Genomic DNA, 53,639 nt, shown 5'->3' with positions numbered 1-53,639 from the left:
GGGGCACTTTCCGGACGGCTTCTTCGCCCGCCTCGGGCCGAGGTTCCTGGCCGCGTACACCCGGACCTACCTCAGCGGCCCGGACGCGCGCGCCTACACGGCGGAGATCGGCGGGCAACCGGTGGGCTTCCTCGTCGGTGTGACCGACCCGGCGGCACACCGCCGCCATGTGCTCCGCGACCACGGGCGCGGACTGCTGCTGCGCGCCCTGGGCAGCCTGAGTGTGCGCCCCCGTCTCGCGTTGCACTTCCTGCGTACGCGACTGGTGCGCTACTGCCGCAAGCTGATACCGAACCGGGCGGCCCGGCGGGCTCCTGCCGCCGGTCCCGCCGCCGCTCCCCCCGGCGTCACCGCCGTGCTGGCCCATGTCGTCGTGGCCGAGCACGCCCGCTCCCGTGGCATCGGGGCCGCCCTGATCGCGCGGTTCGTCGAGGACGCCGCCGAAGCGGGCTGCGCGCGTGTCACCCTCGTCACCGCCGCCGAGGGTGGGGCGGGAGCGTACTACGAGTGGCTCGGCTGGCTGCGTCAGGGAGAGACCCACACCCCCGACGGCCGCCATCTCCTCACGTACGACTTCCCGCTGAACGGGCTGAACGGGATCCCGGCGCCAAGGCAGCGCTGAGGCACCGGCCCCTTCGCCCGGGACCGACCAGATCATTCCCGTACCGGGATCACGGCCGTGCGCGGCACGGCCCCCGGGAAGCACTCCAGGAGATCCTGCTTGACCAGCCACGCACCGGAGGCGGAGCGCACACGCGACATGGCCCGCCTTCACCACCCGCGCGGGGACACGGCGCCATCGGCCCGCCGGCGGCGCCGGAGGCTCGCCCTCGGCAGTCTGGCGCTGTTCTCAGCGACGGCACTGCTGACCAGCGGCTGCTCGTCCTCGTCGGAGTCGGCGGCCGCCTCGTCGACGCCGGGCGCCGACAGCTCCGACGGGGCCTCGGCGCGGCCCACTTCGTCTCCCAGCGCGACCCCCTCCCCTTCCCCCACACCGTCCTTGGACGCCGTCGTCAAGGAGATCACGGACGCCCAGTGGTCCCGCATGACGGCGGCGGGACTGTGGCGCAAGGGCTGTCCCGCCTTCCGCGACCAGCTGCGCCGCGTGGAGATGAACTACGTGGGCTTCGACGGCAAGGTGCACCGCGGTGTCCTCGTGGTCAACACCGACGTGACGCCCAGCTTGATCCGCGTCTTCACGCGGCTGTTCGAGGAACGCTTCCCCATCCGCCGTATGGAACCGATGGAGGCCTACGACGGAGACCTGAACGCGAGCCTGCGCGACGACAACACCTCCGCGTTCAACTGCCGTCGCCCCAACCAGATCAACGCCCCGTTCAAGGAGTCCCCGCACGCCAACGGCCGCGCGATCGACATCAACCCGTACGAGAACCCGTGGAAGGACCTGCGCACCAAGAGCTGGTCGCCGAGCGCCGAGTACGCCGCGCGCACCGAGGGGAAGGGCAAGATCCTCAAGGACGGACTCGTCTGGCAGGCGTTCACGGCGGAGGGCTGGATCTGGCAGGACATCAAGGTGCCCGACTACATGCACTTCGACACCGGGTACCCGTCCGTGCCCTTCAAGGGAGCGTCCACCGCCGCGCCGTCCACTTCCGCGGAGGCAACCCCGGCGGGGTGAGCGAGGGGGACGGCCGGTCGGCGGCGTGGGGGCGGACCGACCGGGGCGCCGCACGCGGTCGCCCACCGTCTACCGCGCGGGACGGATACGCGCACGGTGCACGCGGCTTCCGCTCCCCGCTTCCGTCCAGCACATCAAGGTGAGAACACTCATGACATACCTTTCCCTTCGATCGCGTAAGACTCGTCGTCTCCTTGTCCTCGCCGGTGTCTCTGCCGGAGCCGTGCTCCTCAGGGGCGCGTGCGGCGGCGGCATGGGCGGCATGGACATGGGTGGCGACAACGGCGGCGACATGACGATGTCCGGCTCGATGTCGGACGCGGTGAGACGGACTCCTGGCACGATGTGCCGGTCGCGGACGTCACCAAGTCCTCCGACGGCTCGGCCGTCGCCTCCTGGCCGCTCGCGGTCGCCGGTGGCAGCCCCGCCGCGCTCACCTGGAACGTGACGACCTCGCTCACCGAGGATGGTCCGGTCGACATCCGGGCGGCCTTCACGGACGGCACCACCACCGCCTACTCGCAGCCGCACACGATCACCGTGGACCGAAACGCCGCGCCGCCCCGAGCGAGGAGGTGGGCCCCGGCTCGGTGAACATGCTGACCGGCGACTTCACCCTCTCCGCGACCGATGTCTCCGGCTTCGGCCTGTCCGTGTCGCGCACTGCGTCCTCCCGCCGCCCGACTGCGGGGGCGGACAGCGAAGGCCAAGCGGCGATCTTCGGACCGCAGTGGACCTCCGGCACCACGGCGGAGATCACCGACTCGGACTGGGCGTATGTCCGCAAGACCTCGGCGACCTCGGTGGCGCTGGTCGATGTGGACGGCGCCGAGACCGGGTTCACTGCCACCTCCTCCGGAGGCTGGAAGCCCGAGCCCGGTTCGGAGGACGTCACCCTGACCGGGGCGCTGACCGGCTCCTTCACGCTGAAGGACGACGGGGGCACCACGACCACGTTCGCGAAGGTGGATTCGGCGGCCACGACCTGGCAGGTCTCCAGCACCTATGTGCCGGCCGACAATGCCACCACCAAGGTGGTGTCGGAGAAGGTGACCTCCGGCAGCAGCACGCTGGCCCGCCCGAAGTACGGCCGCCCCGAATGGGCCGACATGGTCTGCTCCACCGGCCCGGCGGGCAGCATCACCGGCGGCGGCTCCAACCCCACCGAACTGCCCACCAAGACCGTCGAATACGACCGGTGGGGCAACACCGCCAAGTTGATGGAGACCGCGAACTCGGTCACCCGGACCACCACCAACACCTACGACGCTGCGGGCCGCATCAAGACGACCTCGGTCAGCGGCGGGGTCGGCACGGCGGTGCCGGACAGCACGACCACGTACGACGCGGACAGCGGTGACGTGGCCACGGTCGCCTCGAACGGGCAGACCATCACCCACACCTACGATCAACTCGGCAGGGAGATCCCCTACAACGACGGCGCGGGCAACACCGCCACCAACGCCTATGACGCGCTCGGGCGGCCGGTGAAGACCACCGACTCCGCCCCGTCCACCACCACCTACACCTACGACACCACCAAGGACCCGCGCGGCCTGGAAACCTCCCGCACCGACTCGGTCGCCGGCACCTTCACGGCGAGCTATGACGCGGACGGCGAGTTGGCCACCGAGTCCCTTCCCGGCGGCTACACCCTCACCGTCACGCAGGACGAGGCCGGCACAGAGACCTCCCGGGTCTACACCAAGGACAGCGACGGCACCGTCGTCGCCTCCGACACCGTCGACCACTCCGTCCACGGCCAGGTCGTGACCGGCGCGAACACGGCAGGCCAGAGCCGCACCCGCTACAGCTACGACGCGGCCGGACGCCTCACGGAGGCGGACGACACCGACCCGGACGGCGCCTGCACCCGCCGCGACTACACCTTCGACAACAACACCAACCGCACCGCCCTCGCCGTCGCCACCAGCGACGTCGGCGCAGCCTGCACCTCCACCGGCGCCACCACCACGTCGTCCTCCTACGACAGCGCCGACCGGCTGGTCACCAGCGGCACCGTCTACGACTCCTTCGGCCGCACCACCACCCAGGCGTCCGGCGCGACGATCGGCTACTACGCAGGCGACCTCGTCCGCCAGCAGACCAACAACGACAAGCGGCAGACCTGGAGCCTGGACGCGGCCGGCCGCCTCGCCTCTGGACCACCGAAACCCAGGGCACCGACGGCACCTGGACCCAGACCGGGGCCAAGACCAACCACTACGGCGCCGACGGCGACAGCCCCGACTGGACCCAGGAGACCAGCACCACCCTCACCCGCAACGTCCAGGACATCAGCGGGGATCTCGGCACCGTCACCAGCGCCACGGGCGACACCGTCCTGCAGTTGACGGACATCCACGGCGACGTGACGGTGCAGCTGCCGCTGGACACCTCCCAGGCGCCGACCGCGCTCGCCTACGACGAGTACGGCAACCCGGAGGGCGACGCCACTGCCACCCGCTACGGCTGGCTCGGCGGCAAGCAGCGTTCCAGCGAAACGGTCACCGGTGCCACCCTCATGGGCGTGCGCCTGTGCGACCCGACCACCGGACGCTTCCTGTCCGTCGACCCCGTGCCCGGCGGCTCAGCGAACGCCTACGAGTACTGCGGCGGCGACCCGATCAACCGCTACGACCTCGACGGCAGATGGTGGAAGCCCCGCTTCAGCGTGGGAGCCAGGCTCGCCTGGCACTACGCAAGCCGCGGCTACGGCAAGTACGTGCGGTGGAGGAACCGCCAGCAAGCGCGGATCGTCGGGGTCGGCATGGCGTACGTCGGCAGCCGCTACCTGGGCTACCGATGCCGGTACCGCTACGGTATGCGTGCCTGCACCGGAGGCTACGGCCTCCACGCCCGCGGCGGAACCACCCTCGGCACCACCTACTTCACCTCGAACAACAGCTTTGTCACTCCGCGCAGGATGCGACACGAACGCGTACACAAGCGGCAGTGGATGCGGTACGGATGGGGATTCGGCCCCATGTACCTCAGAGCGGGAATCAACCCATGTAGAAACATTTGGGAGCGCCGCGCTGGATACAGGAACGGGCGGTATCTCCAATGCATCCGTTGACCCAGTCCCGAAGGCGACCCGTATGGCCCTTCGTAGTGGTCGGGTCGGTCAGTGTCCTGGCCGTTCTCGCGGCCGTCGGTGCCTGGATGTACTTCGTCTACCGCCTGTCCGACCCGGTGCCCGCGGCCTTCGGTGCACGCGTCGACGGGAAGTCGATCGTCGTGAAGATGGCCCTTTGCCCCACCGACGTGATCCGTCGCGTGGAGGTCACGGACGCCGACGACGACAAGAGCGCGAACCCGAAGGTGCTGTGGTGTGCCTCGAACCCCACGACGGCAGCAGCCAGGAGCGGGGTCGTCAAGCTGTGGTCCGGCGAAGGATTTGAGCGCCATGCCCCAGAACTGGCCCAGTCCGCCATACCCCGCAATCTCGTTGTGGGGTACGTGGACCCGTCAGGTGGCGGACTGGATGATGTCTTCACACTGCGCACGGTATCCGCAGCGAAGTTGAAGCCCGGGCAGTACTGGACCCGCGACGGTGCCAGAACCGCCGCACAGATCGACGCCCAACTCAACTGCCGCAGCAGTAACTGAGAAGCAGAAGAAGCAACTCCCATCGGGCAACCCCAGCCCGCTCGAAGTAAGAGGGTGCCGGGCCCACGCACGGCACCCTCCTTCGCTCAGTCACGCAGGTGACGTGCGCGACGCGCACGTTCTTGACAGGCAGTTCGACACCACGCGCAGAGGAATCAAGGCCGCCCGGCGCACCGCACTGTCGGCGCGGCATGTCCGGGGCGGGGGCGGAAACGGCGATCGCGGACTCCCACAGTTGGCACGCCTCCCGTCGGCCAAGAAGGGAGGCGCAGGTGCCCGTGGTCGAGCGGGAGCCGCACGGTGCCCCCGGCGTTGGCGGCTATCAGCCGGGACATGCCGATCTTGCCGCGCAGCAGCGTCCCCACCGCCTCGTCCGGGATACCGGCATCGGCGAGCACGGGCAGGATCTCGTCCAGCAGGGTGAGCCGGTCCTCCGACAGCTTGGCCCGCTCGGCGAGTTCGTCGCGCAGCTTGATCCGCGCCCTCGACTCCGAACTCGACAGGGTCTGGTCGAAGAGCTGCACGACGGAGTCCAGGACGTCGACGGCGGACTGGGCCAGCAGCGTGAGCAGGATCGGGTGGCGCCGGTTTGCCTCCCTGCGCTCCAGGGCCTGCGCGGTGAGGCGCCTGCCGATCTGGGCGAGGTGGCGGCGCCGTTCGGCGGGCAGCGCGGACAGGTTGAGGGTGTGCGCGTCCAGGCCGCGCAGGAACAACAGCTTCTCCACCTTGCCGCCCACGCTGGTGGGCGACGCCTGCACCGGCCCGGTGCCCAGCCAGTGCAGCCGCGAGGACCGCAGGGCCGGATCGACGACCAGCAGGTTGTCCAGACCGCGGGCTCGCTCGCCAGTCAGCAAGTGCGCCACCCGGGCGTGGGTTTCCTGCTCGGCAGCGGTGCGGGCACTGGCGACCTTTTCCAGCAGCACGACCACACCGGGCCGGATCACCTTCGCCGAGCGCAGGTACTCACAGCCCAGGCGGAACAGCAGACTCGGGGAGTCGTGCTCCGTGGCGCGGGCCAGCAGGAATTCGTCGAGCTCTTTGTGCTCGATGGCTTTCGGCTGCTTCCAGCCCAGATACTCGGCGATCTCTTTCAGGTGGTCGGTACGGGTCTGCTCCCGCTCGCCGTAGCCCGCCAGATCACCGGCAGCGAGCTCCAGCTGGCAGGCCAGGCGGCCGACCGCCGCGGGTGGCACGGCGGGCACGTCGTCGGGGACGAAGCCCAGCCAGGGCAGGGTAGACAGCTGCACGGCGGCGCCGAGCACGTTCTGGGACCGGCGGAACTTCCGCAGGAACGCCTCGTCGGCCGGGGGGAGGGTGAAATAGCGGATCAGCTCGTCCCGCCCGATCGCTGGAAAGGACCGTAAGCCCTCCAACTCCTCATCCGAGAACACCCGCGTGGCCATCGGACCCTCCCACCCCACTCGCATCAGCACAGACGAGCACCACCGGTACCCGGCCGGACGGTGCAGGCAGACGCAAACCCCCGAACTGGCGTCAGCAGGACGGGGGTTGCGCTACTCCGCGGTGCCCGCGCTGAGGGTGGGGCTCAATCGCGCAGGTTCGCCATGGTCGGGTCGGCCTTGATCTGCTTCGAGCTGCGTACCGCGCCGAGCACCGCGGCCGGCAGCTCATCCGGCCACTCCTCGGGCTCGACCATCGTCTGTCGGCCAACGGTGAGCACGGACATCAGCAGCCCCTTGGCCACCTGCTGCTGAAGCGCCTCACGCATTCCACCCTCGCGCGGCGTGATGCCCGCCGCCTCCCGCACGGCCCGCTCGCAGTCCCGGACCAGATACGGATGCGCCGGGGCGGACAACGCCATCATCAAGTTCATCGCCTCGTGCGCAAGCCCGTCACAGAGCCGATTCCACGTCTCGCGATCGTAGCCGCCCTCCTTGTAGTAGTCGATCGCGAGCGTGACCCCCTCCATCAGCTCCTTCACCTTCGGAGCGATCTCGCCCAGGAGCTTTTGGATCTGCTCGTCACCCAGGTCGTTCAGCGGCGGCTCGTCGGCACTCAACATGACGGCGACGCTACCGATCCCCTCATGGCCACCACGCCGTTTCCCCTAGATCAGCCCAGATCAGGGGCTCCCGCACTGCTTAGCGTTGTTTTTTCCGCGAGAACTACCGGGACCCTTTGTTGTGCGCGGAGTCCTCGGACTCGCCGTCCTCGTGCTGGCGGTGCTCCTGATCGGCGGAGGACTCCGCGTCATGTGCGGGAAGCGATGCGGTGACGCCCGCTGCGAGGTGCCCGGTGGCACTCTCCCCGTACAGTCCGTGCGCGAACAGCGGGCCGAACAACAGCATTGCGAGCCACACGAGACGGGGCAGCTGCGGAGCCCGCGTACGGGCTCGCGGCAGGGCTGTGGCCGTCCGGTCCGTGAGCACGGCGTGATCAGAGCGAGTCCGGACGAGGCCGCACTCTCGACCCCGATGCCGCCCGCTCGATGCGGCCCTGTCGCCGGGTGCCCCGGGTTCGGCGCTCTTGGAGTCATACGGCGCGCCACTATAGAGACATTGTGAATTGACATAGACAGAGTGTCTCGATAAAGCTGGTCCTGTCATGAGGTCCGGACGGCGATCCGGACCGCCGGACGCGACGGGAAGGACTCCGGCATGGCCGACTCACTCCGCTACCCCCACCACCTCCACACTGACTCCGGGGAGCCGCCGGAGCCGGACGACCTCTACGCCGAACCGCCGCCCTGGGACATCGGCAGGCCGCAGCCGGCATTCCTCGCTCTCGCCGAGGCGGGTGCCATCCGGGGCCGGGTGTTGGACGTCGGTTGCGGGACCGGCGAGCACGTGCTCATGTGTGCCGGGCTCGGCCTGGACGCCACGGGTGTCGACCTCGCCTCCCGGGCCCTGCACGCTGCCGAGGAGAAGGCTCGTGAACGGGGCCGCACGGCGCGGTTCCTCCACTGGGACGCCCTGACCCTGGCCGAGCTGCGGGAAACCTTCGACACCGTGCTCGACTGCGGCCTCTTCCACATCTTCGACCGTGACGTCCGCGCCGCCTACGTCGACAGCCTGCGGGCCGTGATCTCGCCGGGCGGCCGTTACTTCATGCTGTGCTTCAGCGACCGGCAGCCCGGCGAGTGGGGACGGGTGCACAAGCTCACGCGATCTGACGTCGAGGCATCGTTCGCCGACGGATGGCGGATCGACTCCGTCGAACCCAGCACGATCGACATCACCACCGACCCGGACGGCATCCGGGCCTGGCTCGTCGCCCTCACCAGGATCTGAACCGGTGAGCGGCCGGAAAGGAACGCGATGCTGACCGCGGAAGCCCGCGTCGAGACCGAACGCGCGAGCCGCTACCTCGACCAGCTCTGCCGGCACGCCCAGCAGATGGGACGCCACCCCCACTATCGCCAGGACGCTCACGGCGGCGCTGACACGCGCAGGCACCCCGCAGTGCATCACGTCGAATGGTCCGACACCGACGGGACCGTCCGCACGAGCCTGGGCCGGTGGACCCTGCAGGCCACCCCGGACGCACTCGTGCTGCATGTCGAGGCCGCCAACGAGGAGAAGCTGCAACGGATGCGGGATCTCATCGCCGCACGCGTCGAGAAGATCGGCAGGCGCGACAACCTGACGGTGGCATGGCGACAGCCCGAAGTATCCGGCGCTCTCCCCGGCACAGGCGACCAGGCGGACGCCCCGCACGCGAAGGAGCACCACGGTCATGCGGGCGGCATGACCCGCCGGTGGACCGTGAGGGCGGTTGTCGGAGTCGTGGCGCTGATGGGCGTCGCACATCTGGTGCTGGGCGGCTCCGTGCTGGCGGCGTCGCAGTGGCTGGGCTGGGGCGCCGGAGCCGTCGTCGTGGCGGTCGTCCTGGTGAAGGTCATCGGGATGGGCGGCTTCGTCGCCCACCACCGCCGCAGGCGCGCCCGGTGATGCGCGACGGCGGGAATCAGGCGGCTGTCCCGCTCACGAGGAAGCGTCGCACCGGGGCGCAGGCTCGGCCGGGACGTGATCGAGCTGCCGGGCGGGCACTTCGGCCATGTGACCCGCCCCGGTCAGTTCGCCGACGAGTTGGTGCCGGCTCTCGCGCTCGGTGGACACGGCCCCAGGATGTGACGCCCCACATGCCCTGGGGCCATGGTCAGCAATGCCTCGTGGCCGATGGTGAAGGGGCGTGCGGCAGCGCGGAGTTCACGGTCTGCTCCAGGCAGCGCTCGGTCCGTGGGTCGGCGTGTGCGTGATCGGCGACCTGCGGGGTGGCGAGTACGAGCACGGCGACCCGGTGGTCGGACTGGACCAGCGTGACGCGCAGCGGGGCTCCCGCCCCGTTGGCCAGGACGTACTCGTAGAGCAGCGGAGCCGTCGAGCCGTGGTCCTGGTCGCCGGGACTTCGGATCTCGTGCCAGCCGCACCCGTGGAGGGCTTCGGCCAGCTGTCCGACGGCGTGCCGGGCGGCGGAGTTGTCCGCGTACGACGCGATGCGGTGCTGTGCCGTCGCGCCGCCGTCCCCCCTGTAGGTACGGGCGATCTGGTCCTCGGCGCCGGTCCCGTCGAACCACCGCAGTGCGCAGTCGCCCGGCCCGCCGGTGGGCAGCGGCGTGGTGGCGCCGTCGCCTGTGGTTGTAGTGCGCCAGCCATGACTGGCGTCCCAGGGCAGGGCTGAGGGAGACGGCAGATCCGTGCGGGGGAGGCCGCCATCGCTGTCCGGTGACGGCAGGATCGAGGCGGCCGAGACGAGACCGGGGCTGGTCCGCTCGGGGCGGTCGGCGGGCGCGCCGCCGAGCAGAGGTGGCAGGCCCCACAGACCGAGCGAGAGCAAGGCGGCGCAGCCCGTCGTGGTGACCGCCAGCCGACGACGCGTCCGGTGGTGGCGCACCCGCTCGTGCACGTCCGCGACACCTCCGCCGACGGTGATCAGGGGCTCGGCCTCGTCGGCGAAGCTGTGGAGCAGCGGGCCGAGGTCGTCCTGCGGGGGACGGCGGGTTTCGTCACTCATGGGGGAGGACCTCCTGCCGGGGCTGTGCGGCGGTCGGTGTACGACCTGTTCGTGCCGTCGAGGTTTCCGGCGAGTCGGTGAGCTGGCTGCTGAGAACGCGGCGGGCCCGCATGAGTCGCGAGCGTACCGCCGTGCTCGTCGACCCGGTCTCGCGGGCGACCTCCTCCACCGGGAGGTCCAGGAGGTGATGCAGCACCACCGCGCGCCGCTGTTCGGGGCTGAGGTGCCGCAGCGCGGCGACCAGGGCCACGTGGTCGGGTGCGAGGCCGGGCAGGTCGGGCGGTGGACCGTGCCGGAAGTGGGCGCGGAGCCGGTTGCGGGCCCGACGCCAGGTGCTGACCGCCAGACGCAGGGCGACCGTCCGCACCCACGGCGTCGGATCCCCTTGTTCGACGAGTTGCTCCCACCGCGGCCAGGCCCTGGCGTACGCCTCCTGGACCGCGTCCTCCGCCTCACCGAGGTCGCCTGTCACGGCGTACACGACGGTGACGAGCCGCTTGACGCTCTCGGCGTAGAAGCGCTCGAAGTCCCCGCGGGCGTCCGATGCCTGATCCTGGCTGTCCGTCATCGCCCCCTCCTGCGACGGCCACGCGGTCCGAAACGGCGAGTCAGTGGCGCAACGAGCTCACCGACCTCGGGGATGCGCAGCGGGCTCGCCAACACCACGACCGACAGGCCGATGACGGCGGCGCCGGCCACCAGGCCGGAGGCGTCTCCGGCGAGGCCGCCGCCCAGTTGCTCCGTGAACCAGCCGCTTGCCGCGTACGCCAGGGCGGCGCCCGGCAGGCAGGCGACGCCGAGGCGAAGGTGGGTGCCGAGCGCCCGTTCCAGGGAATGGCCCAGCCTGCGGCGCAGGACCAGCGCGGTGCAGCACAGGCCCGCCGTACAGGCGATCGCGTACGCGGCCGCGATGCCGGTGACCGCCCAGCGCGCGGGCAGCAGGACGTACGAGGCCACGGACAGCCCCGCGTTGACGCCGGCGATGACCAGGGTCAGCAGGAACGGCGTACGGGTGTCGCCGAGCGCGTAGAAGCCGCGCGAGAGCACGTACTGCGCGGAGAAGGCCGCCAGCCCGGGTGCGAACGCCGCCAGCACCCAGCCGATCGCTCGGGCATCGGCGTCGCTCACCTGCCCGTACTGGTAGGCGAGCCCGGCGAGTTGAGGCGCAAGCGTCAGGAAGAGGAACACGGCGGGCACGATCGCCACTGCTGTCGTACGCAGGGTCCGGGCGAGGCCGGCGCTCACCTGCGCCAGGTCGCCGTCGGTGGCGGCCCGGCTCATCCGGGGCAGCAGTGCGGTGACCAGGGAGACGGTGATGATGCCCTGCGGTACCACCCACAGCTGATAGGCGCTGCTGTACGCGGTGTAACCGACGCCCTCCGTGACGCCCTCGGCGACGGCCCGCACCCCGGCGGACGTGGACAGCCGGGTCACCACCCAGTACGCGACCTGGTTCACCAGGACCAGCAGAAGGGTCCAGGCGGCGGCCCGCACCGGCCGCCCGAGGCCCGAGCCGCGCCAGTCGAACCGCGGCTGCCACCTGAACCCGGCCGCCCGCAGCGACGGCAGCAGTGCCAGCGCCTGGACGGCGATGCCCGCCGTGCTGCCCAGGCCGAGCAGGAGCAACTGGCCGTCCGTGACCTCGCCCGCCGTGCTCGCGGTACGGGCGATCACCAGGTAGAGCCCGAACACCGCGATCACGGTGACGTTGTTGAGCACCGGAGTCCACATCATCGCCCCGAACCGGTCGCGGGCGTTGAGGACCTGGCCGAGCACGGTGAACACGCCGTAGAAGAGGATCTGCGGCAGGCAGTAGCGGGCGAGGGCGACGGTGAGGTCGCGCTGGGGGCCCGTGTAGTCGGTGTACGCGGAGACGATCCACGGCGCGGCCAGAACGGCTGCGGTGGTGATCGCGGTCAGGGCGGTCAGGCAGAGCGTAAGGAGCTGGGCGGTGTACGCGGCCCCGCCGTCCGCGTGCTCCTTGGCGGCGCGCACCAGCTCCGGCACGAACACCGAGTTGAGCGCTCCGCCGATCAGCAGGATGTAGACGATGTTCGGCACCGTGTTGGCGACGTTGTAGGCGTCGCCGAGCAGCGCCGTGCCCAGTGCGGCGACCACGACCGCGCCGCGGACGAACCCGGTGGCCCGTGACGCCAGGGAGCCCAGCATCATCACGGCCCCGCCGCGCAACCGGGGCGTCGCACGGGACTTCGGAACCGGATCGGTGGCGGCTTCCGCCTGCTCCTGAGCCGTCACGCCGCGTGTCCTCCCCGCCGCTTGAGCAGCTCGGTGGAATTCCCCGCCACACGCTGGGGCCGCCACGCGTGCAAGAGACAGGCGGGTCTGTCCCGCCGCCCTCCCGGCGGAGGAGTACGGAACAGATCGAGGAGACCCGCCACATGGCCGTGACAGAGGCGCAGATGTCCGAAGCCACACACACCCGCAGCTACGAGGTGCTCACCACGACCGCCGAACAGCACCGGGGATATCTGGACTCTCTCCCCGGACAGGCGAGCTTCCTGCAGTACCCGTCCTGGGCCGCGGTGAAGACCGGCTGGAAAGCTGAACAGCTCGGATGGTTCGACGACTCGGGACGCCAGTGCGGCGCGGCCCAGGTGCTGTACCGGCCACTGCCAGGAACCCGCCGGCACTTCGCCTACCTGCCGGAAGGGCCGGTGGTGGACTGGGCGGACCCGCGGCTGCCGCAGCTGCTTCAGCCGCTGCTGGACCATCTCCGGTCGGCCGGCGCCTTCGCGGTACGGATGGGGCCGCCGCTGCCGTACCGCCGCTGGAACGCCGCGGCCCTCAAGGAGGCGGTCGGTCCCGGTCGCCGCGTCGGCGACGTGCTGCCGGACCTCGTCGACCCGGTCGGCGCCGCCGTCGCGGACCGGCTGCGGGCGGCCGGATGGCAGCGCTGCGGCGAGGAGGGGAACTCCGGCGACGCGCAGCCCCGCTACCTCGTCGAGGTGCCGCTCGCCGGCCGCGGCCTCGACGACCTGTGGGCGGGGCTGAACCAGGAGTGGCGGCGCAACATAAAGAAGGCGACGAAGGCCGATGTCGAGCCCTGCGTCGGGACAGCCGACTATCTGCCGGAGTTCTACCGGCTGCTGCAGCTCACCGAGCGGCGCGACGGTTTCCGGCTCGGACGCTCGCTGGAGTACTTCCAGCGCCAGTACCGGGAGCTCAACGCGGAGGCACCTGGCCGCATGCGGCTGTACCTGGCGTGGCACGACGGGGAGGTGCTCGCCGCGCACACGCTGATCGTGGCGGGGCGCCGGGCCTGGTACCAGACGGGGGCGTCCGCGGACCACCGCCGCGAGGTGCGGCCGAGCAACGCCCTGCAGTGGCGGATGCTCCGCGACGCGCACACGCTGGGCGCCCAGGTGTACGACATGCGGGGCGTTCCCGACGTACTCGATCCCCAGGAGCGGTCTTTCGGCCTGATGCGCTGGAAGCTCGGCACGGGAGGCCAGGTCGTCGAGACGCTCGGTGAATGGGAGCTGCCACTCGAGGGCGCCGTCAACAAGACCCTGCACCGTGCCATGCAGAGGTATCTGGCACGGCGCTGAGAGCAGCCCCCGGGCGCGCGGATCGGTCATGGGGAAACAGTAGCCCGAAGTGCTAAGTAATTTAGTAGGGTGGCGCTTCCTCGACGGGTGATTGGGAGCCCGGGGGCGCGGTGCAAAAGAGGTGCGCCCGGCGGTCGGGCGCCTGCTGACACCGAGGGTGGACATGACCTGGGGGGGGATGCCTGATGAGGGCAGCAGGCAGGAGAACGTCAGTATTGAAGTCGGGGGTCAAGCGGCTCTTGGGGCGTGCTGGATTCGACATCGTGCGCAGTACCAACAACCTGGGTGGCGTCGACGACTTCATCCCGTTCGAGGCAACGGTGCGGGCTGCACGGGCGGCCGGTGTGTCGGTCGGTGACTACATCGACGAGGTCATGAACGGGACGCCTGGCGCCACCCAGTCCACCATCGATGAACTACGCGCTCTCGGCGTCTTCGCTGCCAACCCGAACACGGTGCTGGAGATCGGTCCCGGGTCCGGACGGTACCTGGAGAAGACGCTGAAGGAGTGTTCACCGGACCGCTACGAGATCTACGAGACGGCAGCGCCCTGGGCCGACTACCTGGTGGACACATTCAGCGTGGTCGCCCAACCGACTGCAGGATGCAGTCTCGCCCCCACACCCGGCGGCAGCATCGACCTCGTTCAGGCCCACAAGGTCTTCAACACCGTGACCTTCCTCTGCGCATCCCGCTACTTCTTCGAGATGGCACGTGTCACACGACCCGGTGGTCGGATCGTCTTCGACGTGATGACAGAGACCTGCCTGGACCCGGCCACGGTCAGCGCCTGGGCCACGCAGGGAGGCGCGGGGCACGGCTCCTACCCAGCCGCCATGCCTCGCCGGACATGCGTGGACCTCTTCGCGACTCTCGGCTGCAGCCTGGAGGCCAGTTTCCTGGCGCCGATGGGCGTCGCCTCCACGGAGGTGCTTGTCTTCGGAAAGGGGGCTTGACCCTCAGAAGGCTTCCGCTTGCCAATCGGCGGGGCCGGGGTGGCGTCGACGTAGAGGCGGTCGCGGTAGCCGCTGCCTTGGCGGTAGGGCCCGGTGCAGGTGACCAGCACCAGCCGGGGCGGCCCGATAGTGGTGATGAACTCGCCCGACAGTGCGGCGCCGCGGCGCACGGTGACCGCCCGAACCCGGTAGCCCACTCTGGCGGCCGCGGTGGTGACCGTGACCCGGTCACCCGGCTTGACCCGGGTCAGGGGTGCGAAGATGGCGGCCCCTCGTGGGGTGTCGAGGTGCCCGGCGATGACGGTGCTGCCCTGTCGGCTGCCGGCGGGGCGGTGTCCTTCCACCAGCCGGCCGCCTTGCCGTCATCGGGCACGGCCAGGCGCCGATCGGCCCCTGCCGTGACAGGCACCACCGCCGCATCCAGACCCACCCGGGGCAGAGCCAGGCGTACCGGCACCCGGCCCGCCGCCGAGGTCGTGTTGGCTGTAGACCGCTGGGGCGGCATCGGCAAGAGCGATGCCGCCCCAGCGGTGACGGCAGGGCGCGCCGGGACGCTGGCGGCCGCCAATGCGGCAACCCAGAGCGACAGTGTGGCCAGCGCCCACAGGGTGTGCCCCGGCGCGCCCGCCGGTCACTGGCGGCGCAGGCGCCGGCCCAGGGCGGCGGTGCCCAGTGCCGCGGCGGCACCACCGGCGGCCAGCCACCCGGCTCCGCCGGTGCCGTCGCCTTGCGAGCCGGCGGTCGCCAGGCCACCGTTGCCGGTGTCGACGGTGATCGGCTTACCGGCGATGACCGCCTCGAACTTGCCGATCTCCTCCGTCTGGGTCTTGTGCATCGTGTCGCACAAGTCGCGCAACTCGCTGTGCTTGGCGTGCTTGCGGCACTTGTCCGCCTCGGGCAGGAACTCGCGGTGATGCTGGGCGAAGTGGCGGGAGAGTTTCACGTCGAAGGCCCGACCCGACAGACCCTCAAGTTCGTGCATCATCGGCATGCTCTCGTGCGGCACGCTCGGTGTCTCATCGGTGCTGTACCAGGCCTTCAGCCACGAACGCATCGCGGCGATCTCCTTGGACTGCGTGTGCTTGATCTCCGAGCAGAGGCCCATGAGATCCGCCCGCGTCGTCTTCTGCACACACATCTCGGCCATGTGGACGCCGCCAAAGTGATGGTCGATGGTCATGGCGAGGAACTCTTTTTCGTTGAACTCGCTGTCGCCGTCCGCGACGGCAGTGGGCGCTGCGGCAAGGGCGAGTCCGGCGGCCATCAGCAGAGCCGCACCCACACGGCTCGCGGATATTATCCGGCGGTTCATGCAAACTCCGATCGATCGGGCGGTGGCACGATGCCGGAACCTGCCTTCCGTGCAAAGCGAGTAACCGACGCGGAGCCGTGCGATTCACCCGTACGCCCGGCGTGTCCCACTCGCCCAGCGGGTCAATCTGCCGTGGACTGCGGGGCGACTGCCCATTTCTCCTCAATGCGGCCGTATCGCCAGATGAGCAGCGCGGCGGCCCAGGTGACGACGAAGAGCAGGACGACGGCGTATCCGACGCTGTTGAGGTCGATGCGGCCGACCCAGTCCCAGAAGGCGCCGTGCAGGGAGAGCTTCTCGGCGGCGATCGACAGTAGTTCGACTGTGCCGATGATGAGCGCGGCGGCGACCGACAGGCCGGTGATGGTGATGTTGTAGAAGACCTTGCGGACCGGGTTGGAGAAGGCCCAGGAGTAGGCGAAGTTCATGAATGAGCCGTCGATCGTGTCGAGCAGGCTCATCCCGGCCGCGAACAGCACCGGCAGGCACAGGATCGCGTACCAGGGAATGCCGGCGCCGGCCGCGCCCGCCGCGAGGAAGAGGAGGGAGACCTCGGTGGCGGTGTCGAAGCCGAGGCCGAAGAGGAAGCCCAGCGGGTACATGTGCCAGGGCTTGCCGACGGCCCGGGTCGCCCGGCCGAGGATCCGGGTCATGACCCCGCCGCCGTTGCTGAGCTGCGCTTCCAGGTCCGCCTCGGTGTGGCCGCCGGTGCGCATCCGGCGGAAGACCTTCAGGATCCCGAGCAGGGCGACGAGGTTGAAGGCCGCGATGACGTAGAGGAAGACACCGGAGACCGACGTGCCGATGAGCCCGAGCGTCTGCTGCAGCGCGGAGTCGTCGTCCTGCACCGGTCCGGCGAGGGAGCGCACGCCGAGTGCGAAGAGCAGGGCGAGCAGGAAGACGACGGTCGAGTGCCCGAGGGAGAAGAAGAAGCCCACGGAGAGCGGGCGCTGGCCGTCGGAGATCAGCTTGCGGGTGGTGTTGTCGATCGCGGCGATGTGGTCGGCGTCGAAGGCGTGCCGCATGCCGAGCACGTACGCGGTGACGCCGATGCCGATGCCGAATGCCCCCTGGTCGCCCAGGTCGAAGTTCTGGGGGACGACGACGAGCAGCAGCGTGCCCCAACCGATGACATGCAGGGCGAGGATCACGGCCGCCAGACCGCCTGCCCGGGCCCATTCGCGGGGGGTGAGTGCTCCGCGTATACGCCGGACGAGGCCGGGCCGGGGATGGGGCGCAACGGTCATGGTGGTGTCCTTGATCCGGGTCGTGCTCAGGTCAGGTCGCAGCCCATTCTCTATGGAGATTAGTAGTTAGGTGCAAAAGGATTGCAATAACTTCAAGGCAGCTGTTGCCCTGCTGACGCGGAGTCGCGGGGGAAGTGGGCGAGCTCAGAGGGTTGAGCGCCCTGCGTGGTGGCCTTGGTGCTCGGGCCGGCTCGGCGGCCTCCGGTCGTCCGGCATGGAGTGACCGTCGCGCAGCCCGGACAGGGTCACCGTGACGAGACGGTCGGCCGCCGCCTCGGAGGGTAGGGCGGCAGCGGCGGTCAGGGCGTGGAGGCAGTAGGTCGCCAGCTCGTCGGGCGTGACATCGGCGCGGAAGGCGCCGGTCTGCGCGCCCTCGGCCAGCAGGTTCCGGACCATGTCGTGGAGCTGCCGCTGCGCTCGGACGACCCGCTCGTCCCGGTGGAGCAACGCCGCGAGTTCGGTGCCGTGGTGCCCGCGGGACTGGCGCGAGATGTGAGCGAACGCCCTCAGAACCGCCTCGAGTTGGTCGGCGGGCCCATCGGCCTGGTCCCGGACCTCCGCCAGCTGCCCCAGGTGCTCGGTGATCTGGCGGTCATGCCAGGCGATCAGGATCGCTTCGACGTCCGGGAAGTACTTGTACAGCGTGGCCCGGCCGATGCCGGCCTGTTCGGCGATCTGCGACATCGTCACCGACCGCACTCCGCGCTCGGCGGCCAGCTCCGCCGTGGTGCTCAAAATCGCGTCGCGCACCGCGCGGCGATGCGCCTCGATCGTCTCGTTCCACAGCTTGGGCACCGCATCAGTGTACGCGGCGGCGATGTCGATACATCGTGGATGACATCGTGGACAGAGTGTCTCGTAAAATACAGGTGTCGACCGTCCCGCACTCAAGCACCCAAGGAGGCATATATGGCTGACTCGCCCTCTAGCCCCGATGCCGCCGGCTATGGGGCAAGCCCCATGGCGCATCCGGGCAGCCCCGCTGGGTGAAGGCGTTCGGGATCGTCGCCGGAGCCGCGCTGCTGGTGGCGTTCGTACTCATGCACGCGATCGGCGGTGGGATGGGCGGCCACTGATCGCCATGGCCATGAACCCCCGCCTCCGCAAGCTCACCCTCGCCGCACACGTCACCTCCTCGGTCGGCCGGCTCGGCGCTGTCGTCGTGTTCGTCGTCCTCGCTGTCGCGGGTCTGGCCGTCCAGGATCCCCAGACCGTGCGCAGCGCGTACCTGGCGATGGAGCTGACCGGCTGGTTCGCACTGGTCCCTGTGAGCTTCGCCTCGCTGCTCACGGGACTCGTTCAAGGCTGTGGGGTCCGCATGGGGGCTGTTCCGTCACTATTGGGTTGTCATCAAACTGCTGATCAACGTGGGTGGCGACTGTTCTGCTGCTGGTGCAGATCCGGGTGGTCGGCCATGTCGCCGACGCTGCGGCCCGGGCGGCGCTTTCCAGCGGTGACGTCGTGGGGATGAGGGTCGAGTTGCTGGCCGACGCCGCCGCGGCCCTCTTTGTGCTGGTCGTGGCGGTGACCTTGTCGGTGTACAAGCCGAAGGGGGTGACCCGTTACGGCTGGTGCAGGCAGCACGGGTCACGGGCGCCGCAACGGCCGGCCGTCCGGGAGGACCCAGCGGCCGTCTGACGATACGCCGGCCCCCCGTGCACTGGCGGCCCCACGGCTGCACGACTCGTCTCAGCCCTGCATGCCCTCCATGCCCTCCATGCCCTCCATGCCCTCCATGCCCTCCATGCCCTCCATGGTGGACTTCTTGCCCGAGGGCGTGACGGCGAACCACTTGTCGTCCTTGGCCTGGCCGTTGATCTGTCCGACCTTTGTGTCGCCCATGTACCGGTACAGCGGCCAGCCGCCGAGGGTGAGCTGCTTCATGCCGTCCGAGCGGTCGACGGTGCCGAGCAGACTCTTCTCCACGCCCATCGTCTGTACGGAGTCCTGCGCCATGACCGGCATCCAGGTCTTTGTGCACCCGCCGGTGCACGTCGACATGGACGGGCTCGACCGGTCCATGTCGGAGCGGTAGAGCGTCATCCCCTTGTCGTCGGTGACCATGCTCCCCATGCCGTTCCCCATGTCCTTGGTCATCAGCATGGTGGTCGTGGCCATGTCCTCGCTGCCGGAGTCGCCGCTGTCCGCCGGTGCGGACGTCGCGGGATCCGACCCGGCCGACGCGGCGTTGCCGGGGCTATTCCTGGAGGCGTCGTCCGTCGAGGATCCGCAGGCCGTCAGCAGGAGTGTCGATGCGAGTGCTGCGGCCGTGGCGAGGACGATGCGTTGCCGGATCACGGAGTTTCCCTTCATCGGGAGTCACTGTCTACTTACTCCCTTAGTACGTCGGGTGGCTCCGGTCCGCTCAGCCCTGGTGTCACATGATGGAGTCTTGACCATCAGCGGCGCTCGCATGGGCGAGGCGCCCCCATGCCTGCTCAGCTCAGGTCGCGCGCCAGGGCCTCGATGGGATGCAGCCCCCTGCCGAACCGCATGATCGCCTCCCGGCTGGCCTGGAGCTCGCCGTAGGGCAGGTACCGCACCCTCAGGTCCGCGACCCGGCTGAAGGCGGGGCGCCGGATCTGGGCCCGGACCTCCTCCTCGCGCGCGTCCGGCGCGACCGGGTACATGCCGTGCGCGGCGTCCGGGTCGCCGCTGAGCGCCAGGTCGAGCATGCGCACGATGCCGGAGTGGATGGAGGTGGTGTGCTCCACCTCGAAGGCCGCGGCCGCCTTCCGGGTGGAGCGGAAGTTCTTCGTGCGCTACTCCCGCAGGAACCATGTGCGGTAGGTGCTTCCGGGGTCGTCCCGCCACCGGCGGATGAGGGCGCCGACGGCCTCGTGGCCGAGGCCGATCACGGCGGACGAAGCGGAGGAAGAGGGAGAGATCGTCACAACAGAGCGTTGTGGCACCGGACTTCGCGTTTCGTCGCGGAGTGGAGCAACGACTCAGGAAGCCAGGGGCGCGAGTCGGGTGAAGGTCTTGCCGCCGTCGCGTGACTCGTACACGCCGGTCTGTGTCGCGGCGAGGACGTGGTCGGAGTTGACGGCGGTCAGGGCCTGGGGCTGTCCGCCGGGCACGGTCGTGAGCTGCTTCCACGTCTTGCCGCTGTTCGCGCTGCTGCTCAGTATTCCGGACGTGTCGATGCCGAAGAGGGACTTCTCCGAAGGCCAGGACAGGAACGCCTGGACCTGCCCCGAGCCCTTGTCGAAGGTACGGCCGCCGTCGGTGCTGGTGACGACACCCTCGGCGGTGGTGGCCAGCAACGTGTCCCCCGCGGGGCTCACGGCGATGTCGAGGGCCTCCAGCGTCGCCCGGTCGTCCCAGCGCTTGAGGTCGTCGCTGACCCGGATCCGGCCGCCCTCGTATCCGTACACAGTGCCCTCGGCCGAGTCGAGGGAATGGAAGTCGGCCTCACCCGACAAGGACCGGGAGGTCCACGTCTGCCCCGCGTCCTTGGTGTCGATCAGGCCGACGTTGCCCGGGCGGTCGCTGCCCGGGGCGCCGTGTCCGCTGGCGATGAAGGTGTTCGTGCCGGTCACGGTGAAGCCCATGAAGTCGTCCTTGCGGTCGCCGACGAGCTTCGGCTTTTGTCCCTTGGCGACCGTGTGGACACCGTCGTGCGTCGCGACGTACACGCGGCCGTCGGCCGGGTCGATGCCGAGCCCGTGCACGTGGGAAAGGGCATCCGACGATCCCGACGTCTCGGACGACTCGTCCGTGTCGGACGTCCCGCCCGAGCAGGCGGCGAGGACCAGAGAAGCGAGTACGGCCCCCGCTGCGGCGAGCAGGGTGCGCCTGGCCGGGCGTGCGGTCACGGAACTTCCTCGGGTGGCGCGGATGGTGGTGCTCAGGGCCTGCTCGCGGCGAAGAACGGCATGCTGTCGAGGGGGGCGATCTCGACGTTCTTGCCGGTGCGCGGCGCGTGGATGGCCTTGCCGTTCCCGACGTACATGCCGTTGTGCTGGTTGTCGTTGTACCAGTAGATGATGTCGCCGGGCTGCAGATCGGACTTGGCGACCTTGCGGCCGGCGTCGTACTGCTGCTTGACGGTGCGTGGCAGCGAGACGCCCGCCGCGCGCCAGGCAGCGCCGGTCAGTCCCGAACAGTCGTAGGAGTCGGGCCCGGTGGAGCCCCACTCGTAGGGTTTGCCGAGCTGTGCGTACGCGAAATCGAGTGCGGCCTTGGCGCGGCCGCTTGCCGGGCCGTTGTACGTGGAGGCGGAGTCGCTGACGCCCGCGGTGGCGTCCTCGCGCTCCTGGTCGGCTTCCATCCTCGCGCGCTGGGCGGCGGTCATGCTGTTGAGGAGCTTGCGGGCCTTGGTGAGCTTGGCCTGGACCTCCTCCTTCTTCTCGGCGGCCTTGGCGCGCGTCTCCTCCAGGGCCTTCAGCTGCTGAGCGGCGGTCGCGCGTTCCTGCGCGATCTCGCGCTGCATGCTCTGCATGGCCCGCAGGGCCTCGGCCTGCCGGTCGCTCGTACGGCCGAGCATCTCGGCCCGGTCGAGGTAGTCGTCCGGGTCGCCGGACAGGAAGAGCTGCACGCTCGGGTCGATGCCGCCGCTGCGGTACTGCGCCGCCGCCAACGGGCCTATCTTCTCGCGCAGTTCGTTGATCTCCTGCTGCTTGCGAGCCAGCCGGTCCTGTGCGCTGTCCACCTCACCCTGGAGCTTCTTCTGCTCCTCGCGGACGGCGTTGTACTCCTCGGTCGGAGCCTCGGCCTCCTCGTAGAGCTGCTCCACCTGCTTGCGCACCTCGTCCACCGTGGGCTTGGGCGCCGCCTGGCTCTGCGTCGGCAGGAGGCTGACCGCGCCCGCCGCCATGCCGAGCGTGGCTATCCGGGCACGGCTGGGCGGCTTCGGCCGACGGTGCGTTCCCATCGTGGGCTGACTCCTCTGTGCGGTCTGTGTACGGAGCGACGGCCTGTGACCGTCGGACCGGCGCAGCGGCGTCGGTCAGTCAAGTGGTTTGAACTTAGTAGCTTCGTATTGGGTATCGCAAGCCAGTCCGAGTCACACAGGCCTCACCCGGAACAGCCGACAGGGATCGTCCGGGAACGGTCAGCCGAGGCCGGGCGGGCAGGCGACCAGCAGCGGCAGCAGCGGGACCGCCGCGGCCGCGGCGGCGACGGAACCCCACAGGGCGGGGTGAGGTGCCTTGCGCGGACCGAGGACCCGGTTCAGGCGGATCAGTACGCTCTGGCCGCCCGCCGCCAGCGCGCCCTTCGGGGTGCGGGCCGCGGCCATCTCGTACATCGCGGTGGCCAGCGCCTCGTGGGAGTGGCTGCGCAGGGCGCGGTCGTCCGCGATCATCTCCAGCAGCAGTGCCGTCTGCTCCCGGGCATGGCGGGCCAACGGCACCCACCGGAAGACCGAGTGGAAGGTCTCCGCGGCGGCCAGGACCAGGTGGTGGCGGCCCGCGATGTGGGCCTGCTCGTGCTCCAGTACGGAGCCGAGCTGCTCGGGCGTCAGCCGGCGCACGGCCGCGTCGCTGATCACGATCCGTGGACGGCGACCGGGCAGGCAGTAGGCGGCGGGAGTGTCGTACGGCAGGACGGTGGCGCACAGGTGGGCCGAGTGGCGGCCCACCAGATCGACCGCTTCCCGGTGCTGTGTCCTCGCGCGACGGGCTCGTACGACGTGGAAGGCGAAGCTCGCGACCAGGGCGATTCCGATGGCGGCGGGGACGCCGACGGCCAGACGGTCTGCCGTGTCGGGGTCGGGCTGTCCCGTGCCCACGTTCAGTCCGCAGGTGTGCAGCAGGCCCACCAGGCCCGCGTGCAGGTGCTCGGCGGGCACGGCCAGGCTGTACGCGGTGAGCGCGGCCGCGATCGAGAACGAGACCGCCAGGGCGTGCCACACCGCGGCCGCCAGGGCCGGGGCCCGGTGCGGCCAGGCGGCGCGCAGGAGCAGGCGTGGGGCCGCGAAGCCCACCACTGCCGTGTAGCCGGCCAGGGCGGGGGCCGCGTTCACTGCACTTCCTTCGCCTGCCGGCTCACGTTCCGCAGGGCTTTGCGCAAGGCGGCGATCTCTTCCTCGTCCATGTTCTCGACGAAGGCGACCAGCGCGGCCGGGCGGTCCTTGCTCTCTCCCAAGCCGTCCTCCATGAGTGCGGCGGCGTACGCCTCGCGGCTGCGCACCGGTGTGTACAGCCAGGCCCGGCCATGCTTGCCGCGCAGCAGCCAGCCCTTGGTGTACAGGATGTTGGTGACCGTCATCACCGTGGTGTACGCGACGGGGCGGGTCTTGTTGATGTCATCCACTATCTCGCGCACCGTCGCCGGACGGTTCCACGTCCAGAGACGATCCATGATTTCCGCTTCAAGATCCCCCAGCCGACGCATGGCCCTGACTTCCCTTCGCCACCGAATACGCAAGACCATAGTAGACGGCCGTTCGGGCAGGTTTTCGGGGCGAAGGCGGAACCTCATACTCGGCTGGTGAGTTCGTAGCCCGCCTCGTCGATCGCCTCTCGCGCCCGGGGATCGTCGAGCGGGGTGGTGCATGGCACGGTGCCGCGGCCCGTGCGGGCGTCGACCTGCATGTGGACGACGGCTTTCGGCGCCGAGACCTCCTGTTTCACGGCGTTCTCGCAGTGGCCGCATGTCATGCCGGACACGCGGTATTCGAGCGTCAGTACGTCGGGCACGGTTCCTCCTCTCAAGGGTGGTCATACCCTGGGCCGGTACCGCTTTGCCTTGTCTGCCTTGTCTGCCTTGTCTGCTTCGGCGGCGCCCGGGACGCGAGCGGCTGGTGATCCATGCCTACGATGAGGTCGTGACCCGCCTCGGACAGCTCACGCGACCGCACTCGACCGTGCGGTCCTGCGGGCTGCTCGTGTGCGCTCTGCTGCTGGGCCTGCTCGGCATGCACGGCCTCGGGCCGATGCCGGGGGTCGCCGCCGCGTCATCCGGGCGCGAGCGGATGGCGGTGGTCGCGCAGACGGACGTCATGGCGTCGATGCCGGGCGGATGCGATCACGGCGAAGGCGGATGTACGGGCCGGACGGACCACGCGGATCCGACCTGCGCCTCCGCGTCGGTCGCAGGGGCTCCGTCGCTGGTGCCGGTACTACTGCCCGACGCGGTGGCGTGTGCTGAGCCGGGGGAGATGCGTGCCTCCGCGGCCGACAGCGATCCCGACGGCGGTCGCGCCCCGCCCTCGCTCTCCGAACTCCAAATCCTGCGGATCTAGAGCGGCCCGCGCGTCACCGCATGCCCAGGCGGTGCCGTGCGTCGGTATGCCCTTCACAGATCCGCATTCAGGAGTTCATCCATGACCGCACACCGCAAGCTCGTCCGTCGTACCGCCATCGCCGTCACGGCGGGTGCAGCCGCTCTCGTACTCTCCGCCTGTGGCGGCGGCGGACACGACATGTCCTCCATGGGGTCCGACTCCAGCCCCTCCGCGACCGCGTCGGCCAAGGCCGGCGACCACAACGACCAGGACGTCTCCTTCGCCGAGGAGATGATCCAGCACCACCGTCAGGCCGTCGACATGGCCGAACTGGCCGCCGACCGCGCCTCCTCGCAGGAGGTGAAGGACCTCGCCACGAAGATCAAGGGGGCGCAGGACCCGGAGATCGAGACGATGTCCGGCTGGCTCACCTCGTGGGGCGAGGAAGTGCCGCAGGACATGTCCGGAATGGACATGTCGTCCTCCACGCCCGGCATGATGGGCATGGAGGACATGGACATGCTGGAGAAGGCCTCCGGCGCCGAGTTCGACAAGATGTTCCTCGAGATGATGGTCAAGCACCACGAGGGCGCCATCAAGATGGCCAAGACCCAGAAGGCCGACGGTAAGTACGGTCCCGCCGTGAAGCTCGCGGACGACGTGATCACGGCCCAGACCGCCGAGATCGAGCAGATGAAGAAGATGCTCGGCGAGAGCTGACGTATCGCCAAGTACGGTGGGCCGACAGGACGTGATCCCGTCGGCCCACCGTTCTTGTGCCGTCCGGATGCCTGGCGAACTGTTTGTGGCCGACGAAGTGCCCCGCCTTTCCGGGCGGTTGGTCCTACCGGGTGGCGGGCGGCTCACCATCATTGAGCCGGTCGGCGAGGGTGCCGCCGATGACGGCTTCCGCCACCCGGTCAAGAGGCCGCAAGGCGGCGAACTCGCCACCGGGCAGCAGACGTTCAACAGGGTGATCCGCGGCATCCACGGTGTCGCCGAGCGCGCCAACGCCCTGCTCAAGGTCACCTTCTAGGTCCTGCGCCGGGTCAGCCCCGACCCCGGCAGCATCACCGGGAACGCCCGAGCAGCCCTCGTCCCGCTCCAGATGGAGCACGGCCGCACCACCTGACCGAAGATCACGAACCGTCACGAGACGTTGCCGAGAAGGGCTCAGTGTGCGCCTGGTCGGGGGCCTTGGCATCGTCGCCCATGTGCTGCCTGAGGTCGTCGACCTGCTTGCGCAGCGCTGCCAGTTCCCGCTCGCGCGGATCGGCGCCGGAGGCTGCGGTGTTGGGATCGGTGGAAGGGGCGCCGGTGGTCTTGCGGCCGGACCGCGTCATGAACCACATCATGGCGCCCATACCCACCGGGCAGGCGAGGAGGGGCAGTAGTTTGACCAGTTCGCTCATTGTTCGGCTTCCTTGACTTCCTTGATGTTTCAGGGGCGCAGGGGAGGGGTGGACGGGCGTCAGGGCGCGGCTTTCAGGGCCCGGCGCAGGCGGCGTTCGGAGAGCCGTCCGTAGGAGAAGGGGCGGCCGTCGAGGAAAATGCCGGGGGCGAAGAGGACACCCGCCTCGGCGCCGAGCCGCCGGCCCTCCTCATCTGCCAGGTCGATCTCGGTGACGGCCAGCTCATGGTCGGCGCCGACCTTGGCCAGGACGGTCTTGGCGTGCTCGCACAGCGCGCAGTCGGCCTGGGTGAGGAGCGTGATGTGCCGGGCGCTCATGCCTGCCGCCCGGCCTCGAGGTCGGCGAGGATCTTGTCGACCTTGACGTACATCGTGTACTTGGGGGCGCCGCCGTAGTCCGCCCGCCACTGGATGGTGCCGTCGGGGCCGACGAGGACGAAGCTGTGGCCGTTGCGGGAGGTGCCCATCATGCCGTACTCGTTGGTCTGGTAGGCCTTGGAGACCTTCAGGTCCGGGTCGGAGAGTACCGGGGTCTTCAGGGCCTCGTCCTTGACCTTGCGGGCGACCAGGTTCGCCGGGTCGGTGGTGACCGAGACGATCTGGTCGATGCCGGCGTCCTTGACCTTGGCGGAGGACTTCTCCAGGTCGCGGATCTGGTCCCAGCACGGCTGGCAGGTCAGGCCCTCCTGGAAGTACAGGAGTACGGTCTTGCCCTTCAAGGCGGCCAGGCTGGCGTTCCCGCCGCCGCTGGAGGCCAGCGAGAACCCGGGCGCGGTCTGGCCGATCCCGGGGCTGCCGACCTCGTAGCCCGTGGCCGACGGCTGCTCGGACTTGTTGAACACCGCGTACAGGCCGGCGACGACGGCGATGAGGATCGCGGTGATGACCGCGCTGTTACGCAGGCGCCGACGGCGGTGCTGCCGCTGCCGCTCGCTCTCGCGTTCGGCCGCCAGGCGCGCGTGGCGCGCGGCCTTGGTTCCGGGTTTGGTGTCAGCGCCCATCGGCGGGGCCCTCCAAAGTCATGGTGCGGTCTGCGGGGGTGGTGACAGCCACGGGCTCGTCGGAAGCGGTCACCGCCGGCGCGGCGCAGTCCCCAGATGCGGATCCGCCGCACTCGGGCACCGCGGGCAAGGGTGCGGGATCCGGATCGGCCGACTCGGCGCGGGAGCGGCGGGCACGGCGGATCAGCAGGAACAGGGCCGCCGCGGCGACAGCGGCCACGGCCCAGCCGGGCAGCCAGCCCAAGGCACGGGTGGCCGCCGATGCGGCGTGCTGCAGGTCGGCGGCGAAGGTGACCCGCCAGCCGGAGTTGGGCATCGACGGTCCACTGAGCGCCAGGACGGCGGTCAGTACGCCCATGGCGATCAGCAGAATCCCAGCGAGCAGGTCACCCAGTGGCAGACTCCGCTGCCAGGAGCCGGCCCGCAGCCGTACCGTGCGGCCCTGCAGGACCCTGGCGGGACCGCGGTGGCCGCGCTCCCAGGCCAGGGCGATCACCACCAGGGGCGCGACCATGCCCAGCACGTAGACGAGCCCGACACCCAGGGCGGCGGGGAACGAGGCGGTGGCCCCGGACAGCACGGCGACCCCGGCGAGCACCGGCGCGCAGCAGGCGCTGGCGATGCCGGAGAACGCCCCGAGCCCGTAGGCGGCGCCGAAGCCGCCCCCCTGGGGGGAGCGTCCGGAGGGCATCGGCAGTTTCGGCTTCCATCCGGCGAGCACCGCCAGGCCGCCGGCCAGCATCAGCGTGCCGCCGGCCAGGTAGACCCACAGGTGGTACCGCTGGAGCGCGGCGGACAGCGCGGCGGCCCCGAGCCCGATCGGCACGATCACGGTGGCCACCCCGGCGCCGAACGTCAGCGTTCCCGCGACGACGCGGCCGCGGGAGCGGAATCCGGTGGCGAAGTAGGCCGGCAGCATCACCGAGATGCAGCACGGCGCGAGCAGCGCCACCACCCCGCCGAAGAAGGACGCCAGCAGCGTCGTACCGAAGAGCAGCTCGCTCATCCATCACCTTTCCGGAGGACCGCCAGGCTGCGCCCTCAGCGATCACCCATCTGTCTCAACCGTGCCTGTCCGCGCTTGTCCGCCGCACCGGCCGGGTCGCTGCCACGCTAGGCAGGCGGTGTGAAGGACCGATGAAGCCGTCATGTGCGCGCTCTGTGCCCGCCCGCCATCGCGTTCGCCCACAGGCACGATCACCGTCGTCTCGGCCTGCTGCCCGCCGCGTGCGCCGGATACCCGTCACACCGCCGACCTGACGGCGGCCGATACTCACAGGCCCGGTGCCCTCGTGACGCACATGCGGGACGCCAGGCGGTTTCGGGCCCGCCGTGTACGTACTCTGGGCACCGCTCGTCATCGGTGTGCCTGCCGCAGGGCGGCGTGATCTCCACTCGGTGGGTGCCGCTACGATGCCGTTCGTGATGTTGCGTGCGCCGTTCCCGCTCCGCCTGTGGGCGTGGTTTGTGCTGGTCGGCGCGCTCGCGTTCTGTGTGACCGGCGTCGCACGGCCGGCCATGGCGATGCCCGGCCAGACGCAGTCGATGCAGCAATCCGTCGGACCCGGGCAGTCGGCCGGGCGGACGACAGCGGCAACGGCAGCCGAAGCGACCAGCATGGACGGGAACTGCCCGTCGACGCAGACCGTCTGCACCCTGCCTTCGGTCGGCCCCTCCCACCATGCGGCTGCCGCCCCGGCCCATGCCGGTGAGGCGGAAGCGGACATGTTCCTGCGGCCGGGGGTGCCCCGTTCCGGAGTGCCGCCGCCTGCCGAGCCGCCCCCTCCTGACCTGCACCGCTTGTGCGTGTGCCGGACGTGACGGCACCCCGTCCGCGGACTCCCGTCCCGCGGACGCCCCGCCAGCCACGTCCGATTCGGCACGCCCGCGTGCGCGTGCCGTCGTATCTCTTCAGGAGTGTCGACGCATGCCGTCGTCTGTCGCGTTGCTCGTCACCGGTGTCTCCACCGGCCTGCTCGCCGGCGGTGCTTCCTGCGCCGCCGTCCAAGGGGGCCTGCTGGCCGGCGCGGTGACCCGCCGCAGCCCCGCCACCACCCCGGAACCCGCCTCACCCGTCCCCCTTCGCCGCGCACCCGACGCGGCGGTACAGCACCCCGGCGGCCGGGCGCACACCGCGCCGGCGGAGCCCAAGCCGCTGGTTCCCGTCGGGGCTTTCCTCGCCGGAAAGCTGCTCTCCCACACCCTGCTGGGCGCCCTGCTGGGCGTCTTCGGTGACGCGCTGCAGCCCAGCCCCCGCGCCCGGGCGGTCATGCTGCTGGCCGCCGCGGTCCTCATGCTGCTCTTCGCACTCGACCTGTTCGGCGTCAAGGCCGTGGCGCGGCTGGTGCCCCGGCCCCCGGCCTCCTTCGGCCGGCTGCTGCGCCGCAGCGCCAGGACCGACTCGGCCCTCACCCCGGCCCTGATCGGCTTCGCCACCGTACTGGTGCCGTGCGGGGTCACCCTTTCGGTGGAACTGATCGCGGTCACCTCCGGGTCCCCCGTCGCCGGGGCGGCGGTGATGGCCGGGTTCGTCATCGGCACCGCCCCGCTGTTCGCCGTCCTCGGCTACCTGTTCCGCCGCACCAGCCGGGCCCTGTCCGGCCGACTCGCGATCCTGACGGGCGTGGTCGTGCTCGGCGTCGCCGCCTGGACGGTCGTCTCCGCACTGCAGGCCGGCGGCTGGGCCACCTTCACCCGGCAGAATACGACCACCACGGCCGCCTCTTCCGGCATGAACATGACGGAAGGGTCGGGGAAGTCGGCAGCCGACGCGCCGGTACGCATGGACGGCGCCGGCAAGCAGATCATCACCTTGACGGTGACGGACTCCTACAGCCCCACGCAGTTCACGGCGAAGGCGGGCGTGCCCACCACGCTGGTGCTGCACGGCAAGGACTCCAGCGGCTGCGCCCAGGCCTTCACCATCCCCGCCCTCGGCGTCCAGGAGATCGTCAAGCGCAACGGTGACACCGAGGTCGACCTCGGCACCCGCAAGCCTGGCACGCTCCGCTTCACCTGCTCCGTGGGCATGAACACCGGCACCATCGACTTCAAGTAGAAAGCGCCCTTACATGAAGCTTTTCAGCCGCAAGGCCGAGACGGAGACCGAGACCGGCCAGCAGATGATCCTCCACATCGAGGGCATGCACTGCACCAGCTGTGGCCTGTCCATCGACGACGAGCTGGAGGACGTCCCCGGAGTCCGCTACGCCAGCACCAACTTCCGCGCCGGACTCACCACCGTCACTCTGGCGGAGGGCACGGAGGTGGACACCTCCGAACTCGTCGCGGCCGTCCGGCGGGCCGGTGACTACACGGCCCGGCCCGCCGGCTGACGCGGCTGTGGCCGCCCCGCAGCTCTGCGGGGCGGCCACGTCGGCAAGCGGCTCGCCCGGGCCGCATCGGCGATTCGGCGCGCCGCACAGCCGTGCCGTGCCGGATGCCAGGTCAGGCCTGGGGCGGGCGGTCTCCCGGAGACGCCGGCCTGCCGGCCGAGTCCCGTTGGGCGGCCTTGAGCTGGTCGATCTCTGCCTGCAGGTGGGTGACCTCGACTGCGTTGGTGTCGTGGCCGGTGGGGACGGTGGGCCGAGGCCGGGGCTGGGCCTGTCGCACGTTCTTACGCTGGTACCGCCCCATATACCACATCATCAGGGCCATCCCCACGGGGCAGGCCAGCAGCAACAGGATGAGCGGAAGATACTGGGGCATCGTCGGCTCCTTCGGAAGGGACGGCAGACCCGTCGGCCGGAAGGGACGGCAGACCCGACAGCCCGGGGAACCGGCCCCTGGTCCGGGACCGGGCCGTCAGGTCTGCCGCGGTGCGGGTGTCCTCCGCGTGAGGGCGGACCGTGTCACCTGCAGGCGGCACGGTGCGCGCCTACTGTCTTCCGGCGTCGCCGGGACGGCAGGAAGCGGGGTGTGCGGGCCGCATAACGCTCCCAAGCGGTGCCGAAACAGGCGGCGACCTCGGCTTCCTCACGCAGGGCGAGGCGCCGGTAGACCCAGACCAGTACCGGGAACATCACCAGTGTAGGCAGAGTGGGCCACATCAGGAGGAACCCGGTCATGATGGCCGGGAACCCGGTGTACTGCGGGTGTCGGATGCGCCGGTAGGGGCCCGAGCATGCCAGAGCAGGCCCAGGGCGTACTCCGGGAGCAGGTCGCGGACGACTGCACAGACAGGGGCTGGCGGACGCACGTCGGGATGCCCCCGTGTTCCGGGAGCGGGCCCGCGCCGTCAGGGGCGCGGACCGGGCTCGTCCGGCTTGCTGAAGTCCACCCTGGGCGCGGACGCCTGCTGTTGAGTGTTCGCGGCGCGGAGGATGCGCACCTCCTCCTGGAGGTCGGCGATCTGCTTGTCGAGATCGGTCCCCGTCGCCGTCGTGGCCGTCGTGGACTTGGCGGTCGCCCCGGACGTGCCGCACGCGGCGCCCTTGCCGCCCTTGCCGCTCTGGCTGCCCATGCCGCGCATCATGAAGATCATGCTGAGCGGGCAGAGCGCCAGGATCAGCAGCGGCAGGGCGGCCACCGCCCACGCGGGTTTGACCAGGAACAAGCCGCCGGCGACGACACCGGCACCGATGAGGACCTTCTTGTTCAGGCACATCATGGGGATCACTCCAGGGGCTTGTGCGGTGTGCCCGGCGCGGTGGGCCGGACCGGGGCTGTACGAAAGAAGTTAGGCATGTGCTGTGAAGGGACGATGAGCACACGATGGTCGGGCCATGTGCGTCGGGTCGGCCGCGGACTGCTTCCGGTGGCTCAGCCCGACGAAGGCCAGGATCAGACCGGCGGCCTGCCGATGCGGTGCGGGTCGAAGGGCAGCAGCGTGAGCCCCGTCCGGGAGCCGATACGGAGGCACGGCCGGCGGCCGGTCATGGCGCTCTCCCCGGGAGGGCCGTCCGTTTCCGGGCGGGCGCGGTGTCCGTGTCCGTGTCCGACGGCACCGGTGCGGGCGCGGCCTGCTCCTCAGCAGGAGGCGTGGCTTCGGTGCTTACCGTCGGGGCGGGTGCGGTCGGGGCGGGCCGACGGCGTACGACGAGGAAGGCGACGGCGGCGAGGAACAGCAGCAGGCTGGTCCACACGTTCAGCCGCAGGCCCAGGTGGTTGGCGGGGTCGACGCGCAGCATCTCGATCCAGCCGCGGCCCGCCGTGTAGGCGGCGACGTACAGGGCGAGGACGCGGCCCCGGTCGAGGCGGAAGCGTCGCTCGGCCCAGATCACGAGGGCGGCGGCGCCCAGGTTCCAGGCGGCCTCGTAGGCGAACGTGGGGTGGTAGGTGGCGGCGTCCGGGGTGGCGGCGGGGCGGTTGGCCGGGTCGATCTCCAGTCCCCAGGGCAGGGTGGTGGGCCTGCCGTACAGCTCCTGGTTGAACCAGCAGCCGATCCGGCCGATCGCCTGGCCGACCAGGACGGCCGGTGCGAGGGCGTCGGCGAAGGCGGTGAAGGCGATGCCACGACGCCGGGTTGCGATCCAGGCGCCGAGGGCGCCGCCGGCGATCGCGCCCCAGATGCCGAGGCCGCCCTGCCACACGTACAGCGCCTCGACCGGGTTGCGGCCTTGGCCGAAGTACAGCTGCCAGCTGGTGATCACGTGGTAGAGGCGGCCGCCGAGGATGCCGAACGGCACCGCGACCATGGCGATGTCGAGGACGGCGCCCGCGTCGCCGCCCCGGGCGTTCCAGCGGTGCCGGCCGATGGCGATCGCGGTGATGACGCCGAGGACCACCATGAGCGCGTACCCGTGGAGCATGAGCGGGCCGACCGTCAGGTACGGGCTGGGCGGACTCGGGAGGAAGGCGAGCTCCATCGGGTCAGGACCCGCCCTCGGCGCCGCCCATCATGCCGGACATCGACTCACCGGAGCCGCTGCCCATCATGCCGTTCATCGAGGTGCCGGAGCCGGAGCCCATCATGCCGTTCATCGACATGCCGGAGCCGCCGTCCATCATGGAGTGCTCGGACGTCATCTTGCGCATCTGCTTCTCCGCCGCACCGCGCTCGTTGGCGGGCATGTCCTTGAGGCAGCGCTGGATCATGGCTTCGGTGCTCTTGCCGCCGGCGCTCGGGGACGATGTCGCCGAGGGGGTCGGCTCGGGCGTCGTGTCCGAGGTCGCGGCGAACGCGGTGGCGGCTCCGTACGCGCCGAGGCCGCCGAGCAGGGCGGTGGCCGCGGCCACCGCGATGGTCCTGTGCCTGATCATGATCAGTGCTCCTCACCTGTGGCTTTTGCGGTACGAAGCCGAAATTAGGCGCGGGGTGTGAAGGGCCGATGAAGCGGCCGTGTGCGGGCGCTGTTGCCTGCCGGGGTCAGGGGCGGTCCCGAGGGCCTGTCGCGTCTCTGTCCGTACGGGCGCCGCCATCCGCCTCCCGGGCCTGTGGTGTGGGAATTCAGCCCTCGGGTGGCAGGGCAGGACTGACTCCCACTGCTCACGGTTGCCTGAAAATCACTAATGGATCGGTTTGCTACCCCTAGGGGGTAGGAGTAGCTTCGGTCGTGAAGGAGGCGCGTGATGACCGAATCCGAGACCGGGCAGCAGCGGCAGTTCATCGCTCCGGAGGCCGCCGACGATGCGCTGGTGCGCCTGGCCAAGATCGGCGGGCAGGTGCAGGGCGTGACCCGGATGATCCGGGAGGGCCGGTACTGCGTGGACGTGCTCGACCAGATCGCGTCCGTGCAGAAGGCCCTGGACGGGGTGTCCCGCACGGTGCTGCGCAACTACCTGGAGCGGTGCGTCACCGACGCCATCAAGGACGACGACCCGCTCATCCACGACGAGTTGATGAAGGTGCTGTTCCGGCACCGCTGACCCATGCGGAAAGCCCCCGAGAGACATAGGAGGTCGCCATGCTCAAAGCGCTCATACGAGCCTGCGGACAGTGCCAGGTAGCCATCGAGGGTGTCGTCGCCGCCCTGCCGGGCGTGACGATCGCCGACGTCAGCAGCCGCGCCCGTGCCGTCGCCGTCCGGTACGACGCCCCGGCCGAACCGTCCGGGATCGAGGCGGCGATACGCGGCGCCGGCTACCGCATCGGCCCGTACAGGAACCCGTCCACGGAAGGGAGTACGTCATGAATGCGGCGGACATCGGGGTGCTGGCCGGAGCGGTCGCGCTGATCGCGTTCCTGGCCTGGTACTTCTTCGGCCCCAAGAAGTCCCGTCAGGCCGAACTCGTGGGCGGCGTCCAGGAGATCGGCATCACGGTGAAGGGCGGCTACGCCCCGGATCTGATCCAGGTCCGCCAAGGGGTGCCGGTGCGGCTGGTGTTCGACCGGCAGGAGGGTGGGGACTGCACGTCCCGTGTGGTCTTCCCGGACTTCGCGCTCGCCGCCTCGCTTCCGGCGTACGAGACGACCGCGGTGGAGTTCACCCCCGACCGGGCGGGCCGGTTCGGCTTCGCGTGCGGGATGAACATGGTGCACGGTACGCTGCTGGTCGAGCCCGGTGACGGCGAGAGCGCGGCATCCGCCGTGCCGACCGTCGAGACTGAGCAGGCCCCCGAGCAGAGCGGCCCGGAGCGTGAAGACGCCGAAGCGGCCGCGCGGCGCGAGGAGATCGCCGATCTGTCGCGACGGGTCCTCTTCGGCGCGCTGCTGTCCCTACCGGTCGTGGCGGCCGTGATGCTGCACGAGGTGTTCGGTGTGGACGTGCCGGGCCTGCTGCTCAACCGGTGGTTCCAGTTCGCGCTGATCACGCCGGTGATGTTCTACACGGGGTGGCCGATCCACCGTACCGGCTGGCTCGCCCTGCGCCACCGCGGCGCGGAGATGAACGCGCTGATCACGCTGGGCACTTCGGCGGCGTACGGCTACAGCCTGCTGGTCACCGTGGCGCCCGGGCTGCTGCCGGAGGGGGTGCGCGAGGTGTACTACGAGGCGGTGGGCGTCATTCTCACCCTCATCCTGCTGGGCCGCCTGTTCGAGGCAAAGGCCAAGGCGGGCACCGGGCAGGCCATCCGCGAGCTGCTGAACCTGCAGGCCCGGACCGCCCGCGTGGTGCGCGACGGTACGGAGGTGGAGGTGCCCGTCGAGCAGGTCGCCGCCGGGGACGTCGTGGTCGTGCGGCCAGGTGAGAAGGTCCCCGTGGACGGCGTCATCGTCGACGGCCGCTCCACGCTGGACGAGTCCATGGTCACCGGCGAGTCGATCCCGGTGACCAAGACGGTGGGCGACGAGGTCGTGGGCGCCACCATCAACCAGACCGGCGCCTTCCGGTTTACGGCGACCAAGGTCGGCGCGGACACCATGCTCGCCCAGATCGTCAAGCTGGTGCAGCAGGCACAGGCATCCCGGGCGCCCATCCAGCGCATCGCCGACCTCGTCGCGAGCTACTTCGTGCCCGCGGTGATGTTCATCGCGATCACCGCGTTCGCCGTGTGGTTCCTCGTCGGCCCGGACCCGGCGCTGACGCTGGGGCTGGTGGCCGCCGTGGCCGTACTGATCATCGCGTGCCCGTGCGCCCTGGGCCTGGCCACTCCCCTGTCCGTGATGGTGGGCACCGGCAAGGGCGCCCAGGCCGGCATCCTGATCCGCTCGGCCGAGGCGCTGGAGACCGCGCAGCGCCTCGACGTGGTCGTGCTGGACAAGACCGGCACCGTCACCCGGGGACGGCCCGAGCTGACCGACCTCGTGCCCGCGGACGGCTTCACCGAGGACGAGCTGCTGCGCCTGGTGGCCTCCGCCGAGCACTCCTCCGAACATCCCCTGGGCCAGGCGATCGTCTCCGGCGCAGCCGAACGCGGCATCATGCTCGCCGAGGTGAGTGAGTTCGACTCGGTCACCGGCCATGGCATCACCGCCACCGTCGACGGCCGCCGGGTCCTGGTGGGCAAGGCCGCGCTGCTGGCCGAGCACGGCATCGACCCGGCGTCCCTCGCGCCGGAGGCCGACCAGCTGTCCGCCCAGGGCAGGACGGCGATGTACGCAGCCGTCGACGATCGGCTGTTGGGGCTGGTCGCGGTCGCCGACACGGTCAAGGAGGACTCGGCCGCCGCCGTCGCCGCGCTGAAGCAGCTCGGCCTGAAGATCGTGATGATCACCGGGGACAACGCGCGGACCGCCGAGGCCATCGCGGCCCAGGTGGGCATCGAGAAGGTGCTGGCGGAGGTGCTGCCCGAGCACAAGGCGGACGAGATCCGCCGCCTGCAGGACGAGGGCCTACGGGCCGGCATGGTGGGCGACGGCATCAACGACGCCCCAGCCCTGGCCCAGGCCGATGTCGGCTTCGCGATCGGCACAGGCACCGACGTCGCCATCGAGGCTGCCGACATCACCCTGATCTCCGGCTCTCTGGGCGGCGTGGTCACCGCAGTGACGCTGAGCCGGGCCACCATGCGCAACATCCGCCAGAACCTGTTCCTGGCGTTCGTCTACAACACGGCGGGCATCCCGCTCGCGGCCGGCGTGCTCTACCCGGTCACCGGCTGGCTGCTCAGCCCGATCGTCGCCGCCGCGGCGATGGCGCTGTCCTCGCTGTCGGTGGTGGGCAACGCCAACCGGCTGCGCCGCTTCACCCCGCGACCGCTGCCCGGCTCCCCGGCATCGCCGGTGGACACCGCGGTCAGGGCCACCGTGGCCGCATGATGGAACCCGTACGAAGGAACGGGCGCCCGCGACTGCTTCATGCGGCCCCGGCCGGTGCCGGAAGCCAAGGTCTCTGTCGGGGGCGCCGCGTCATGACCCGCGCCGGCCGGGCGAGGGCACCCGGGCATACCAGCCGGGTGGTGTACGGCCTGCCGAGGCGGGCCTCGGCAGGCCGTGGCTCTCGTCGTATCCGGTACGGCCGGCGTCCTGGCTGCGGACGAGCCCCGTACTGTTGATGAGAAGGAAGGTAAACCGGTGAGTGCGACGGTGCTGGTCGTCGACGACGAGGTGAAGCTGCGCGGGCTGCTGCGTGACTACCTGGAGCGTGACGGCTACTCGGTGCTGGAGGCGGGCGACGGCCGCGGCGCCCTCGATCTGGCCGCCGCCTCCCACCCCGACCTGGTCGTCCTCGACCTGGGGCTGCCCGGCCTGCCCGGCGAGGAGGTGGCCCGGCTGCTGCGCAAGACCAGCGACGTGCCCATCGTGATGCTCACCGCCAAGGCGAGCGAGAACGACCGGGTGATGGGGCTGCGGCTGGGCGCCGACGACTACGTCGTCAAGCCGTTCAGCCCGCGCGAGCTGGTCGCCCGTATCGAGGCGGTGCTGCGCCGCGCGCGCGGCTCGAGCACCGAAACGGTGGCGCCGGACTCCTACGGCAAGGGGCGGCTGCGGATAGACACCGAGCGCCGCGAAGTGCGCTCGGACGGCCGGCCGGTGGAGCTGACCCGCATGGAGTTCGACCTGCTGGCCGCGCTCGCCTCCAGGCCCGGCCGGGCCTGGACCCGTATGGAGTTGGTGGGCCGCGTCCAGGGCCACACGTTCGAGGCGTACGAGCGGACCATCGACGTGCACGTGAAGAACCTGCGCCGCAAACTCGGCGACGCCCCGCCCTCCACGGTGATCGTCACCGTGACCGGGGTCGGCTACAAACTCGGAGTGGATCGTGATGTGGACCGCGATGCGTGAACTGCTGCGCGGCCGGTTCGCCCGCCGCCTGGCCCTGGCCTTCGCCGCGCTCGGCATCGGCACGGCCGTACTGACCGCCGTGCTCGTCAACACCGCCTTCACCGACCGCTTCGAGAACTACCTGAGCGAGCAGCAGCGCACCAGCCAGCAGCAGCTGGTCGCCCTGTTCGCCGCGGACTACGCCCGCGACGGCGCGTGGAATGCCCAGGCGCTCAACGAGCTCGCGCCGACCGTCACCATGACCGGTTCGGAGGCCGAACTGCTCGACCCGGCGGGCCGGAAGGTGTGGTCGTTGGCCGACGCCGACGTGACCGCCGCCACGCTGGCCATGCACCGGGAGATGATGGGCACCGGCGACCTCGGCGCGCCGCGCAGCCTGCCGATCACCGTGGACGGACAGCGGGTCGCCACCCTCCAAGTCCGCGTTCCCCAGGGTGTGGTCCCGGCCGTGGACAGGGACTTCCAGGCATCCGTCAACCGCCTCCTCGCCGCCGGAGCCCTCGGCGCGGCCCTGGTCGCCCTCGTCGTCGGCGTCTACACCGCCCGCCGGGCCACCGCACCCATCGCCGAACTCACCCGCGCCGCCGACGACCTCGCAGCCGGGCAACGCGACCGGCGCGCCGCCACCGTGCCCAGCAACGAGATCGGCCAACTGGCCACCGCCTTCAACACCATGGCCGACCGGGTAGAGAGGGAGGACGAGCTGCGGCGCGCTTTCGCCGCCGACGTCGCCCACGAACTGCGTACTCCTTTGGCCATACTGCGCAGCGAACTCGAAGCGGTCCAGGACGGCGTCCGCGATGCCACTCCGAAGGTGATCGACTCCCTGCACGACGAGACTCTCCGGCTGGGCCGCCTCATCGCCGACCTGGAGACCCTGGCCTCCGCCGACGCCGCCGCCTTCACCCTCGAACGCACATCCCTGTCACTGATCGCCCTCGTCCGCGACGCGACCGCCAGTCTGGCCGGCCGGTTCACCGAAGCCGGGCTCACCCTCCGCACCGACCTGGACGACGTCCGCGTCGACGGGGACGAGGTACGGCTGCGGCAGATCGTCACCAACCAGCTCACCAACGCCCTGAAGTTCGTCCCCGGCGGGGGCACCGTCACCGTCACCCTGCGCCAGGAGGACGGCTGGGCCGAGCTGCGCGTGGCCGACACCGGCCCCGGCATCCCCGCCGAGGACCTTCCCCGCGTCTTCGACCGCTTCTTCCGCAGCCGGGATGCCCGCGCCGACGGCTCCGGCATCGGCCTCGCCGTCGCCGCCGAACTCGCCGCCGCCCACGGCGGCACCCTCACCGCCGACAGCGAAGTCGGCCGCGGCACCACCTTCACCACCCGCCTGCCCGCCCTCGGACGCCGGCCAAAGGCGACAGGCGGAAGAGGGCCGCAACGCGCAGCCGCCCACGACGGCGGGGGCTGACGGGCCCGCGGACCGGGTCCCCGCGCCCGAAACGTACAAGTACAGCCGCATCCGGTCCCGCTCGGCGATACTTCGGCAGGCGCTCGAACAGCCGCCTCCTTCCTCGGCGCGGCCGGGGCTGGGTGATACCGAGTTGCAGAGTCCCGCCGCTTGCAGCAGCGTTATGGAGTTTCTACATACCGATGCGCCAGGAGGAGCCCATCGCCAGCTGGGCGGTAGAGGGTGCATCAGGTCGGTGAGCTCGGCGGCCGGGGCTGATGCCGGTGAGGAGGCTGCTCAGGCCGGGGGCGATGCTGCCCCACCACTGGGCCGTGCCGGGACGGCCGTGGCGGGCGCCGAAGTCCCCGGTGCGCCGGTACTGGATGAAGGCCCGCATCCCACCGGCGATGAGCAGGAACGCCGCGTACAGGGCGAGGGCGAGGACGGCCATCACGCTCACCTCCTCCTTTGGCTGGTCAGGCGGGGGCGTTGTCGGGTTCGTGGTCGGTGCGGCGCCAGGACAGGGCGGCGACGGCGATTCCTCCGCAGACGATGAAGGCGTCGGCGAGGTTGAAGGTGGGCCACCAGCCGGTGTGCAGGTAGTCGGTGACGACTCCGTCGGCCGTGCGGTCGATCAGGTTGGCAGCGGCGCCGGCGAGGATGGCGGCGAGCGCCGCGGCGGTGGCCTTCGACGTCGGGGCCGTGCGCCAGGCGAACACGCCCACACCGGCGGTGATCAGGGCGGTGAGGGCGATCACCACCCAGGAGGGCAGGGTGTCGCCCATGGAGAAGGCGACGCCGGGGTTGTAGGCCAGGCGCAGTTGGGCGAAGCCGGGACCGATCGGCGCGTCGGCGAGGCTGTCCTTGGCCCAGGTTTTCAGGGCGAGGTCGAGTCCGGCCAGGGCGGCGGCGCCGGCCGCGAGGGCCGTGCGCCGCCTGGCTGCCGAGGACCCGCGGGGGGTGTGCTCGGGCATGGTTCAGACTCCTGCCGTCGCCGGGACGGGCTGCTCTGCCGCGACGGGTACTGGTGCGGGGGGAAGGGGGCGGGTGCGTCCGGCGCGGACGCCGTTGCCGATGACGACGATCTCGAAGAGCTCGTGGACGGCGACGACGGCGGCCAGGCCCATGACGCCGAAGGCGGACAGCGGGATGAGCAGGGTGATCAGGCCGAGGGACATGCCGACGTTCTGCAGCATGATCGCGCGGGAGCGGCGGGCGTGGTCGAGGGCCTGGGGCAGGTGGCGCAGGTCCTCGCCCATCAGTGCGATGTCCGCGGTTTCGATGGCGACGTCGGTGCCCATGGCGCCCATGGCGATGCCGGTGTCGGCGCTGGCCAGGGCGGGGGCGTCGTTGATGCCGTCGCCGACCATGGCGACTGGGCGCTGCTCACGCAGGGCACGGATGAGGGTGGCCTTGTCCTCGGGGCGCAGGTCGGCGTGGACCTCGGTGATGCCGGCCTGGGCTGCCAGGGCGGTGGCGGTGCGCTGGTTGTCGCCGGTGAGCATGGCCACGGTGTAGCCGGAGCCGTGGAGGCGGGCGACGACCTCGGCGGCCTCCGGGCGCAGTTCGTCGCGTACGCCGATGGCACCGATGAGGTGTCCGTCGTACTCGACGAGGACGGCGGTGGCGCCCATGTTCTGCAGGGCGGTGACGTCCTCATCGAAGCTGCCGGGCTCGATCCAGCCAGGCCGTCCCAGGCGGGCGGGGCGGCCGTCGACGGTGCCGGTCAGTCCGGCGCCGGTGACCGCCTCCACCCCGTCCGCCTGCGGGTGTTCGGGGGCGGCGGCCAGGATCGCGCGGGCCAGGGGGTGTTCGCTGCGGGCCTCCAGCGCGGCAGCGATCTCAAGGACCCGCTTCTCGCTGCGGCCGTCGGCGGAGACGGTGCGGATGACGGTGGGCTCGTTGCGGGTCAGGGTGCCGGTCTTGTCGAGCGCGACGGCGCGGATGCGGCCGAGAGCTTCGAGGGCGGCGCCGCCCTTGACGAGGACGCCCAGGCGGCTGGCGGCGCCGATGGAGGCGACCACGGTGACCGGGACGGAGATCGCGAGCGCGCACGGGGAGGCGGCGACCAGGACGACCAGGGCCCGTTCGATCCAGGTCTGCGGGTCGCCGAGGATGCTGCCGGTGACGGCGATGATCGCGGCGAGGATCATGATGCCGGGCACCAGCGGTTTGGCGATCTTGTCGGCGAGGCGCTGGGCCTGGCCCTTGCGGGACTGCTCGGCCTCGACGATCTTCACGATGCGGGCCAGGGAGTTGTCCGCGGCGGCGGCGGTGACCTCGACCTCCAGCACGCCGGTGCCGTTGATCGACCCCGCGTACACCGCGCCGCCCTCGCCCGCCTCGACGGGGACGGACTCGCCGGTCAGCGCGGAGACGTCGAGTGCGCTGCGGCCGGAGCGGATGGTGCCGTCGGTGGCCACGCGCTCACCGGGCTTGACCAGGAGCACATCGCCGATCTTCAAGGTGGCCGGGTCGACGGTGACCTGGGCCCCCTCGCGCAGCACGGTGGCCTCGCTGGGCACCAGGTCCAGCAGGGCGCGCAGGCCGCGGCGGGTGCGGGCCAGGGAGTACTCCTCCAGACCCTCGCTGATGGAGTAGAGGAAGGCCAGCATGGCCGCTTCCTCGACCTGGCCCAGGACGACGGCTCCGACGGCGGCGATGGTCATCAGCGTGCCGACGCCGATCTTGCCCTTGGCCAGGCGGCGCAGGGTGCCGGGCACGAACGTCCAGGCGCCCGCGGCCAGGGCGATCGCGTTCAGGACGAGTTCGACCGTGTCCGGGCCGTCGGCCAGGCCGGTGACGAAGCCAACCAGCAGGAACACGCCAGCGACCGCCGCCCACTGCAGCTCGCTGACCTGCCAGATCTTTTCCGGTGCCGACTCCTCGGCGTCGTCACTGGTGCGCGGTTCGTCGCCGCCGCATCCGCACGCGTCACCCATGGGTCTTCTCCTTGCGCTGAGCAGCCACCAAGGTGCGGCCGTAGGTGGGGCACAGATCCACGGCCTCGCCCGTGGCGGCCAGCAGATCCTCGGCCGAAGCCAGCAGGTCCAGCAACTCCGGGCGGGCCAGGAAGTAGAACGACGAGCGGCCTTCGGCCCGGGAGTCGACCAGGGCGCAGTCACGCAGGCACGCCAGGTGTGCCGAGATCGTGGACTGGGCCAGGCCCAGTGCCTTGACCAGGTCGACCACCCGAGCCTCGCTTTCGGCCAGGCGCAGCAGGATCGCCAGGCGGGCCGGCTCACCCAGGGAACGGAACAGGGCCACGGCCGCCGACGGCGCCCCGCATGTCGTCATGGTGGCCGCCGGGGCCACTCCTGTGCTATTCATCGTCATGCGACGATGATAGCTGCCCGTGGCGATGCATTGGCGAGGGGGACCCGGACGTGCTGATGAACCGGATCGAGAAGGCCGCGATCAACAACCCGGCAAGGCGGGCGCTGCAACGTCTCTACGAGGTGCCGACCCTGCTGAAGCTGGCCGGCGGCCCGCTGCCGCCCGGGGCGAAGGCGGCCGAACTCGGCTGCGGACCCGGCTACGGCACCAAGCTGATCCTGGACCGCTTCCGCGCCGCGCACGTCGACGCCGTCGACCTCGACCCCTACATGATCACCAAGGCCCGGCGCCGCCTCGCCCGCGAAATGCACCGGGTGCGCCTGGCGGTCGGGGACGCCACCGACCTGCGTACGGCCTTCGGCGCCGCGGACAGCTCCTACGAAGCGGTCTTCGACTTCGCGATCATCCACCACATCCCCGACTGGCGCTCCGCCCTCACCGAGACCGCCCGCGCCCTCAAGCCGGGCGGGCTGTTCGTGTTCGAAGAGGTCACCGCGCACGCCCTGGCCCGGCCCTCCTACCGGCTGCTGTTCGACCACCCCACCGAAGACCGGTTCACCGCCGAGCAGTTCCTCGCCGAGCTGCCCCGCCACGGCCTGGCTGTGCGCGGCAGCCTCACCCGCATCCGGGGCGACTACCTCCTCGGCGCCGCTGTCCGCAGCCGCTGACAGCGCAGCGCAGCGGTTTCCCGGACGGGGCGCCGAGAGCGAGACCCCCTGCGTCGGCTACTCGGCGGTAGCTTTGGCCAGGAGCGGCAGATCGTGGGTGAAGTCCTCGACGGTGGTGCCGCTGTAGAGGACGTGGGCCTTGTCGTGGATGGGCCAGAACGCGGCGACCTGGGTGCCGTGGGGAGGTGGCGACGGTGCCGTCGGCGTGGCCCTTGGGGTCTTCGACGGAGGTGCCCAGGCCGAGGGCGGCCTTCTTCACCTTCTCCAGGTCTCCGGACAGGCCGGTGAACTGGGGGCCGAACGCGCGCAGCCAGCGGCCGGTGTCCTCGGGGGTGTCCCGCTCGCGGTCGGTGGTGACGAACACGACTGTGGTGTCGTCCCGTACGTCCTGGGGCTGCTTGGCCAGGGCTGTGGAGATGTCGCCCATGGTGGTGGGGCACACGTCGGGGCAGTTGGTATAGCCGAAGAAGACCAGCGTGGCCTTCCCGGCGGTCTGCTTGCGCAGGTCGAAGCTCTGGCCGCTGGTGTCGGTCAGCACCAGGTCGGGCTTGGGGAACGGGTTCGACAGCTGCGTGCCCCCGGGCGGGCCTTCGGCCCGGCTTGGGTGCACCACGGCTCAGTGCGCTCGCCTACCGCAGGGCACCGGGCGTCGGCGGGCCGCCTGCGCCGCTGTCAGGGTTCGTGGACGGGGCGGGCGACGAACTCGTGGAGGGGCTGCTCGGGGCCGGTGCGCCCGGGTCGCCCCCGGCGAGAGCGGTGCCCCAGCCTCTGTCGTAGTCAACTGACCTTGCTCATGTGAGACATCCTTCTCCGTGCGTGGCTTTGCTTCCGGTTCGGTGAAAGGGAACTGACGTGCCGGTGGCGGGCCCTTGCCCGCCGTCTGATTCGGTCACCGACCGACGCCCGGCGGCGAGTTCGCAGCTCGGTGTCGGCGAGGGGCGGCGTCCGCGTCGGTTCGCGCGGAGGGCCTCTCGGCTGGGCGGAGGGGGCGGAGCCGGTCACAGGTCCACGACCAGCCGGGGGCTGCGGGAGCGCGAGACGCAGGGGTAGACGACGTCGCGGCGGTCCCGCTCGCCTGGCGGCAGTACGGTGTCGCGGTGGTCGGGGGTGCCGGCCAGGACACGCAGTTCGCAGCTGCCGCAGAAGCCCTCCTCGCAGGAGGAAGGGGCGTCGGGGACGGCCTGGCGGATCACGTCCAGCAGGGTGCGCTCGGCCGGGACCGGAAGCGTGCGCCCCGTGCGGCGCAGCTCGACGTGGAACGGCCGGGCCGGGGCTGGGGAACCGGTCGCCTGTGAACTGGCTCCGGGGGCGGCGAAGCGTTCGATGTGCAGGTGCCTGTCGGGGAAGCCCGCGGCCACGGTCTTCTCGGCGGCGCTGATGAGGGGTTCGGGTCCGCAGGCATAGACGGCGGCTCCCGGTGGGGTGCCGGCCAGCGCGGTGGTGAGGTCGGGCAGGCCGTCGGTGTCCTGGGGCACCAGGCGGACGCGGTCGCCGCCGAGGGCGGTCAGTTCGTCGGTGAAGGCCATGGTGGCGCGGGAGCGGCCGCCGTAGAGCAGGTGCCATTCCCGCCCTGCCGCTGCTACCGCGCGGATCATGGGCAGGATGGGGGTGATGCCGATGCCGCCGGCGATGAACAGGTAGTGGTCGGCCAGGACCAGCGGGAACCTGTTGCGGGGTCCCTTGATGGCGAGTGGCTGGTCCTCCTCCAGCGCGTGGGCCTCCGCCGAGCCGCCGCGCCCGTCGGGCTGGTGCAGGACGCCGATGCGGTAGGTGGTCCGGTCGGCGGGGTCGCCGCACAGCGAGTACTGGCGGATCCTCCCGGACGGCAGGACGAGGTCGACATGAGCGCCGGGCTGCCACGCGGGCAGCGGTGTGCCGTCCGGGGCAGCGAGGTCGAGGGTCACGACGCCGTCGGCGGCGCGCCGGGTGTCCGTCACGACCACGGGCCGGGATCCGGGCGGGTCGCGGTGTACGGGCGGTTCTACGGCCGTAGCTGCGGGTGCGGGGGTGTCGCTGCCGGCGCTGCGGCGTCCGGCCAGCAGCCGGTAGAGGGACAGGAAGCCGACCGCCGCGCCCAGGACGAGACCGGTCCACGACACCGCTGTGCTGTCGGTGCCGGCGGTGAGGGCGTGCACGGTGGTCAGCACGAACAGGGCGAAGGTGCCGGTGTGGACGTAGCGCCACCACCGGTGCGGGATGCGGTGCTTGAGCAGGGAGGTGGTCTGGATGGCGGCCAGGAGGTACAGGGCGATGACGCCCCAGGCCACCGCCGCGGGCCGGTAGTCGGAGGTGAAGGGGATCAGTAGCTGCAGCAGGCCGATGTCCACCCAGGAGTCGGCGACCAGCCCCACCAGATGCACCGTCAGGAAGACCAGGGACAGTCCGGACAGGAAGCGGTGCAGGTCGTACAGGCGTGCGGGGACCGTGCGAGGGCCCAGCACGCGGGTGGACATCAGCAGCCCCCATACGGCGGTGGCCGACAGCAGCCACCAGGACATCAGCCCGCCGGCGCGGGCGAGGTGCCACCACAGTTGGGGGTCCACGTCACGTACCTTTCCCAGGGCCCGGCGCGGTGCACCGTGCCGTCTTCGGTCACGAGGAGGCCGGCGACGCCGTGACTCTCCAGCAAGGCTGTCCCTGCAGACAGTCCGGCGATCAGGGCCGCTTTGGCCAAAACCTCCGCCCAGTGCGTCTGGCCTGCCACCACGGTGACGGTGGCCACCTCGTTGGTGGCCGGTGCGCCGCTGGCCGGGTCGATGAGGTGGTGGAGCTGCTGTCCCTGCCGCTGCCACCGGCGGCGCAGCCGGGTTGAGGTGGCGACCGCGCCGTCTGCCAGGGCCAGCCACGCCATGTCCATACCAGGGTTGGCCTCGTCCTCTACCGCGACGGACCACGCCTGGGCGCCGGGAGCCGAGCCCACGACCCGTACGTCCCCGCCGAGGTTGACGCAGGCCCCCTCGGCCCCGGAGGCCAGCAGCGCCTGGGCGACGAGATCGGCCGCGTATCCCTTGCCGATGCCGCCGAGATCGAGCCGTACGCCAGGGGGCAGGCGCACCCGGTCATCGTCGATCTCGATGCCCGCGCAACCGGGGGCTGGGGCGGGTGTGACGCCGGGCGCCGGCTCGCGTGGCAGCGTCGGGAAGGTGTGGGTGTAGCCGGCGGCTTCCAGCGCGGGCAGGACGGTGGGGTCGAACAGGCCGCCGGTCACCTCCCATGCCCGTACGGTCTGGCGTACGAGGGCGACGGTCGGCTCCGAGAGCTTGACCCAGCGGTCGGGCGAGGCGTTGAGGCGGCACAGTTCGCTGTCGGCGCGGAAGCGGGACCACAGCGACTCCAGCTCTTCCAGCTGGGAGCGGGCTCGGGCGAGAAGCTCCGGTTCACAGCCGCCGGCCACCAGGAGGTGGCCGGCGGACCCCATCACGGGAAACCGCGCCTCAGCTGCCACGGCTGGTCGTCATCGGCGGGGACGGCATGGGCGCGGAAGGCATCGCGGCCGACGGCGTCGCCTGGCCCTGCCGGCCCTGGGACGGTGCGGGGGCCGCCGCCGGCGGTGAGGTCTGCCCGCCGGAGCCACAGCCGCTGCCGCTGCTCCGCGTCACCGGGGCGGACGGAGTCGCCTGCTCGGGTGCGGGAGTCGCGGCAGCAGGGGCGGAGGAGGCGGCGACGGCCGCCGCGGGCACCGCCTCGGCCGTCGACGGCTGGGCGGCGCCCACCAGTACGCCGGTGAGCAGTGTGGCGCCGGCCAGGCTGGCCGTGGCCACGCCCACCCGCACGGCCAGACGGCGATCCTGTTCGTCGGCGGCGTTGTTCGGGTCGGCCACCGTTACATCCCGCCCATGCCCATGCCCATGCCCATGTCGCCCATGCCCATACCGCCGGAGCTGCCGCCGCTCATGCCACTGCCGTTCATCCCGTTCATGCCGTTCTGGGGCGTGGCGCCGGGCGAGGGGGTGGTGGAGGGAGCGGGGGTGCCGGAGTCGTTCATGGAGCCGGACATCCCCGACCCCATCTCCATCCCCGCCTCCATGCCCTTGTCCATGCCCATCTCCATGCCCATGCGCATGGCTTCGAGCTGCATCCGCATCCGCATCTCCTCCATGCTCATGTCGCCCATGCCGGGGTTGGACGGGGCGACGCTGGGGGCCGGGCCGGCAGTGCCGGGGTCCGTGGGCGACGGCGTGGGGGAGGCCGACGGCATCGAGGATCCGGGAGCCATCGACATGGAAGGGCTCGCGGACGCCGTGGGGCTCGTGCTGGAGTCGTCGGAGGGGCCTCCGCCGGCGGCCGCCGCGGTGGCGACGGCGACGGTGACGCCGACGGTCACGACCGCGGCGGCGATGGCGAGGGCGGTACGGTGCCCGATCTGTCCTGCAGCCATGGTTTCGTCCTTATCTCTGGTCCAGTAGCGGGTGTTGAACGGGTGGTCAGGTCAGGTCTGGGCCCAGGGGCCCGGCAGCGCGCCGGAGGCACCGCCGCGTCGGCTGAGCGGGGCTCAATTGCGGTTCGTCGGCTGGAAGCGGCGCAGCCGCAGGCTGTTGCTGACGACGAACACCGAGGAGGAGGCCATCGCGGCGCCGGCGATGAGCGGGTTGAGCAGGCCGAACGCGGCCAGCGGCAGGGCGGCGACGTTGTAGACGAAGGCCCAGAACAGGTTGCCCTTGATCGTGGACAGGGTCTTGCGGGCGAGGCGTATCGCGTCGGCCGCGCCGCGCAGGTCGCCCTTGACCAGAGTGAGATCGGCAGCGGCGATCGCCGCGTCGGTCCCGGTGCCCATCGCAAGTCCCAGGTCGGCCTGGGCCAGTGCGGCCGCGTCGTTGACGCCGTCGCCGACCATCGCGACGACCTTGCCCTCGCCCTGGAGCCGCTTGATCTCGGCGACCTTGTCCTCGGGGTGGACCTCGGCGATGACCTGCTCGATGCCGACCTCGGCGGCGACGTGCTGGGCCGCGGCGGTGTTGTCACCGGTCAGCAGCACCGGGGTCAGTCCGAGCGCCTTGAACTGGGCGATGGCCTCGGCGCTGGTTGCCTTGACGGTGTCGGCGACCACCAGGGCAGCCCGCACCTTCTCCTCCCAGGCGGCGAAGACCACGGTGCACCCGGTGCGCTCGGCCTTCTGCTGGGCCCGGACCATCGCGGACGGGATCTCCAGACCGCGCTCGGACAGCCAGCTCGCCCGGCCCGCGATCACCTCGCGTCCCTCGACTGTGCCGACCACACCGCGACCGGCATGGTTCGCGAAGTCCGCGACAAGAGCGAGAGGGCCGTGCTCTTCGGCGGACGCGTCGGCGATCGCCCTGGCGATCGGGTGCTCGCTGGCATGCTCCAGCGCGCCCGCCAGCCGCAGGACCTCCTTGCGGTCCTCGCCGTCGGCGAGAACCACATCCGCCAGCCGCATCCGCCCCTCGGTGACGGTGCCGGTCTTGTCCAGCACGATCGTGTCGATGCGCCGGGTGGACTCAAGCACCTCAGGCCCCCGGATCAGCAGTCCGAGCTGGGCGCCGCGGCCGGTGCCCACCATCAGCGCGGTCGGCGTGGCGAGCCCCAGCGAGCACGGGCAGGCGATGATGAGCACCGCCACCGCCGCGGTCAGCGCGGTCTGGGCGGGGTAGCCCAGGATCAGCCAGGCGACCATGGTCTCTACGGCCAGCAGGATGACGACGGGGACGAATATCGCCGAAATCCGGTCGGCCAGCCGCTGCACCTCGGCCTTGCCGGTCTGGGCCTCCTCCACCAGCCGGGCGATCTGCGCCAGCTTGGTGTCCGAGCCCACCCGGGAGGCCCGCACGACGAGCCGGCCTCCGGCGTTGACCGTCGCTCCGGTGACCGCGTCACCGGGGCCGACCTCCACCGGCAGCGACTCACCCGTCAGCAGCGACTCGTCCACCGCCGAGGTTCCCTCGGTCACCACACCGTCGGTGGCGATCTTCTCCCCGGGCCGCACCACGAACTCGTCGCCGACCGCCAGCTGGTCGATCGGCACCCGGACCTCGCGGCCGTCGCGCAGCACGGTGACGTCCTTGGCGCCCAGGTCCATCAGCGCCCGGATCGCCTCCCCGGCCCGCCGCCGGGCACGCGCCTCGAAGTAGCGCCCGGCCAGGATGAACGCGGTCAGCGCCGCGGCCACCTCCAGGTACACCTCGGCCATCCCCGCGTGCCCGGTGTTGGGCAGCAGCGAGAACTCCATCCGCAGCCCCGGCTCCCCCGCACCGCCGAGGAACAGCGCGTAGATGCTCCAGACCCAGGCCGCCAGCACGCCGACCGACACGAGGGTGTCCATGGTCGCCGCCCTGTGACGCAGGTTCAGCAGCGCGGCGCGATGGAACGGCCACGCCCCCCACAGCGCCACCGGGGACGCCAGCGCGAACGCCAGCCACTGCCAGAACCGGAACTGCGTGGCCGGCACCATCGACAGCACCACCACCGGCACCGTCAGCACCGCCGAGACCAGCAGCCGGTCCCGCAGCGCCCGCACATGCCGCTCCTCCTCGCCGACAGGCCCGGCACCGCCATCGGCCGAACCCCCGCTCTCGGCCGCCGTGGACGGGGGCGCGGGAAGGCTCGCCCCGTACCCGGTCGCCTTCACCACCTCGACGAGCTTCTGCGGCGTCAGCTCATCCGGGTAGGAGACCCGGGCGTTGGCGGTCGCGAAGTTCACCGACGCACTCACGCCGGGCACCTTGTTCAGCTTCCGCTCGATCCGCGCCGCACACGAGGCACAGGTCATCCCGGTAATGGACAGATCGACCGTGTTCTCCGGCTCGGCCTGACCCGGCGGTCCGACCGTGGGCAGGCGGCCGGTCGTGTCTGCTTCGGTGGTCGTCATGTGAGGCTGCTTGTCCTTCTGTGCCTGGACCGGGGACAGGTCGGATCGGGGACGGTTCAGCCGCCGGCACACACCGGCGGTCCGGCGGAGCCGGCCGAGTCAGGACCCGCCGGACCGCGGGTGTCGGCGAACTCCCGGCCCTCAAAAAGAAGGAGGAGCGGAGCCGCGAGACCCGGCGCCGTACGGCTGGTGCCACATCAGGCATTCCGTACTCACGGCGACCGAGGTCCGACGCCGCGGATCACGCGTTCGCGGCACACGCGGCACCATTGGGGAGCGTCGCGATCTCGGAGCCGTCGGCCGGACCGGGCCGCCGACGACGCCGGGGCTCCCTGGACGAGCGTCAGGAGGTGACGAGTTCGTACTCGCCAGCCTCGACAATGGCGGCCCGCACGTCCTCCGTCGCCAACGGGCTGTCACTGGCCACCGTGACACGGCCGGTCTCGACATCGACCTCGACCTTGCTCACACCGGGAACGTCGCCGAGTTCCTTGGTGATCGCATCGGCGCAGTGGCTGCAGGTCATGCCGGTGACCGTGTACGTGGTCTCGCTCATGTAACGCTCCTCGCTACAGATACGACCGCCTGGATCGGCGGTCGCGGGTACCAGGGGCTCCTGGAACACGCACAGCGTTACACTTCCACCGCACTGGAAGTTCAAGTGGAGGGCGCGATGAGAATCGGCGAAGTGGCCAAGCTCACAGGAATGAGCACCAAAACCATCCGCTTCTACGAGGACACCGGCCTCGTGCCTCCCCCCACCCGCACCCCCGGCGGCCACCGCGACTACGCCCCCGAGACCGCCGACCGGCTCCGCTTCATCCGCCGCTGCCAGGCCGCGGGAATGTCCCTGCAGGAAGTACGGCAGATCCTGACCGTGCACGACCGCGGCGAGAGCCCCTGCGGCCACGTCAGCCGACTGCTGGGCGAGCGGCTGGACAACGTACGTGCCCAGATCGCCGAACTCGTCACCCTCGAAGCCCACCTCCAATCCCTGCTCTCCCACGCCGAGCAGGGCCAGCCCACCGACCACGACGGCGCAAGCGTCTGCTGGATCCTCGAATCCGAACCATCCGGAATCCGTGACGACCGCAAGGGGACAGCTGTCCCGACCCCCGCCGGCTGACCGCTGTCTTCGGGAGCCGAAATCCGGGGTGCCCCGCAGGCAAGCCGGGATCTTGCCCAGCCGACCCTCCCCGGGCGCCGCACCGTCACCGCCTGGGGCGGCCGTACCCAGCCCGTTCCGGTTCAAGGGCAAGGCCATCCAACAAGTCGGCCGCATCATGCGCGAGGTGGAGGCAGGCGCGACCAGCGTCGAGGCCCGGGCCCGTGCCCACGCATCCTCCGCCCCCGACCGGGGGCGCCTCCACGCCGACGCCCGGGACGCCCAAGCACACATTCACCTCAGCTGACGGCACCGCGGCTCGTACAGGACGGGACGGGACAATCCGAGATGCCCTCACGCCACAGGGGAGATCCGATTCGAGCAGACGCAGCTGGCTGTCGGCAAGCGGGTCACTCCAGGCGACCTACCTGACCTGCAAAGACACCCCATACGTTCCCAAAACCGAGGAGGGGCGTTCCCGAGGTCGACTGGGGCAAGCCCCTGACCTGTGCCTTCGTGATTTTCCGCAAGGCCCGCGCAGAACGCCGTCGCCCTGTTCCACGGAGTCGCCCCGCAGGACGTAGTCGTCCTCGCAGCGGCCTCCTGAACGAACCGCCCTTATGCCCCGGCCCCCAGGCCGCGCGCGCCGGAGATGCACCCCGGGCACGCCCCATCACCCCATCACGAGGAGCGAACCTGCCTCTTTTCCTGGAAGAGCCCAAGTACCCGGCCGGCCCGGATGGAAAGGGCTGGAGCAGACTGACCGTGAACGCTCATATGGAGGACCGCCCCCAGTGCGGACTCCTCCCCCTGGCCTTCTCCTACCTGTTCGAGTCGCGTACAGGACGCCAGCAGTGGGGCGGCTACGACCGATGCAGCAACGCCGGCCGCTGCAAGAGCTGCCCCGTTCAGCTTCGGCACATGGAGCGTGACGGCGTCGACTGGCCTGGTAACACGCCGCTGCTCCTCGCCCGGGCGCGGCCGCTGCCGCTGTCGGATGACGCGATGTGGGCCGATCCGGCCGCCGGCCGCAGCCTCTTGCACTTGTTCACCTTGCAGGGGCAGGACACGGGGGTCGTGGAGAGCTGGTGGAAGCTGCGCAACACCATGTCGGTCCGTATCTCCTGGCACTTCGTGGACGCCGAGGGCGAGGCGGCCTGGCTCGTACGAGACAACCCGGCCGCCGACGCCGCGGTCGTCCGAACCAAGAGGTACAAGACGCACACCCGTCACGCTCTCTGCTCCAGCGACGGGGCCCGGCGGCTTGCCCTGCTGACCTGCCACAACGGCTGTGCCCACAGCGACGGCGACCTCCAGCACCTCGCGGCCGACCTCGCCGACGCCGACGCATCGCCCGCGTCCCTGCCGGCGCCCGACCTGCCCGAGCACCTTCCCGGCGTCCCAGAGATCAAGCTCGGACGGGAGGACGGCCGCACCCTGATCCGGCGCAACGACGCCACCACCCACATCAACGTCGGCATCCCGGCCGACGGCGCCGTCGTGACCGCCCTGGCCGCACACGTGGTGCGCCTCACCCACACGCACTGAACCGCACTCATCTCCTCCCTTACGATCGGAGCCCGTATGGCGCCCGCAGACCTGAGCAACATCCCGGCCCCGGACCCGGCGAACTACGACGCCTTCCGCCAGTGCATGGACAGCATCGTCCATACCGGCAACAGCGCCTCGCTGGCCGACCTCGTTCGTCGCGCTGCCGCGCTCTTCACCCGCCTCGATGGACACCCGGCGGTTTTCGCCGCGCCGGAAGCCCTCGCCGTGACGCTCACCGCGGCGAGCACCACTACGCATCTCCCCACCCTGACCGCGCTCGCGTGGCGGGCCGGTCAGCTGTGGACCGAGCCGGCCTCCGTGGACGACGACCGGCGGGCGGGGTTCGTCGGGTGCCTGCCCGAGTTCGCCCATCAGCCGACGGTCACGGCGGCATCGTCGGCCCTGCGGCGGGCGAGCATTCCCCTCGCGGTGTTCCTGCACGATTGGCGCAACCTCTACGGCGAGCACGGCGCTCAGGGTGTGTACCTGTCGCCCAACGGTGAGCGCACCGTCGAGGCCTCCTGGTTCATCGACGGCCGCGACAACGAGAGGGCGCTCCGGCGTCCGCGCGTCGTCCGCGTCCGCGAGGCCCGCAACGAAGCCCTCGAGCGCGTGCGCGTCGCGCTCTCCTCCGCCGGGTGGAACACGTACTCCAAGACGAGTACGAACACCCAGACGCGCCGGGACCTGAGCATCGTGGCCAGCCTCCCTCTGTGATGCACCGACCTTTCGCTCGGACCCAGACGCCGCCACCCGTGACCATGGCCGGTGCCGGTCTGCGGTCGCCCGTGGTGGTCGTACGTGCGCCGAAGACCGGTGAGCTGCACGGCATCGCGCCGACGGAGGTGCCGCCCGCTGGACTGGCCGCCGGCGTGCAACTCCTGTGCAGCGGCCACGGGAACGACGTCCCGGTGGTCCGACCGTACGCCGGGGATTTCGATGAACGTCGAGCCTGCCGTACGTGCCTCGCTGTCGCCCGGGGCGAACCGCCCCAGACTCCTGCCGCGGCCGAGGCGTTGCCCGGCAGCGAGCCGGTGCTGCCTGGGCGCCCCGCTGCTGTCCATCTGCCGCAGGAGCATCGGGGCCGGGCGGTGAGCTGGGGTGAGTGGGAGGACCTGCCGTGGATGAGCCATGTTCCTCGGCACTGCGAAGTGTGTGGTGACGCGGGACCGGTGCAGTGGGCGGAGGGCGTCGGCAGCGAGCCGCCTGCGCGGTACTTCGCTGTCTGCTGTGCCGCGTGCGGCGACGCCCGGGCTTTCACTCACGGCCCCGACGGCGCTCCGGTGGTGATCTGGGCGTGCCGGGGGCGGTGACCG

61 protein-coding genes and 2 pseudogenes (1 of these 63 running past the window's edge) are annotated in these 53,639 nt (G+C 70.8%); 25 read left to right on the top strand and 38 right to left on the bottom strand.

Annotated elements, in window-relative coordinates; genetic code table 11:
- Nucleotides 1-622: the 3' portion of a GNAT family N-acetyltransferase gene (locus SZN_RS37550; protein ID WP_106432594.1), read on the top strand. 41 nt of this gene lie to the left of the window's left edge; 622 of the gene's 663 nt are visible here — the last part of the coding sequence; the start codon falls outside the window, past its left edge; its stop codon occupies nt 620-622.
- Nucleotides 623-771: 149 nt separating this feature from the next.
- Here SZN_RS37550 and SZN_RS42260 read toward each other — a convergent pair whose 3' ends face one another.
- Complete coding sequence (locus tag SZN_RS42260) at nt 772-993, bottom strand: hypothetical protein (RefSeq protein ID WP_007491812.1); 222 nt, start codon at nt 991-993, stop codon at nt 772-774.
- A gap of 7 nt (nt 994-1,000) precedes the next feature.
- Between SZN_RS42260 and SZN_RS04495 the strand changes: the two genes are divergently transcribed.
- The 4 genes and pseudogenes from SZN_RS04495 (at nt 1,001) to SZN_RS04475 (ending at nt 5,251) form a co-directional block, all read left to right on the top strand.
- Nucleotides 1,001-1,639 (top strand): M15 family metallopeptidase, encoded by a 639-nt coding sequence (locus SZN_RS04495; RefSeq protein WP_007491810.1) that lies wholly within the window; start codon nt 1,001-1,003, stop codon nt 1,637-1,639.
- A 345-nt stretch (nt 1,640-1,984) separates the two neighbouring features.
- Nucleotides 1,985-2,233 carry a hypothetical protein gene (locus SZN_RS43330; RefSeq protein WP_007491807.1) on the top strand — a complete coding sequence of 83 codons (249 nt, stop codon included), beginning with the start codon at nt 1,985-1,987 and terminating at the stop codon, nt 2,231-2,233.
- A pseudogene (locus tag SZN_RS04485) lies at nt 2,230-4,301 on the top strand (RHS repeat-associated core domain-containing protein); the annotation flags it as partial. The gene SZN_RS43330 and the pseudogene SZN_RS04485, both read left to right, overlap by 4 nt.
- Before the next feature lie 503 nt (nt 4,302-4,804).
- Complete coding sequence (locus SZN_RS04475) at nt 4,805-5,251, top strand: hypothetical protein (RefSeq protein WP_244313287.1); 447 nt, start codon at nt 4,805-4,807, stop codon at nt 5,249-5,251.
- Between the two features lie 155 nt (nt 5,252-5,406).
- Here SZN_RS04475 and SZN_RS04470 read toward each other — a convergent pair whose 3' ends face one another.
- Both SZN_RS04470 and SZN_RS04465 read right to left on the bottom strand, forming a co-directional pair.
- Nucleotides 5,407-6,654 carry a DUF4158 domain-containing protein gene (locus SZN_RS04470; protein ID WP_007491803.1) on the bottom strand — a complete coding sequence of 416 codons (1,248 nt, stop codon included), beginning with the start codon at nt 6,652-6,654 and terminating at the stop codon, nt 5,407-5,409.
- Nucleotides 6,655-6,797: 143 nt separating this feature from the next.
- Nucleotides 6,798-7,274, bottom strand: a complete 477-nt coding sequence (locus SZN_RS04465) for a hypothetical protein (RefSeq protein ID WP_007491802.1) — start codon at nt 7,272-7,274, stop codon at nt 6,798-6,800.
- A gap of 595 nt (nt 7,275-7,869) precedes the next feature.
- Between SZN_RS04465 and SZN_RS04455 the strand changes: the two genes are divergently transcribed.
- Both SZN_RS04455 and SZN_RS37545 read left to right on the top strand, forming a co-directional pair.
- A complete protein-coding gene (locus tag SZN_RS04455) occupies nt 7,870-8,502 on the top strand; it encodes a class I SAM-dependent methyltransferase (protein WP_007491800.1) in 633 nt (210 codons plus the stop codon).
- A 27-nt stretch (nt 8,503-8,529) separates the two neighbouring features.
- Nucleotides 8,530-9,162 carry a DUF2218 domain-containing protein gene (locus tag SZN_RS37545; protein WP_007491799.1) on the top strand — a complete coding sequence of 211 codons (633 nt, stop codon included), beginning with the start codon at nt 8,530-8,532 and terminating at the stop codon, nt 9,160-9,162.
- Nucleotides 9,163-9,195: 33 nt separating this feature from the next.
- Here the strand turns inward: SZN_RS37545 and SZN_RS43120 are convergent, their stop codons facing one another.
- From SZN_RS43120 to murJ, 4 genes are read right to left on the bottom strand one after another with little or no spacing between them, the layout of a single operon-like run.
- Nucleotides 9,196-9,330, bottom strand: a complete 135-nt coding sequence (locus tag SZN_RS43120) for a hypothetical protein (protein ID WP_279627006.1) — start codon at nt 9,328-9,330, stop codon at nt 9,196-9,198.
- Between the two features lie 40 nt (nt 9,331-9,370).
- The gene (locus tag SZN_RS04445) at nt 9,371-10,225 is read right to left on the bottom strand and encodes a hypothetical protein (RefSeq protein WP_007491797.1); all 855 of its coding nucleotides are present in this window, start codon (nt 10,223-10,225) and stop codon (nt 9,371-9,373) included.
- The gene (locus tag SZN_RS04440; protein ID WP_007491795.1) at nt 10,218-10,793 is read right to left on the bottom strand and encodes a SigE family RNA polymerase sigma factor; all 576 of its coding nucleotides are present in this window, start codon (nt 10,791-10,793) and stop codon (nt 10,218-10,220) included. Before SZN_RS04440 ends, SZN_RS04445 begins: the two co-directional genes overlap by 8 nt.
- Nucleotides 10,790-12,481, bottom strand: a complete 1,692-nt coding sequence (gene murJ, locus SZN_RS04435; RefSeq protein ID WP_007491794.1) for a murein biosynthesis integral membrane protein MurJ — start codon at nt 12,479-12,481, stop codon at nt 10,790-10,792. The genes SZN_RS04440 and murJ overlap by 4 nt, the downstream gene beginning before the upstream one ends.
- 164 nt (nt 12,482-12,645) lie before the next feature.
- Here murJ and SZN_RS04430 point away from each other — a divergent pair, with 164 nt between their 5' ends.
- Both SZN_RS04430 and SZN_RS04425 read left to right on the top strand, forming a co-directional pair.
- Nucleotides 12,646-13,794 carry a lipid II:glycine glycyltransferase FemX gene (locus tag SZN_RS04430; RefSeq protein ID WP_043728212.1) on the top strand — a complete coding sequence of 383 codons (1,149 nt, stop codon included), beginning with the start codon at nt 12,646-12,648 and terminating at the stop codon, nt 13,792-13,794.
- 185 nt (nt 13,795-13,979) lie between these two features.
- Nucleotides 13,980-14,750: a methyltransferase domain-containing protein gene (locus tag SZN_RS04425; protein ID WP_043728145.1), complete on the top strand. Its 771-nt coding sequence runs from the start codon at nt 13,980-13,982 to the stop codon at nt 14,748-14,750.
- Between the two features lie 47 nt (nt 14,751-14,797).
- Here the strand turns inward: SZN_RS04425 and SZN_RS43425 are convergent.
- The 4 genes and pseudogenes from SZN_RS43425 to SZN_RS04410 form a co-directional block, all read right to left on the bottom strand.
- Nucleotides 14,798-15,094 (bottom strand): annotated as a pseudogene (locus tag SZN_RS43425) (class F sortase); the annotation flags it as partial.
- A gap of 287 nt (nt 15,095-15,381) precedes the next feature.
- A complete protein-coding gene (locus tag SZN_RS37540; protein ID WP_078508434.1) occupies nt 15,382-16,062 on the bottom strand; it encodes a DUF305 domain-containing protein in 681 nt (226 codons plus the stop codon).
- Between the two features lie 122 nt (nt 16,063-16,184).
- Nucleotides 16,185-17,309, bottom strand: a complete 1,125-nt coding sequence (gene nicT / locus SZN_RS04415; RefSeq protein ID WP_050814999.1) for a Nickel transporter NicT — start codon at nt 17,307-17,309, stop codon at nt 16,185-16,187.
- Nucleotides 17,310-17,453: 144 nt separating this feature from the next.
- Nucleotides 17,454-18,104 carry a TetR/AcrR family transcriptional regulator gene (locus tag SZN_RS04410; RefSeq protein WP_007491788.1) on the bottom strand — a complete coding sequence of 217 codons (651 nt, stop codon included), beginning with the start codon at nt 18,102-18,104 and terminating at the stop codon, nt 17,454-17,456.
- A gap of 576 nt (nt 18,105-18,680) precedes the next feature.
- Here SZN_RS04410 and SZN_RS41865 point away from each other — a divergent pair.
- Complete coding sequence (locus SZN_RS41865) at nt 18,681-18,947, top strand: hypothetical protein (RefSeq protein WP_007491787.1); 267 nt, start codon at nt 18,681-18,683, stop codon at nt 18,945-18,947.
- 51 nt (nt 18,948-18,998) lie between these two features.
- On the opposite strand, the gene SZN_RS04400 is transcribed toward SZN_RS41865, so the two are convergent.
- The 7 genes from SZN_RS04400 to SZN_RS04370 form a co-directional block, all read right to left on the bottom strand.
- Nucleotides 18,999-19,607 carry a hypothetical protein gene (locus tag SZN_RS04400; protein ID WP_167546280.1) on the bottom strand — a complete coding sequence of 203 codons (609 nt, stop codon included), beginning with the start codon at nt 19,605-19,607 and terminating at the stop codon, nt 18,999-19,001.
- A gap of 140 nt (nt 19,608-19,747) precedes the next feature.
- Nucleotides 19,748-19,990: a hypothetical protein gene (locus tag SZN_RS04395; RefSeq protein WP_208865759.1), complete on the bottom strand. Its 243-nt coding sequence runs from the start codon at nt 19,988-19,990 to the stop codon at nt 19,748-19,750.
- 267 nt (nt 19,991-20,257) lie between these two features.
- Nucleotides 20,258-21,127, bottom strand: coding sequence for a F510_1955 family glycosylhydrolase (locus SZN_RS04390; protein ID WP_007491783.1), 870 nt, complete (start codon nt 21,125-21,127; stop codon nt 20,258-20,260).
- A gap of 32 nt (nt 21,128-21,159) precedes the next feature.
- Complete coding sequence (locus SZN_RS04385; protein ID WP_043728143.1) at nt 21,160-22,185, bottom strand: C40 family peptidase; 1,026 nt, start codon at nt 22,183-22,185, stop codon at nt 21,160-21,162.
- Between the two features lie 180 nt (nt 22,186-22,365).
- Complete coding sequence (locus tag SZN_RS04380) at nt 22,366-23,277, bottom strand: M56 family metallopeptidase (RefSeq protein ID WP_007491781.1); 912 nt, start codon at nt 23,275-23,277, stop codon at nt 22,366-22,368.
- On the bottom strand, nt 23,274-23,648 hold the full coding sequence (locus SZN_RS04375) for a BlaI/MecI/CopY family transcriptional regulator (protein WP_043728141.1): 375 nt from the start codon (nt 23,646-23,648) through the stop codon (nt 23,274-23,276). The genes SZN_RS04380 and SZN_RS04375 overlap by 4 nt, the downstream gene beginning before the upstream one ends.
- 83 nt (nt 23,649-23,731) lie before the next feature.
- Nucleotides 23,732-23,953, bottom strand: coding sequence for a heavy-metal-associated domain-containing protein (locus tag SZN_RS04370; RefSeq protein ID WP_007491779.1), 222 nt, complete (start codon nt 23,951-23,953; stop codon nt 23,732-23,734).
- Nucleotides 23,954-24,081: 128 nt separating this feature from the next.
- On the opposite strand from SZN_RS04370, the gene SZN_RS04365 reads away from it, so the two are divergent.
- From SZN_RS04365 to SZN_RS43420, 3 genes are all read left to right on the top strand, one after another.
- Entirely contained in the window at nt 24,082-24,498 is a 417-nt protein-coding gene (locus tag SZN_RS04365; protein WP_244313286.1) for a DUF6153 family protein, read from the top strand.
- An 81-nt stretch (nt 24,499-24,579) separates the two neighbouring features.
- Nucleotides 24,580-25,200, top strand: a complete 621-nt coding sequence (locus SZN_RS04360) for a DUF305 domain-containing protein (RefSeq protein WP_007491776.1) — start codon at nt 24,580-24,582, stop codon at nt 25,198-25,200.
- A gap of 67 nt (nt 25,201-25,267) precedes the next feature.
- Nucleotides 25,268-25,516 carry a transposase family protein gene (locus SZN_RS43420; protein WP_139063522.1) on the top strand — a complete coding sequence of 83 codons (249 nt, stop codon included), beginning with the start codon at nt 25,268-25,270 and terminating at the stop codon, nt 25,514-25,516.
- A 103-nt stretch (nt 25,517-25,619) separates the two neighbouring features.
- On the opposite strand, the gene SZN_RS04350 is transcribed toward SZN_RS43420, so the two are convergent.
- From SZN_RS04350 to SZN_RS04335, 4 genes are read right to left on the bottom strand one after another with little or no spacing between them, the layout of a single operon-like run.
- Nucleotides 25,620-25,892 (bottom strand): hypothetical protein, encoded by a 273-nt coding sequence (locus SZN_RS04350; protein WP_007491772.1) that lies wholly within the window; start codon nt 25,890-25,892, stop codon nt 25,620-25,622.
- Between the two features lie 59 nt (nt 25,893-25,951).
- On the bottom strand, nt 25,952-26,209 hold the full coding sequence (locus SZN_RS04345) for a glutaredoxin family protein (RefSeq protein ID WP_007491770.1): 258 nt from the start codon (nt 26,207-26,209) through the stop codon (nt 25,952-25,954).
- Nucleotides 26,206-26,892: a peroxiredoxin family protein gene (locus SZN_RS04340; protein ID WP_007491768.1), complete on the bottom strand. Its 687-nt coding sequence runs from the start codon at nt 26,890-26,892 to the stop codon at nt 26,206-26,208. Before SZN_RS04340 ends, SZN_RS04345 begins: the two co-directional genes overlap by 4 nt.
- The gene (locus SZN_RS04335) at nt 26,882-27,898 is read right to left on the bottom strand and encodes a cytochrome c biogenesis CcdA family protein (RefSeq protein ID WP_007491766.1); all 1,017 of its coding nucleotides are present in this window, start codon (nt 27,896-27,898) and stop codon (nt 26,882-26,884) included. Before SZN_RS04335 ends, SZN_RS04340 begins: the two co-directional genes overlap by 11 nt.
- A 407-nt stretch (nt 27,899-28,305) precedes the next feature.
- Here SZN_RS04335 and SZN_RS04330 point away from each other — a divergent pair, with 407 nt between their 5' ends.
- The 3 genes from SZN_RS04330 to SZN_RS04320 all read left to right on the top strand — a co-directional run bounded on the left by SZN_RS04330 (nt 28,306) and on the right by SZN_RS04320 (nt 30,227).
- Nucleotides 28,306-28,713, top strand: coding sequence for a hypothetical protein (locus SZN_RS04330; RefSeq protein WP_007491763.1), 408 nt, complete (start codon nt 28,306-28,308; stop codon nt 28,711-28,713).
- A gap of 106 nt (nt 28,714-28,819) precedes the next feature.
- A complete protein-coding gene (locus SZN_RS04325; protein WP_007491761.1) occupies nt 28,820-29,950 on the top strand; it encodes a sulfite exporter TauE/SafE family protein in 1,131 nt (376 codons plus the stop codon).
- 13 nt (nt 29,951-29,963) lie between these two features.
- A complete protein-coding gene (locus SZN_RS04320) occupies nt 29,964-30,227 on the top strand; it encodes a heavy-metal-associated domain-containing protein (protein WP_007491758.1) in 264 nt (87 codons plus the stop codon).
- A 112-nt stretch (nt 30,228-30,339) separates the two neighbouring features.
- Here SZN_RS04320 and SZN_RS04315 read toward each other — a convergent pair whose 3' ends face one another.
- The 5 genes from SZN_RS04315 to SZN_RS04300 all read right to left on the bottom strand — a co-directional run bounded on the left by SZN_RS04315 (nt 30,340) and on the right by SZN_RS04300 (nt 33,093).
- Nucleotides 30,340-30,600 (bottom strand): hypothetical protein, encoded by a 261-nt coding sequence (locus tag SZN_RS04315; RefSeq protein WP_007491756.1) that lies wholly within the window; start codon nt 30,598-30,600, stop codon nt 30,340-30,342.
- 143 nt (nt 30,601-30,743) lie between these two features.
- Nucleotides 30,744-31,022, bottom strand: a complete 279-nt coding sequence (locus SZN_RS38145) for a methyltransferase family protein (protein ID WP_078508442.1) — start codon at nt 31,020-31,022, stop codon at nt 30,744-30,746.
- Between the two features lie 107 nt (nt 31,023-31,129).
- Nucleotides 31,130-31,501, bottom strand: a complete 372-nt coding sequence (locus tag SZN_RS04310; protein ID WP_007491752.1) for a DUF2933 domain-containing protein — start codon at nt 31,499-31,501, stop codon at nt 31,130-31,132.
- 265 nt (nt 31,502-31,766) lie between these two features.
- Complete coding sequence (gene lgt / locus SZN_RS04305; RefSeq protein WP_007491748.1) at nt 31,767-32,699, bottom strand: prolipoprotein diacylglyceryl transferase; 933 nt, start codon at nt 32,697-32,699, stop codon at nt 31,767-31,769.
- Between the two features lie 4 nt (nt 32,700-32,703).
- A complete protein-coding gene (locus SZN_RS04300) occupies nt 32,704-33,093 on the bottom strand; it encodes a hypothetical protein (RefSeq protein ID WP_007491745.1) in 390 nt (129 codons plus the stop codon).
- A 309-nt stretch (nt 33,094-33,402) separates the two neighbouring features.
- On the opposite strand from SZN_RS04300, the gene SZN_RS04295 reads away from it, so the two are divergent.
- From SZN_RS04295 to SZN_RS04275, 5 genes are all read left to right on the top strand, one after another.
- Nucleotides 33,403-33,699 carry a metal-sensitive transcriptional regulator gene (locus SZN_RS04295; protein WP_007491743.1) on the top strand — a complete coding sequence of 99 codons (297 nt, stop codon included), beginning with the start codon at nt 33,403-33,405 and terminating at the stop codon, nt 33,697-33,699.
- A gap of 38 nt (nt 33,700-33,737) precedes the next feature.
- The gene (locus tag SZN_RS04290; protein WP_007491741.1) at nt 33,738-33,965 is read left to right on the top strand and encodes a heavy-metal-associated domain-containing protein; all 228 of its coding nucleotides are present in this window, start codon (nt 33,738-33,740) and stop codon (nt 33,963-33,965) included.
- Nucleotides 33,962-36,472, top strand: a complete 2,511-nt coding sequence (locus SZN_RS04285) for a heavy metal translocating P-type ATPase (protein WP_007491740.1) — start codon at nt 33,962-33,964, stop codon at nt 36,470-36,472. Before SZN_RS04290 ends, SZN_RS04285 begins: the two co-directional genes overlap by 4 nt.
- 255 nt (nt 36,473-36,727) lie before the next feature.
- Entirely contained in the window at nt 36,728-37,438 is a 711-nt protein-coding gene (locus SZN_RS04280; RefSeq protein ID WP_007491738.1) for a response regulator transcription factor, read from the top strand.
- Nucleotides 37,419-38,861 carry a sensor histidine kinase gene (locus tag SZN_RS04275; RefSeq protein ID WP_007491736.1) on the top strand — a complete coding sequence of 481 codons (1,443 nt, stop codon included), beginning with the start codon at nt 37,419-37,421 and terminating at the stop codon, nt 38,859-38,861. Before SZN_RS04280 ends, SZN_RS04275 begins: the two co-directional genes overlap by 20 nt.
- A gap of 172 nt (nt 38,862-39,033) precedes the next feature.
- Here the strand turns inward: SZN_RS04275 and SZN_RS04270 are convergent, their stop codons facing one another.
- The 4 genes from SZN_RS04270 to SZN_RS04255 are packed head-to-tail and all read right to left on the bottom strand — an operon-like array spanning nt 39,034 to nt 42,176.
- Nucleotides 39,034-39,300 carry a hypothetical protein gene (locus SZN_RS04270; protein WP_007491735.1) on the bottom strand — a complete coding sequence of 89 codons (267 nt, stop codon included), beginning with the start codon at nt 39,298-39,300 and terminating at the stop codon, nt 39,034-39,036.
- Between the two features lie 16 nt (nt 39,301-39,316).
- The gene (locus tag SZN_RS04265; protein ID WP_007491734.1) at nt 39,317-39,814 is read right to left on the bottom strand and encodes a signal peptidase II; all 498 of its coding nucleotides are present in this window, start codon (nt 39,812-39,814) and stop codon (nt 39,317-39,319) included.
- Nucleotides 39,815-39,817: 3 nt separating this feature from the next.
- Nucleotides 39,818-41,782, bottom strand: a complete 1,965-nt coding sequence (locus tag SZN_RS04260; RefSeq protein ID WP_007491733.1) for a heavy metal translocating P-type ATPase — start codon at nt 41,780-41,782, stop codon at nt 39,818-39,820.
- Nucleotides 41,775-42,176: an ArsR/SmtB family transcription factor gene (locus SZN_RS04255; RefSeq protein ID WP_050814997.1), complete on the bottom strand. Its 402-nt coding sequence runs from the start codon at nt 42,174-42,176 to the stop codon at nt 41,775-41,777. The genes SZN_RS04260 and SZN_RS04255 overlap by 8 nt, the downstream gene beginning before the upstream one ends.
- Before the next feature lie 56 nt (nt 42,177-42,232).
- Between SZN_RS04255 and SZN_RS04250 the strand changes: the two genes are divergently transcribed.
- The gene (locus SZN_RS04250) at nt 42,233-42,844 is read left to right on the top strand and encodes a class I SAM-dependent methyltransferase (RefSeq protein WP_007491731.1); all 612 of its coding nucleotides are present in this window, start codon (nt 42,233-42,235) and stop codon (nt 42,842-42,844) included.
- On the opposite strand, the gene SZN_RS38140 is transcribed toward SZN_RS04250, so the two are convergent.
- From SZN_RS38140 to SZN_RS04210, 7 genes are all read right to left on the bottom strand, one after another.
- On the bottom strand, nt 42,792-43,457 hold the full coding sequence (locus SZN_RS38140; RefSeq protein ID WP_244313285.1) for an SCO family protein: 666 nt from the start codon (nt 43,455-43,457) through the stop codon (nt 42,792-42,794). The genes SZN_RS04250 and SZN_RS38140 overlap by 53 nt on opposite strands.
- Before the next feature lie 385 nt (nt 43,458-43,842).
- A complete protein-coding gene (locus SZN_RS38135; protein WP_399497988.1) occupies nt 43,843-44,943 on the bottom strand; it encodes a PDR/VanB family oxidoreductase in 1,101 nt (366 codons plus the stop codon).
- A gap of 398 nt (nt 44,944-45,341) precedes the next feature.
- Nucleotides 45,342-46,289: an FAD:protein FMN transferase gene (locus SZN_RS04235; protein ID WP_139063521.1), complete on the bottom strand. Its 948-nt coding sequence runs from the start codon at nt 46,287-46,289 to the stop codon at nt 45,342-45,344.
- Nucleotides 46,279-46,665 carry a hypothetical protein gene (locus tag SZN_RS04230; protein ID WP_007491723.1) on the bottom strand — a complete coding sequence of 129 codons (387 nt, stop codon included), beginning with the start codon at nt 46,663-46,665 and terminating at the stop codon, nt 46,279-46,281. The genes SZN_RS04235 and SZN_RS04230 overlap by 11 nt, the downstream gene beginning before the upstream one ends.
- 2 nt (nt 46,666-46,667) lie before the next feature.
- Nucleotides 46,668-47,222: a hypothetical protein gene (locus SZN_RS40825; RefSeq protein ID WP_007491721.1), complete on the bottom strand. Its 555-nt coding sequence runs from the start codon at nt 47,220-47,222 to the stop codon at nt 46,668-46,670.
- A 114-nt stretch (nt 47,223-47,336) separates the two neighbouring features.
- Nucleotides 47,337-49,667 (bottom strand): heavy metal translocating P-type ATPase, encoded by a 2,331-nt coding sequence (locus tag SZN_RS04215; RefSeq protein WP_007491719.1) that lies wholly within the window; start codon nt 49,665-49,667, stop codon nt 47,337-47,339.
- Between the two features lie 343 nt (nt 49,668-50,010).
- Nucleotides 50,011-50,223 (bottom strand): heavy-metal-associated domain-containing protein, encoded by a 213-nt coding sequence (locus tag SZN_RS04210; protein ID WP_007491717.1) that lies wholly within the window; start codon nt 50,221-50,223, stop codon nt 50,011-50,013.
- A 150-nt stretch (nt 50,224-50,373) separates the two neighbouring features.
- Here SZN_RS04210 and SZN_RS04205 point away from each other — a divergent pair, with 150 nt between their 5' ends.
- The 3 genes from SZN_RS04205 (at nt 50,374) to SZN_RS04195 (ending at nt 53,040) form a co-directional block, all read left to right on the top strand.
- Nucleotides 50,374-50,793, top strand: a complete 420-nt coding sequence (locus SZN_RS04205; RefSeq protein WP_208865756.1) for a heavy metal-responsive transcriptional regulator — start codon at nt 50,374-50,376, stop codon at nt 50,791-50,793.
- A 744-nt stretch (nt 50,794-51,537) separates the two neighbouring features.
- Nucleotides 51,538-52,320, top strand: a complete 783-nt coding sequence (locus SZN_RS04200; RefSeq protein ID WP_139063520.1) for a hypothetical protein — start codon at nt 51,538-51,540, stop codon at nt 52,318-52,320.
- Between the two features lie 36 nt (nt 52,321-52,356).
- Nucleotides 52,357-53,040, top strand: coding sequence for a hypothetical protein (locus tag SZN_RS04195; protein WP_007491712.1), 684 nt, complete (start codon nt 52,357-52,359; stop codon nt 53,038-53,040).
- Nucleotides 53,041-53,639: the final 599 nt, after the last annotated feature.

The organism is Streptomyces zinciresistens K42 (assembly GCF_000225525.1).
In the GTDB taxonomy this organism is placed as follows: domain Bacteria; phylum Actinomycetota; class Actinomycetes; order Streptomycetales; family Streptomycetaceae; genus Streptomyces; species Streptomyces zinciresistens.
Note: the sequence above shows the minus strand (reverse complement) of the source record. Positions and strands in the feature narration are given on the sequence as shown.

What these genes read in the sequence shown, in the direction of transcription:
- SZN_RS04475 (WP_244313287.1), top strand. Translation starts at nt 4,805, where the DNA reads ATGTACTTCGTCTACCGCCTGTCCGACCCGGTGCCCGCGGCCTTCGGT.
- SZN_RS04470 (WP_007491803.1), bottom strand. Translation starts at nt 6,654, where the DNA reads ATGGCCACGCGGGTGTTCTCGGATGAGGAGTTGGAGGGCTTACGGTCC.
- SZN_RS04465 (WP_007491802.1), bottom strand. Translation starts at nt 7,274, where the DNA reads ATGTTGAGTGCCGACGAGCCGCCGCTGAACGACCTGGGTGACGAGCAG.
- SZN_RS04455 (WP_007491800.1), top strand. Translation starts at nt 7,870, where the DNA reads ATGGCCGACTCACTCCGCTACCCCCACCACCTCCACACTGACTCCGGG.
- SZN_RS37545 (WP_007491799.1), top strand. Translation starts at nt 8,530, where the DNA reads ATGCTGACCGCGGAAGCCCGCGTCGAGACCGAACGCGCGAGCCGCTAC.
- SZN_RS04445 (WP_007491797.1), bottom strand. Translation starts at nt 10,225, where the DNA reads ATGAGTGACGAAACCCGCCGTCCCCCGCAGGACGACCTCGGCCCGCTG.
- SZN_RS04440 (WP_007491795.1), bottom strand. Translation starts at nt 10,793, where the DNA reads ATGACGGACAGCCAGGATCAGGCATCGGACGCCCGCGGGGACTTCGAG.
- SZN_RS04430 (WP_043728212.1), top strand. Translation starts at nt 12,646, where the DNA reads ATGTCCGAAGCCACACACACCCGCAGCTACGAGGTGCTCACCACGACC.
- SZN_RS04425 (WP_043728145.1), top strand. Translation starts at nt 13,980, where the DNA reads ATGAGGGCAGCAGGCAGGAGAACGTCAGTATTGAAGTCGGGGGTCAAG.
- SZN_RS37540 (WP_078508434.1), bottom strand. Translation starts at nt 16,062, where the DNA reads ATGAACCGCCGGATAATATCCGCGAGCCGTGTGGGTGCGGCTCTGCTG.
- nicT (WP_050814999.1), bottom strand. Translation starts at nt 17,309, where the DNA reads ATGACCGTTGCGCCCCATCCCCGGCCCGGCCTCGTCCGGCGTATACGC.
- SZN_RS04385 (WP_043728143.1), bottom strand. Translation starts at nt 22,185, where the DNA reads ATGGGAACGCACCGTCGGCCGAAGCCGCCCAGCCGTGCCCGGATAGCC.
- SZN_RS04375 (WP_043728141.1), bottom strand. Translation starts at nt 23,648, where the DNA reads ATGCGTCGGCTGGGGGATCTTGAAGCGGAAATCATGGATCGTCTCTGG.
- SZN_RS04360 (WP_007491776.1), top strand. Translation starts at nt 24,580, where the DNA reads ATGACCGCACACCGCAAGCTCGTCCGTCGTACCGCCATCGCCGTCACG.
- SZN_RS43420 (WP_139063522.1), top strand. Translation starts at nt 25,268, where the DNA reads ATGCCTGGCGAACTGTTTGTGGCCGACGAAGTGCCCCGCCTTTCCGGG.
- SZN_RS04350 (WP_007491772.1), bottom strand. Translation starts at nt 25,892, where the DNA reads ATGAGCGAACTGGTCAAACTACTGCCCCTCCTCGCCTGCCCGGTGGGT.
- SZN_RS04345 (WP_007491770.1), bottom strand. Translation starts at nt 26,209, where the DNA reads ATGAGCGCCCGGCACATCACGCTCCTCACCCAGGCCGACTGCGCGCTG.
- SZN_RS04340 (WP_007491768.1), bottom strand. Translation starts at nt 26,892, where the DNA reads ATGGGCGCTGACACCAAACCCGGAACCAAGGCCGCGCGCCACGCGCGC.
- SZN_RS04335 (WP_007491766.1), bottom strand. Translation starts at nt 27,898, where the DNA reads ATGAGCGAGCTGCTCTTCGGTACGACGCTGCTGGCGTCCTTCTTCGGC.
- SZN_RS04330 (WP_007491763.1), top strand. Translation starts at nt 28,306, where the DNA reads ATGCCGTTCGTGATGTTGCGTGCGCCGTTCCCGCTCCGCCTGTGGGCG.
- SZN_RS04325 (WP_007491761.1), top strand. Translation starts at nt 28,820, where the DNA reads ATGCCGTCGTCTGTCGCGTTGCTCGTCACCGGTGTCTCCACCGGCCTG.
- SZN_RS04320 (WP_007491758.1), top strand. Translation starts at nt 29,964, where the DNA reads ATGAAGCTTTTCAGCCGCAAGGCCGAGACGGAGACCGAGACCGGCCAG.
- SZN_RS04315 (WP_007491756.1), bottom strand. Translation starts at nt 30,600, where the DNA reads ATGCCCCAGTATCTTCCGCTCATCCTGTTGCTGCTGGCCTGCCCCGTG.
- SZN_RS04310 (WP_007491752.1), bottom strand. Translation starts at nt 31,501, where the DNA reads ATGATGTGCCTGAACAAGAAGGTCCTCATCGGTGCCGGTGTCGTCGCC.
- lgt (WP_007491748.1), bottom strand. Translation starts at nt 32,699, where the DNA reads ATGGAGCTCGCCTTCCTCCCGAGTCCGCCCAGCCCGTACCTGACGGTC.
- SZN_RS04300 (WP_007491745.1), bottom strand. Translation starts at nt 33,093, where the DNA reads ATGATCAGGCACAGGACCATCGCGGTGGCCGCGGCCACCGCCCTGCTC.
- SZN_RS04295 (WP_007491743.1), top strand. Translation starts at nt 33,403, where the DNA reads ATGACCGAATCCGAGACCGGGCAGCAGCGGCAGTTCATCGCTCCGGAG.
- SZN_RS04290 (WP_007491741.1), top strand. Translation starts at nt 33,738, where the DNA reads ATGCTCAAAGCGCTCATACGAGCCTGCGGACAGTGCCAGGTAGCCATC.
- SZN_RS04285 (WP_007491740.1), top strand. Translation starts at nt 33,962, where the DNA reads ATGAATGCGGCGGACATCGGGGTGCTGGCCGGAGCGGTCGCGCTGATC.
- SZN_RS04275 (WP_007491736.1), top strand. Translation starts at nt 37,419, where the DNA reads ATGTGGACCGCGATGCGTGAACTGCTGCGCGGCCGGTTCGCCCGCCGC.
- SZN_RS04265 (WP_007491734.1), bottom strand. Translation starts at nt 39,814, where the DNA reads ATGCCCGAGCACACCCCCCGCGGGTCCTCGGCAGCCAGGCGGCGCACG.
- SZN_RS04260 (WP_007491733.1), bottom strand. Translation starts at nt 41,782, where the DNA reads ATGGGTGACGCGTGCGGATGCGGCGGCGACGAACCGCGCACCAGTGAC.
- SZN_RS04255 (WP_050814997.1), bottom strand. Translation starts at nt 42,176, where the DNA reads ATGACGATGAATAGCACAGGAGTGGCCCCGGCGGCCACCATGACGACA.
- SZN_RS04250 (WP_007491731.1), top strand. Translation starts at nt 42,233, where the DNA reads ATGAACCGGATCGAGAAGGCCGCGATCAACAACCCGGCAAGGCGGGCG.
- SZN_RS40825 (WP_007491721.1), bottom strand. Translation starts at nt 47,222, where the DNA reads ATGGCTGCAGGACAGATCGGGCACCGTACCGCCCTCGCCATCGCCGCC.
- SZN_RS04215 (WP_007491719.1), bottom strand. Translation starts at nt 49,667, where the DNA reads ATGACGACCACCGAAGCAGACACGACCGGCCGCCTGCCCACGGTCGGA.
- SZN_RS04210 (WP_007491717.1), bottom strand. Translation starts at nt 50,223, where the DNA reads ATGAGCGAGACCACGTACACGGTCACCGGCATGACCTGCAGCCACTGC.
- SZN_RS04205 (WP_208865756.1), top strand. Translation starts at nt 50,374, where the DNA reads ATGAGCACCAAAACCATCCGCTTCTACGAGGACACCGGCCTCGTGCCT.
- SZN_RS04195 (WP_007491712.1), top strand. Translation starts at nt 52,357, where the DNA reads ATGGCGCCCGCAGACCTGAGCAACATCCCGGCCCCGGACCCGGCGAAC.